The organism is Pseudomonas sp. GL-B-19 (assembly GCF_019956415.1).
GTDB lineage: Bacteria > Pseudomonadota > Gammaproteobacteria > Pseudomonadales > Pseudomonadaceae > Aquipseudomonas.
The window spans coordinates 1-57,424 of record NZ_JAHBDK010000015.1; the positions used below are offsets into that span (position 1 = coordinate 1).

The window sequence follows — 57,424 nt, forward strand, 5'->3', positions numbered from 1 at the left end:
CGCGGCCCAGCTGGATATCTTGAAAGAACCCGGTTTTGAACAACGCACGAGTGGATTCCACCAGGCGACGATCATCCGCCTGTTCACCGACGTTCAACGGCAAAGCACCAAAGACGCTACCCGCGGAGACCCGCTGGAGGCCATTGACGCGAATATCAGAGATAGTGAAGGACTCGGCGTGAACTTCGGCGATCATCAATACGGTGAGAACCGCAGTTAGCAGCAGACGTTTCATGAAGTCCTTTCTTATTCCAACTGGCAATAAACAAACTGCCGCAAAATGCGGCAGATTCGCAATTCAGCGAAGTTGTTACAGACGGCCCAAATCATTGACCAGAGCGAGCAACATCACCCCGACCACCAAACTGATACCGATCTGTATCCCCCAACCCTGCACCCGATCTGACAAGGGACGACCACGCGCCCACTCAATCAGATAAAACAACAGATGCCCCCCATCCAGTACAGGAATGGGCAACAAATTCAGAACCCCCAGGCTAATACTCAGATATGCAAGGAAATTCAGGAAGTCAGCAACGCCCGACTGGGCAGAAGCGCCCGCCACTTTAGCAATGGTTATCGGTCCACTCAAGTTTTTTACCGAGAGCTCGCCGAACAACATTTTCTTGAGTGAATCGAGGGTCAGTACGCTCATGGTCCAGGTGCGGCGTGCACCCTCTCCAATTGCCGCCACCGGGCCGTAACTGACTTCGCGAATCATCTCTGGCGGCCAATCGACCGCTTTCACTCCGGCCCCCATATAACCGGTAGGCGCCTTGCTCTCGCCGCGAGCGGCCAACGTAACAGGGACGTCGATTTGAGCACCATCACGCTCAACGCGCAGCATGATTTTGGTATCCGGATGCATACGAACGGTGTCGACCACTTGCTGCCAGTCATCCAGCGCCTTGCCATCAAGAGCAAGCAACCGGTCACCGGTCTTCAGACCCGCGGCGTGCGCTGGCCCTTTCGGATCAATCTCGGCCAACACGGGAGGCAGCGCCGGACGCCAGGGACGAATACCCAACGAACGAATCGGATCCGGCTCATCAGCACTCTTGAGCCATTTATCCAGCGCCAGCTCGCGAGGAGAGTCCGTCGTGGAGCCCTGCTCACGCACCAATAATTGAAGTGAACCACTCTCACCAAGACGACGAATCAGCTGCAGATTCACCGCCGCCCAGCCGGAAGTTGGCTCGCCATCAATGGCAATGATTTCCTGACCAGCGCTCAAACCGGCCCTGGCGGCAATACTGCCGGACTCGACTGCGCCGATGACTGGCCGCACCTGCTCGCTGCCGAGCATCGCCAACACCCAGAAAAACACCATTGCCAAGAGGAAATTGGCGATCGGACCTGCAGCCACGATGGCGATACGCTGACGGACAGATTTGCGATTGAAGGAATGCTCGAGCTGATCGGCCGGCACTTCGCCTTCCCGCTCATCGAGCATCTTCACGTAGCCGCCCAATGGAATGGCAGCCACGACGAACTCAGTACCTTTCTTGTCGTGCCAGCGTAGCAGCGGCATGCCGAAGCCTACGGAGAAACGCAGCACTTTGACCCCACAGCGACGTGCGACCCAGAAATGGCCGAATTCGTGGAAGGTAACCAGCACACCCAAAGCCACCAGGGTGCCGACAATCATATAGAGCGCGCTCATCTACTTTCTCCGCAATCCTATTCAGTGCCGCATGGGCCAACGTATTGCAGCACTTATCGCCCGTGACGACTCAACCATTGCCCGGCCAGAACTCGCGCCTTCGCGTCGGCCGTGAACACCGCCTCGAGATCTTCCACCACAACGACAGGCTCGAGGTTCAGCACTTCCTCGATAATACTCGCGATTTCCGGGTAGCGAACCCGCCCGTCGAGAAACGCCGCGACAGCCACTTCATTCGCAGCATTAAGCATCGCCGGTGCGCTGTTGCCAGCCTCCGCAGCCTGACGCGCAAGGCGCAGACAAGGGAAACGCTCTTCATCGGGGGCCTGGAAATCCAGACGCGCAATGGCAAACAGGTCCAGCGGCGCCACGCCCGAGTCGATACGCTCCGGCCAGGCCAGGGCGTTTGCGATCGGCGTGCGCATATCCGGATTGCCCAACTGGGCCAGCACCGAACCATCGATGTAGTCGACCAGAGAATGAATCACGCTCTGAGGGTGAATCACGACTTCGACTTGGGACGGCCTGGCGTCGAACAGCCAGCAGGCCTCGATCAACTCGAGCCCCTTGTTCATCATGCTGGCGGAATCGACCGAAATTTTGCGCCCCATTGACCAGTTCGGGTGGGCACACGCCTGGTCAGGCGTAACATGCGCCAGTTCGGCCATTGGTGTCTGTCGGAACGGACCACCAGAGGCGGTAAGAAGAATCCGACGCACGCCGACCGCGCCAAGCCCACGGGCGAAATCCTGTGGCATGCACTGGAAAATCGCGTTGTGCTCACTGTCGATCGGTAGCAGTACCGAACCGCTTTTGCGCACAGCCTGCATGAACAGCGCCCCGGACATCACCAGCGCTTCCTTGTTAGCCAGCAGTATTTTCTTGCCGGCCTCGACTGCCGCCAGGGTCGGACGCAAACCCGCCGCGCCAACGATCGCCGCCATGACTGCATCGACCTCAGGATCAGAAGCAACCTGACACAGTCCATCCTCCCCTACGAGCACACGAGTCGACAGGCCAGCCGCGCGCAAATCGTCCTGTAGGGTTCGGGCGGCGCTCGCTTGCGGCACAACAGCAAACCGTGGCGTATGACGCACGCACAAGGCCAACAACTCGCTCAGGCGAGTGAACCCGCTCAAGGCGAAAACCTGGTAACGCGTCGGATGACGAGCAATCACGTCGAGGGTGCTCAGACCAATCGAACCGGTCGCCCCCAAGACAGTAATCTGTTGTGGGCGGCTCACGATGCGGCCATCCACAACAGCACAGCGAATACTGGAATCGCAGCCGTCAGGCTGTCGATTCGATCCAGGACACCACCATGCCCCGGCAGCAGGTTGCTGCTGTCCTTGATGCCCGATTGACGCTTGAACATGCTCTCGGTGAGGTCGCCCACCACCGAGATGAAGACGATTACTGCCGCACCGATCAACCCCATCAGCATCTGGGCGAAACTCCAGTCGCGCACTAAACCGACAATCGCCGTGATCAGCAGACTCAGCAGCAAACCGCCGTACACGCCTTCCCAGCTCTTGCCTGGGCTGACCTGCGGCGCCAGCTTGCGCTTGCCGAAGGCCCGGCCGGAAAAGTACGCACCGATATCGGCACCCCAGACCAACACCATCACCGCCATGATCAACCAGTTCCCCAAGGGCGCCTGCTTGATCTGGACCAAGCCTTGCCAGGCCGGCAACAGGATCAGTAAACCGATCACCAGTTTGCTGGCGGCGCTGGCCCAGTGCTCGCTGGAGCGCGGGTACGTCAGCACCAGATAAGTTGCCACACCCCACCAGAGCACTGAAGCGCCCAGCACCCAAGGCGCCAACCCCGGCAGGATGTACATGACAAACAGCATCAACGCGACGACAACGGCATAGGCAACGCGAATCGGCTGAGCAGTGAAGCCGGCCAGCCGCGCCCATTCCCAAGCGCCGAGCGTCACTACAAACCCGATGAACAGCGCAAAGCTGGAACCTTCAAGCAGGAAAAACCCGCACAAAGCGATCGGCAGCAGGATCAGTGCGGTGATGATTCGTTGTTTAAGCATTAAACCCGGGCTCCATTCTCGACCTGCTCGCTCGTTTTACCGAAGCGGCGCTGGCGAGAAGCGAAATCGGCCAGCGCGTTTCGCATGGCGTCGTGTTTGAAGTCCGGCCAGAACAGGTCGGAGAAATACAACTCGGCGTAAGCCAGCTGCCACAGCAGGAAGTTGCTGATGCGGTGCTCACCACCTGTACGGATGCACAAGTCCGGCAACGGCAGATCGCCGGTGGCCAGACAGGTTTGCAACAATTCAGGGGTGATGTCTTCCGGACGCAGATGCCCGGCCTGAACTTCCCGTGCCAGACGCTGAGCGGCCTGCGCGATGTCCCACTGACCACCGTAATTGGCGGCGATCTGCAATACAAAGCGGTTGGCACCGGCGGTCATCGCCTCAGCTTCACGCATGGCAGCCTGAAGCTCGGGATGAAAGCGCGAGCGATCACCGATGATCCGCAGACTGATGTTGTTGTCATTGAGGCGCTTGGCCTCGCGACGCAATGCCTTGAAGAACAAATCCATCAAGGCACTGACTTCATCTGCGGGACGCTGCCAGTTCTCACTGGAGAAGGCAAACAGGGTCAACACTTCGACCTTGGCCTCAGCGCACACCTCGATCACCGCACGAACTGCATCCACGCCCGCTTTATGCCCGGCGACACCCGGCATAAAGCGCTTCTTCGCCCAGCGATTATTACCATCCATGATGATCGCGACATGGCGCGGCACCGCGGACGGCACAGTCTGCTTGGTCTTTTCCATGAAAACGCGACCCTTATACGGCCATCAGGTCTTTTTCTTTCTGAGCCAGATTCGCGTCAATTTCTGCCACGAACTTTTTGGTCAAATCATCGATCTCGCCAGTGGCGCGACGTTCTTCGTCTTCACTGATTTCCTTTTCCTTGACCAGATCCTTGAGCTGGCTATTCGCATCACGACGGATGTTGCGCACCGCAACACGGGCGTCTTCAGCGACATCGCGAGCCTGCTTGGTGAAGCCCTTGCGGGTTTCCTCGGTCAGGGCCGGCATGGAGATCAGCAACAACTCACCCAGGTTGGTCGGGTTGAGGTTCAGACCAGCACTGCCGATGGCTTTGTCGACGGCACCCAGCATGTTGCGCTCAAAGGCGACGACTTGCAGGGTACGGGCGTCTTTGACGGTGATGTTCGCCACCTGCTTGATCGGAGTGTCGGAACCGTAATACGGCACCATCACGCCTTCAAGAATGCTTGGGTGCGCCTGTCCGGTACGAATACGGCCGAAGTTGTGCATCAGCGATTCGACGGATTTCTGCATACGCTCTTTAGCGTCTTTCTTGATTTCATTGATCATTGTTGGCCTTCCTCGATCAGGGTCCCTTCAGCGCCGCCATGCACGATATTCAGCAGGGCGCCGGGCTTGTTCATGTTAAAGACGCGCAGCGGCATCTTGTGGTCGCGGCACAGGCAAATGGCCGTCAGATCCATCACGCCCAGCTTGCGATCCAGCACTTCATCGTAAGTCAGATGATCGAACTTCTCGGCATGCGGGTCTTTGAACGGGTCAGCGGTGTAGACGCCATCGACCTTGGTCGCCTTGAGCACGACATCGGCATCGATTTCGATTGCACGCAAGCAGGCCGCCGAATCCGTGGTGAAGAACGGATTACCTGTACCGGCTGCGAAAATCACGACTTCCTTGGCGTTCAGGTGGCGCATGGCTTTGCGACGATCATAGTGATCGGTCACGCCCACCATGGAAATCGCCGACATCACGATGGCCGAGATATTGGCACGTTCCAGCGCATCACGCATGGCCAGCGCGTTCATCACAGTGGCCAGCATGCCCATGTGGTCGCCAGTCACCCGATCCATGCCGGCCGCGCTCAGCGCCGCACCGCGGAACAGGTTGCCACCACCGATCACCAGACCGACCTGAACACCGATACCGACCAGTTGGCCGACTTCCAGCGCCATGCGATCCAGAACTTTCGGATCGATCCCGAACTCTTCCGAGCCCATCAGGGCCTCGCCGCTAAGCTTGAGTAGAATGCGTTTATAGCGAGCCTGATAACCACTGCCCTGCTGAGCCATTGCGAATCTCTCCTGCGGCGTATTTTAAAAATTCTTTGCGAGCTGTTTACAGCTGCGCTCACTCTAGCTTGGCGCTGCTTCAACGCCATCGGAACATGGCTTTGTAAGCCAGTTCCAAAGGGAAACCAATTAAAAAATTGGCAGCCCATCTGAAAAGAGGCTGCGCGCGTAAGCGGGCAGCCTCTTCAGGGCGACAGTTTAAAAAACCGTCTTACGACTTGGCAGCAGCCAGCTGGGCAGCAACTTCTTCAGCGAAGTTGTCTACTGGCTTCTCGATGCCTTCGCCTACTTTGAAGTAGGTGAAAGAAACGATTTCAGCACCGGCTTTCTTGGCCAGTTCGCCAACCTTGATTTCAGGGTTCTTGACGAACGCCTGCTCAACCAGGCTCGCTTCGGCCAGGAACTTGCTGATACGGCCTTTGACCATATTTTCAACAATGTTTTCTGGCTTGCCTTTGATTTTTTCTTCGTTCAGCTGCAGGAACACAGCTTTTTCACGCTCGATCGCTTCGGCAGAAACTTCCGAAGGCAGCAGGAACTCTGGGTTGCTGGCCGCTACGTGCATAGCGATGTCTTTGGCCAGTTCAACGTTGCCGCCTTTCAGGACAACTGCAACACCGATCTTGTTGCCGTGCAGGTAACCACCAACAACATCACCCTCAACGCGTACCAGGCGACGGATGTTGACGTTCTCGCCAACCTTGCCAACCAGTACCAGGCGATCAGCCTCTTGAGCGGCGATCAGCGGAGCGACGTCAGTCAGTTTGTCGGCGAACGCTTTTTCAACGCTAGCAGCAACAAATGCCTTGAAGTCGTCCTGCAGGGCCAGGAAGTCAGTCTGCGAGTTTACTTCCAGCAGAACAGCAGATTTGCCGTCTTCTTTCAGAGCGATAGCGCCTTCAGCAGCCACGTTGCCTGCTTTCTTGGCAGCCTTGATTGCGCCGGAAGCACGCATATCATCAATGGCTTTTTCGATGTCGCCGTCAGCCTTTTCCAGGGCTTTCTTGCAATCCATCATGCCTTCGCCGGTACGCTCACGCAGTTCTTTAACCAACGCTGCAGTAATTGCTGCCATTTTCAAAATCCTCTTGGATAGGTTTTCAACCATTCCACCCGATCGAACGGGCGATCAATTCTTCCCGAACCACCGTTGTAAGCCGCTGCACGTTACAGCTCTGCAAGTGCGGGGCCGACAAACGGTTTTCGAGGTGGCAAAAAGGGGGCCAAGCCCCCTTTTTGCTTACTGAGTCAACGCCAAGGCGTCAGTTACTCAGCTGCTGCTACCGGAGCTTCTTCAACGAACTGCTCGGTGCCGCCAGCAACGTGGTTGCGACCGCGGATTACAGCGTCAGCCATCGAACCCATGTACAGTTGGATAGCGCGGATTGCGTCATCGTTGCCTGGGATGATGTAGTCAACGCCTTCCGGGCTGCTGTTGGTATCGACTACGCCGATAACCGGGATGCCCAGCTTGTTGGCTTCGGTGATCGCGATGCGCTCGTGATCAACGTCGATAACGAACAGAGCGTCTGGCAGACCGCCCATGTCCTTGATACCACCCAGGGAACGGTCCAGCTTTTCCAGGTCGCGAGTGCGCATCAGCGCCTCTTTCTTGGTCAGCTTGGCGAACGTACCGTCTTCGGCTTGCACTTCAAGGTCACGCAGACGCTTGATGGAAGCACGGATGGTTTTGAAGTTGGTCAGCATGCCGCCCAACCAGCGGTGGTCGACGTACGGCGAACCGCAACGTGCTGCTTCTTCAGCAACGATCTTGCCAGCGGAACGCTTGGTGCCGACGAACAGAATCTTGTTTTTGCCCTGGGCCAGACGCTCTACGAAAGTCAGAGCTTCGTTGAACATTGGCAGGGTTTTTTCAAGGTTGATGATGTGGATCTTGTTACGCGCGCCGAAAATGTATTTACCCATTTTCGGGTTCCAGTAACGGGTTTGGTGACCGAAGTGCACACCGGCCTTCAGCATATCGCGCATGTTGACTTGGGACATGATAGTTCCTTAATAAGTCGGGTTTGGCCTCCACGTATCCCAATGACCAACCAGCAGCATCAGCTGAAGGCACCCAGGTCATCGTGTCGACACGTGTGTGGATTTAAGCCTTTCGGGGTATCCCCGGAAAGCGGCGCATTTTATACCACAAGGCTGCAAAAAACGGAACCGGGATTCTCAAAACCTGACACACGTCTTTAATCGCCCCTTGGAATCGCTCAAGAATGCGCCAATCTATAGAGAGATGCGACGCACAGAGGCTCAGATTTGCGCTGATCGTCTGATAGAATCAGGTTTTTCAGGGCCGCGAAGATCAATCGCACACCGCCCATTTCGTTTTCACAAGCGCCGTCGAGCGCAAAGAGAGCCTGTATGACCGTCACCCTCAAAACCCCAGAGGACATCGCAAAAATGCGCATCGCCGGCAAACTGGCCGCCGATGTGCTGGAAATGATTGCCGAACATGTCAAACCGGGCGTCACCACCGATGAACTGAATCAGATCTGCCACGACTACATCGTCAACGAGCAGAAAGCCATTCCTGCCCCGCTCAACTACAAGGGTTACCCGAAGTCGATCTGCACCTCGATCAACCACGTGGTCTGCCACGGTATTCCGAACGAGAAGCCGTTGAAGGATGGCGACACGCTGAACATCGACGTCACCGTCATCAAGGACGGCTACCACGGTGACACCAGCCGCATGTTCCACGTCGGCACCGTGCCGGTCTGGGCCGAGCGCCTGTCGCAAGTGACCCAGGAATGCATGTACAAAGCGATTGAAATCGTCAAACCCGGCTGCCGCCTCGGCGACATCGGCGAAATCATCCAGAAGCACGCGGAAAAGAACGGCTTCTCGGTGGTTCGCGAGTTCTGCGGTCACGGCATCGGCAAGGTGTTCCACGAAGAGCCGCAGATCCTGCATTACGGCCGCGCCGGCACTGGCATGGAACTGAAAGCGGGCATGACCTTCACCATCGAGCCGATGATCAACCAGGGCAAGGCCGACACCAAGGTGCTGGGCGATGGCTGGACCGCGATCACCAAGGACCGCAAGCTGTCGGCCCAGTGGGAGCACACCCTGCTGGTCACCGAAACCGGTTACGAGATCTTCACCTTGCGTAGCGATGACACCATCGCCCGCGTTTCGGCTTGATCCGACCCGTGCAGCTCTCAGCCTTATAGATAGACAGGAAAGCCAATCGATGCCGCAGGTGGATCCCGAACTCTTCGATCGCGGCCAGTTCCAGGCTGAACTGGCCCTGAAGGCAAGCCCGATCGCGGCCTTCAAGAAGGCGATCCGCCAAGCCCGCGAGGTGCTCGACGGGCGCTTTCGCAGCGGCCGCGAAATTCGCCGGTTGATCGAGGATCGCGCCTGGTTCGTCGATAACATCCTGCAAAAGGCCTGGGAGCAGTTCAATTGGAGTGCAGACGCCGGCATCGCGCTGGTCGCGGTCGGCGGCTACGGTCGCGGTGAGTTGCACCCGTATTCCGACATCGATTTGCTGATTCTCCTGGACAGCGCCGACCACGAAGTTTTCCGCGATTCCATCGAGCGTTTTCTGACGTTGCTGTGGGACATCGGCCTGGAGGTGGGTCAGAGCGTTCGCTCGGTGGACGAATGCGCCGTTGAGGCCCGCGCCGACCTGACGGTTGTTACCAACCTGATGGAAAGCCGCACCATCTGCGGCCCTGAACGCCTGCGCCAGCGCATGCTGGACGTTACCAGCACCGCGCACATGTGGCCGAGCAAGGACTTCTTCCTGGCCAAGCGCGCCGAGCAGAAGGCCCGTCACCACAAATACAACGACACGGAATACAACCTGGAACCCAACGTCAAAGGCTCGCCCGGTGGCCTGCGGGATATCCAGACGATTCTGTGGGTGGCCCGTCGCGAATACGGCACCCTGAACCTGCGCGCATTGGCTGGCGAAGGTTTTCTGGTCGAGAGCGAAAACGCGCTGCTGGCCTCATCCCAGGAGTTTCTGTGGAAGGTCCGTTACGCGCTGCACATGCTCGCCGGTCGTTCCGAGGATCGCTTGCTGTTCGATCACCAGCGTTCGATTGCCGGGCTGCTGGGTTTCGTTGGCGATGACGCCAAGCAAGCCATCGAAAACTTCATGCAGCAGTACTACCGGGTGGTCATGAGCATTGCGCAGCTCAGCGACCTGATCATCCAGCACTTCGAAGAAGTCATCCTCGCCCCGGATGATGAAGCGCCGCCACAGCCCATCAACTCGCGGTTCCAGTTGCACGACGGCTACATCGAGGCACGCAACGACAACGTATTCCGTCGCACGCCGTTCGCCATGCTCGAAATCTTCGTGCTGATGGCCCAGCAGCCGGAAATCAAAGGCGTGCGCGCCGATACCATCCGTCTGCTGCGCGAAAACCGTCACCTGATCGACGACGAATTCCGTAACGACATTCGTAATACCAGCCTGTTTATCGAGCTGTTCAAGTGCAAGATCGGCATCCACCGCAACCTGCGCCGGATGAACCGTTACGGCATTCTCGGGCGCTACTTGCCGGAGTTCGGTTTCATTGTCGGCCAAATGCAACACGACCTGTTCCACATCTATACGGTCGACGCGCACACCCTGAACCTGATCAAACACCTGCGTAAGTTGCAGTACACCCAAGTGTCGGAAAAATTCCCGCTGGCCAGCAAGCTCATGGGCAAACTGCCCAAGCCCGAGCTGATTTACCTGGCCGGCCTGTACCACGACATCGGCAAGGGCCGGCATGGTGACCACTCGGAAATCGGCGCGGTGGATGCCGAAGCTTTCTGCCAGCGTCATCAATTGCCGGTATGGGACAGCCGCCTGATCGTCTGGCTGGTGCAAAACCATCTGGTGATGTCGACCACCGCTCAGCGCAAGGACTTATCCGACCCGCAGGTGATCCACGATTTTGCACAGGCTGTCGGTGACGAAACCCGCCTCGATTATCTGTACGTACTGACTGTGGCCGACATCAACGCGACCAACCCGACTCTATGGAACTCGTGGCGCGCCAGCCTGTTGCGCCAGCTCTACACCGAGACCAAGCGCGCCCTGCGCCGTGGCCTGGAAAATCCGGTCGATCGTGAAATGCAAATTCGCCAGACCCAGAGCGCCGCCCTGGACATCCTGGTGCGCGGCGGTAACGATCCGGACGACGTCGAACAGCTGTGGTCGCAACTGGGCGATGACTATTTCCTGCGTCACACCGCCGGCGACGTGGCCTGGCACACCGACGCGATCCTGCAACAACCTGCCGACGGCGGGCCACTGGTGCTGATCAAGGAAACCACGCAGCGCGAATTCGAAGGCGGCACGCAGATCTTTATTTATGCGCCGGACCAGCACGATTTCTTCGCCGTGACCGTGGCCGCGATGGACCAGCTCAACCTGAACATTCACGACGCCCGGGTGATCACCTCCAGCAGCCAGTTCACCCTCGACACCTACATCGTGCTCGACACTGACGGCGACTCGATTGGCGACAACCCGGCGCGGGTCAAACAGATTCGCGACGGACTGACCGAAGCCCTGCGCAACCCGGCTGACTACCCGACCATCATCCAGCGCCGTGTGCCACGCCAGCTCAAGCATTTCGCCTTTGCGCCACAGGTGACGATCCACAACGACGCCCAGCGTCCGGTGACCGTGCTGGAACTCACGGCTCCCGACCGTCCGGGCCTGTTGGCGCGCATTGGCACGATTTTCCTGGAGTTCGACCTGTCGCTGCAAAACGCCAAGATCGCCACGCTGGGCGAGCGGGTGGAGGACGTGTTCTTCATTACCGACGCCAACAACCAGCAGCTGTCCGACCCGCTGCTGTGCAGCCGCTTGCAGGATGCAATCGTTGAGCAGCTGAGCGTCAGCCACGAGCCCGATATCAAACTGTCACGACTCAGTATCTGAATTAACCAACTTTCCCTGTGGGAAAGCGCTTATGCAGGAGCCGGGCTTGCCCGCGATAGCATCACCTCGGTGCACCTGACAAACCGAGGCGCCTGCATCGCGGGCAAGCCCGGCCCCTACAAAAGCCAGCTCCCACATTGAACGAGGCCCCCATGAACAACGCTCTGAACCAGCTCCAGCCTTACCCGTTCGAGAAGCTCCGCGCCCTGCTCGGCAGCGTCACGCCAAACCCGGACAAACGCCCTATCGCGCTGTCCATCGGCGAGCCAAAGCACCGCTCGCCGACCTTCGTCGCCGAAGCCCTGGCCAGCAATCTGGATCAGATGGCCGTGTACCCGACCACCCTCGGCATCCCGGCGCTGCGTGAAGCCATCGCCGCCTGGTGCGAACGCCGCTTCAGCGTCCCGAGCGGCTGGCTCGACCCGGCGCGCAACGTGCTGCCGGTCAACGGCACTCGCGAAGCGTTGTTCGCCTTTACCCAGACCGTGGTCAACCGTGGCGAAGACGCCTTGGTGGTCAGCCCGAACCCGTTTTATCAGATCTACGAAGGCGCGGCCTTTCTCGCCGGAGCCAAGCCGCACTACCTGCCATGCCTGGATGAAAACGGCTTCAACCCGGACTTCGACGCGGTTTCGCCGGACATCTGGAAGCGTTGCCAGATCCTGTTCCTGTGCTCGCCAGGCAATCCGACCGGCGCACTGATCCCGGTCGAGACCCTGAAGAAGTTGATCGCCCTGGCCGACGAATACAACTTTGTGATCGCCGCTGACGAGTGCTACAGCGAACTGTATTTCGACGAGCAAACCCCGCCGGCCGGCCTGCTCAGCGCCTGCGTGGAACTGGGCCGCAAGGATTTCAAGCGTTGCGTGGTGTTCCACAGCCTGTCCAAGCGCTCCAACCTGCCGGGCCTGCGCTCGGGTTTCGTGGCTGGCGACGCCGATATCCTCAAAGGCTTCCTGCTGTACCGCACCTACCACGGTTGCGCGATGCCGGTTCAGACCCAACTGGCCAGCGTTGCCGCGTGGAATGACGAAGTGCATGTACGCGCCAACCGCGTGCTGTATCGCGAGAAGTACGATGCCGTGCTGGAAATTCTCGGCCCGGTGATGGACGTACAGCGTCCGGATGGCGGTTTTTACTTGTGGCCCGATGTTGACGGCGATGATGAAGCGTTCTGCCGTGATCTGTTCGTTGAAGAACATGTGACGGTGGTGCCGGGTTCTTATCTGTCCCGTGAAGTTGACGGTTTTAATCCTGGCGCAGGTCGTGTGCGGATGGCGTTGGTAGCGCCGTTGGCCGAATGTGTCGAAGCGGCCGAGCGTATTCGCGCCTTTATAAAACGCCAAAAGTAATATCACAAACTTGCCCCCTTGCAATGAGGGGGCAAGCTCAACTAGCGAACACTCTGAAACAACCCACGCAAAATACCGCTTTGATAAACTAACTCGCCAGACTTAGTATCATCACACGTTAAAAACATCACACTAAAACAACCCAGAACAAGGAAGTTCGACATGTGCAAACTATCATCCTGCATAGCATTCAATCCTGTCAGCGAACAAGCATCATACGAAGCAGCCATTAAAGCAAACCCGGACAACGCACCTAAACATGCACCCGGAGAAATCGCTATTAGTACAATCGCCAACCACACAAAACTTTGGCCGAAACATCGCTGGTTAACAATAGCTTTCATCGATAACCCACCCGAGGCACTACAAGACGCCATCGAACAACTGATTTGGCAATGGGACCCACACGTCAGCCTGATTTTCGGATTATCCAAGGAAGCCAATGCGGACATCCGGATTTCGACAAACACGACACTGAACGGCTCCAGTATTGGCACCGACGCCCTGACCGTCGAGGCAGGCCAACCCACAATGTACATAGGTCTAAAACCTTCAGATCCTGACTTCAAGGTGACTGTTTTGCATGAGTTCGGTCATGCGCTGGGCCTGGAGCACGAACACCAGCACCCTCAAGCGAACATCCCGTGGAACAAACCAAAAGTCTATAAAGCTTATGCTACGCAATTCGGCTGGGATAAAGAACTGGTAGACGATCAGTTATTTACAACAAAAGGAACAGACAGTTCGCGAGTCGCTCCTTACGACAAAACTTCGATTATGCACTACCCCGTAGACAAGGAGTTTACAGATGGCATCTGGGAAGTAGGCACCTATTCGGAACTGAGTGAACAAGATATAAAATCCATCGGCGAATTCTATCCAAAAAAAATATTAACTGACTTCAGCCCACCTGATTCACCTTCAAACAAACCAAACACGGAGGTTTAATTATGAATGATTTACCCTATTGCTTCTCCGAACACTCGGTAGACCCGACTACCTCCTACGAGGTGGCAATTACTGAAAACCCAGCGAACCGCCAAAGCACTTCTTCCAGTCGCAAAAAAAGAGCAGTAGCCCGACACACCAAATTCTGGGCGCCAGGCCGTACATTGCGCATTGCTTTTTTGAACGGTGGTCAAGCGTTCAAGGATGGGGTCAAGGCTGCCGCAAGTAACTGGTTACCTCACATCAACCTCAAGTTCGACTTCGTCGAAGGTGAAGAAGGTGATATCCGTATCCGCACCGAGCCTTCAACCTATTGGTCCAATATCGGGACAGACGCGCTATTGACGGAAGATGGACCCACCATGGTGATCGGAGACTGGATGCTCCATATCCCACTTTTCAACCACTATGTCATGCACGAGTTCGGCCATGCACTGGGTGCCGAACATGAACACCTGCACCCCGAGATGACTATTCCGTGGAACAAGAAAGCTGTCTATGCAGCACATGGCGTACCCGAAGACGCTAGCGAAGACAATTTCCAACGGCGTGAAGTTGACCAACGCTACTTCAATCTCCTCGACGCGAGCGAGGTCAACTACTCACCCTACGATCCGCTTTCGATCATGCACTATCCCATCCTTCAGCAATGGACCGAAGGTGACTTCCAGATTTGGCACAATTTTAGCCTCAGCGAAAAGGATAAAGCCTTTATGTCCAAGGCTTATCCGTATCCCGAAAGCGAGTGAATCCAGCGTCCCCCCTAACACCTCTCGCGACACGTCATCGCCAATCGGGTGACGACGGCTGAGGCTATACAACTCAAGGCGTCGTGCCCGCGGCGCCTTGAGCCACAAACGTCGCACCAGAAGATCCATCTGAAATGCCAGCGCTTGGGCTTGCGCCGGCGACAGTACTGCCGCAACGGCGAAGGTAATCGGCAGCTTCGAAGTGCCATATTTGTCGCTTAGACTGCGCGAAGGCCCTTACGTCAATGTCGCACGCCGCTGCGGACCGCTCTGAAGCACCGCAACACCTGTGAGAGCCGAGCTTGCTCGCGATAGCGGACTGTCAGCCAGCAAAAATGTTGAATGCTAAAACGCTATCGCGAGCAAGCTCGGCTCCCACAGCTTTTGCGCTTCCATGGCATAATCCGTCACCATTTTTTTCCAGCACCTGCAAAGGGGGCAATTCCTTGACCGTTTCAAGCAAAACGTTGCACCTTTTCGGCATCAAAGCCTGCGACACCATGAAAAAGGCGCGCACCTGGCTCGATGAACACGCTGTCCGCTATGACTTTCATGATTACAAAGCGGTCGGAATTGACCGTGAACACCTGACCCAATGGTGCGACGAGCACGGCTGGCAAGTGGTGTTGAACCGTGCAGGCACGACCTTTCGCAAGCTCGACGACGAACGCAAAGCCGATCTCGACCAGCCGAAAGCCATCGAACTGATGCTCGCACAACCCTCGATGATCAAGCGCCCGGTGCTTGATCTCGGTGACCGAACCCTGATTGGCTTCAAGCCAGATATCTACGCGGCAGCGCTCAATTAAGCCAGCCCGTTCAATTTTGTTAGAGGTTATTTACATGTCCACTACCCTGTTTAGCCTGGCCTTTGGTGTTGGTACTCAAAACCGTCAAGGCGCATGGCTGGAAGTGTTTTACGCACAGCCACTGCTCAACCCGTCGGCCGAACTGGTCGCGGCCATTGCGCCGGTTCTGGGCTACACCGAAGGCAATCAGGCCATCGCGTTCAGCACCGCCCAGGCGTCGCAACTGGCTGAAGCACTGAAAGGCGTCGACGCTGCCCAGGCCGCGCTGCTGACCCGTCTGGCCGAGAGCCACAAGCCGCTGGTCGCGACCATTCTGGCCGAAGACGCTCAGCTGACTTCCACGCCTGAGGCTTACCTCAAGCTGCACCTGCTGTCCCACCGCCTGGTCAAGCCGCACGGCCTGAACCTGGCCGGCGTGTTCCCGTTGCTGCCGAACGTGGCCTGGACCAGCCAGGGCGCCATCGACCTGTCCGAACTGGCTGAGCATCAACTGGAAGCCCGTCTGCGTGGCGAGTTGCTGGAAGTGTTCTCGGTGGACAAGTTCCCGAAAATGACCGACTACGTGGTTCCGGCTGGCGTGCGTATCGCTGACGCGGCACGTATCCGTCTGGGCGCTTATGTGGGCGAAGGCACCACCGTGATGCACGAAGGTTTCGTCAACTTCAACGCTGGCACCGAAGGCCCGGGCATGATCGAAGGTCGTGTATCGGCAGGTGTTTTCGTCGGCAAGGGTTCGGACCTGGGCGGCGGTTGCTCGACCATGGGCACGCTGTCGGGTGGTGGCAACATCGTGATCAAGGTCGGCGAAGGCTGCCTGATCGGCGCGAACGCCGGTATCGGTATCCCGTTGGGCGACCGCAACACCGTTGAGTCGGGCCTGTACGTGACCGCTGGCACCAAAGTGGCGCTGCTGGACGAGCACAACAAGCTGGTCAAAGTCGTCAAGGCGCGTGAACTGGCCGGTCAACCTGACCTGTTGTTCCGCCGCAATTCGGAGACCGGAGCCGTGGAGTGTAAAACCCACAAATCGGCCATCGAACTGAACGAAGCGCTGCACGCTCACAACTAAGCAGAGCGTCGAACGATTACCTGTGTAGGAGCAGAGCTTGCTCGCGATGGGGCCCCTGAGGCCGCCAAAAGCTTCGCGAGCAAGCTTTGCTCCTACGGGTCAGGCGTACATCCGCCCATGTTCACCAGGGCCCGACAGCATGATGATTTCCTCTCCCTGGCGCGCCGATTTTCCGGCCATCGCCGCTCTGCAACGGCAAGGCCAGACCTATCTGGACAACGCCGCCACCACGCAAAAGCCACAAGCCCTGCTGGATGCCCTGACGCATTACTACGCCAATGGCGCAGCCAATGTGCATCGAGCGCAACACTTGCCCGGCGCCCATGCCACCCAGGCGTTCGAGGCCAGCCGCAGCAAGGTCGCCCAATGGCTGAATGCCGGCGATGGCGGGCAGATCATTTTTACTCACGGCGCGACTTCTGCGCTGAACCTCCTGGCGTATGGCCTGGAACCGCTTTTCAATCCGGGCGATGAGATTGTCATCAGCGCCCTGGAGCATCACGCCAACTTGCTGCCATGGCAGCAACTGGCCCAGCGACGCGAGCTGAAACTGGTGATCCTGCCGCTGGATGCCGACGGTTTGATCGATCTGAGTGCCGCCGCGCAGTTGATCGGTCCGCAAACCCGCCTGTTGGCGGTTAGTCAGCTGTCCAACGTGCTTGGCGCCTGGCAGCCGCTGCCCGCTTTATTGGCGATGGCCAAGGCGAACGACGCATTGACTGTGGTCGATGGCGCTCAAGGCGTGGTGCATGGTCGACATGACGTGCAGGCGCTGGGTTGCGACTTTTATGTATTTTCCAGTCATAAGCTCTACGGTCCCGATGGACTCGGTGTGTTGTACGGGCGCAATGAAGCGCTGAAACAACTGCGCCACTGGCAATTTGGCGGCGAAATGGTACTGGATGCGGACTACCAAAGTGCTCGCTTTCGCCCTGCCCCTCTGGGTTTCGAGGCAGGAACGCCGCCGATTGCCAGTGTGATTGGTTTGGGGGCGACGCTGGATTATCTGGCGGCCCTCGATCAGGAAGCAGTGTCTGCGCATGAAGCGGCGTTGCATGATTATTTGTTGAAAGGTCTTGAAGCGCGCAATGGCATTCGGCTGCTGGGCAAACCGCAACTGGCGCTGGCCAGTTTTGTCGTCGAGGGTGTGCATAACTCTGATCTGGCGCATCTGCTGACCGAACAGGGGATTGCGGTTCGGGCGGGACATCACTGCGCCATGCCGTTGCTCAAGAGCTTCGAGCTGGCCGGGGCGATTCGGGTGTCGCTGGCGCTGTACAACGATTCCGAAGACCTGGAGCGGTTTTTTGAAGCGCTGGATCAGGCGTTGGAGCTATTGCGATGAGTTTGCCTGCCGATGCGGTGACGGCGCTGGATACGTTTCAAAACGCGGCTGGCTGGGAACAGCGGGCGCGGCTGTTGATGCAGTGGGGTGACCGCCTGCCTGTTTTGAGCGATGTGGATAAAGTCGACGCCAACCGGGTGCATGGCTGTGAAAGTCAGGTCTGGTTGGTGGGCACACTGCAGGATGGCCATTGGCAGTTTGCGGCGAGCAGCGATGCGCGGTTGATTCGCGGGTTGGTGGCGTTGTTGCTGGCTCGGGTCAACGGGTTGTCGGCGGCTGAGCTGCGGCAGGTGGATTTGCCGGAGTGGTTCAATCAGCTTGGGCTTTCGCGGCAGCTATCGCCTTCGCGCAGTAATGGCCTCAACGCCGTATTGCAACGCATGCGCGAATTAGCTCTGTAGGAGCCGGCTTGCTGGCGATCCAGACACCGCGGTGTGTCAGGGATGCCGCCATCGCTGGCAAGCCAGCTCCTACAGTGGATTGTGTTCAAGCCTCAGGCTTAACCCGATCCGAGGGGCGCCGAACCCCAGCAACAATCTTATCCACAGCCTTGGTCGCCGCGACCATGCCGAACGTCGCCGTCACCATCATCACCGCGCCAAACCCGCCGGCACAGTCCAGCTTCACGCCATCCCCGACAAAACTCTTCTGCAAGCAAATGCTGCCATCGGGTTTCGGGTAGCGCAGTTGTTCGGTGGAAAAAACGCACGGCACGCTGTAATGGCGGGTCACGGTGCGGGAGAAGCCGTAATCGCGACGCAAGGTCGAGCGCACTTTCGACGCCAACGGATCGTTGAACGTACGGTTCAAATCGCACACCTGAATCAGCGTCGGATCAATCTGCCCACCCGCCCCGCCGGTGGTGATGATCTGGATCTTGCGACGCTTGCACCAGGCAATCAGCGCAGCCTTCGCGTTAACGCTGTCGATGCAATCGATCACGCAGTCAATGTTCGGCGTGATGTATTCGGCCATGGTCTCGCGGGTGACGAAATCCGCCACCGCGTGCACCGTGCAGTCCGGGTTGATCCCGCGCAGGCGCTCGGCCATCACTTCGACCTTCGGTTTGCCGACGGTGCTGTCCAGTGCATGTAACTGGCGGTTGGCGTTGCTGACACAGACATCGTCGAGGTCAAACAGCGAAATCTCGCCCACGCCACAACGGGCAACGGCTTCCGCCGCCCACGAACCGACGCCACCAACGCCAACGATCGCCACATGCGCCGCGCGCAGGCGCTCCAGCCCCTCGATGCCATACAAACGGGCGATGCCTGCAAACCGCGGATCTTCTGTGCTCATGACCAATACCCCAAAAACCGGCGCGCATTATAGGGCCACAGCGCGAGAACTTTTAACCTTCTGGCTACAAGTGTAAGAACTTATGTGAAACGGAATTGCCCAACGTCAGACTTTTCCCTGCCTGATGTACGGTAAGTGAAAGCACGGTGTAGGATGCGCGCCCTCCAAGTCCTTTGGCAGCCGTCCTGCCGACCGTTCCTTCGTTCCACTGCCTCCGGAACCCGAAATAGCTATGTCATCGCGTAAATTTGGACTCAACCTGGTCGTGGTGCTCGCCATCGCAGCCTTGTTTACCGGCTTCTGGGCGCTGATCAATCGCCCGGTCACCGCCCCCAACTGGCCTGAACAGATCGCCGGCTTCTCGTACTCGCCGTACCAACAAGGCCAGTACCCACAAAAAGAGCAATACCCCACCGACGATCAAATGCGTCGCGACCTGGAGATCATGAGCAAGCTGACGGACAACATCCGTACTTACTCGGTCGACGGTACGCTGGGAGATATTCCCAAGCTGGCAGAAGAATTCGGCCTGCGCGTGACACTGGGAATCTGGATCAGCCCGGACCAGGAGCGCAATGAGCGCGAAATCACTCGTGCCATCGAAATCGCCAACACGTCCCGCAGTGTGGTTCGCGTGGTTGTAGGCAACGAGGCGATCTTCCGTAAGGAAATTACCGCCGCTGAACTGAGCGTACTGCTGGATCGCGTCCGCGCGGCCGTGAAAGTGCCGGTTACCACCTCCGAGCAGTGGCACGTCTGGGAAGAACACCCGGAACTGGCCAAACACGTCGACCTGATCGCCGCGCACGTATTGCCTTACTGGGAATTTATCCCGGTGGACAAGGCCGGTCAGTTCGTCCTCGACCGCGCCCGTGACCTGAAAAAGATGTTCCCGAAAAAACCGCTGCTGCTTTCGGAGGTTGGCTGGCCGAGCAATGGCCGTATGCGTGGCGGCACCGATGCCAGCCCGGCGGATCAGGCGATCTACCTGCGCACGTTGGTCAACAAGCTCAACCGCCAGGGTTTCAACTACTTCGTGATCGAAGCGTTTGACCAGCCGTGGAAGGCCAGCGACGAAGGCTCTGTGGGCGCGTATTGGGGCGTGTTCAACGCCGCGCGCCAGCAGAAATTCAACTTCGAAGGCCCGGTGGTCGCGATCCCGCAATGGCGGGTGCTGGCGATCGGCTCGGCCGTGTTGGCGTTGCTGTCCCTGACCCTGCTGATGATTGATGGCTCGGCCCTGCGCCAGCGTGGCCGTACCTTCCTGACCTTCATCGCATTCCTCTGCGGTTCGGTGTTGGTGTGGATCGGTTACGACTACAGCCAGCAATACAGCACCTGGTTCAGCCTGACCGTCGGATTCCTCCTGGCCCTCGGTGCACTCGGGGTCTTTATTGTTTTGTTGACCGAGGCCCATGAACTGGCCGAAGCAGTCTGGACCCACAAGCGCCGGCGTGAATTCCTGCCGGTGGTGGGCGATTCGGATTACAGACCGAAAGTCTCGATCCATGTGCCGTGCTACAACGAGCCGCCGGAGATGGTCAAACAGACCCTCAACGCCCTGGCCAACCTCGACTATCCGGACTTCGAAGTCCTGATCATCGACAACAACACCAAGGACCCGGCGGTCTGGGAACCGGTGCGCGATTATTGTGAAACCCTCGGCCCGCGCTTCAAGTTCTTCCACGTTGCCCCGCTGGCCGGTTTCAAGGGTGGCGCGCTGAATTACCTGATCCCGCATACAGCCAAGGATGCCGAAGTCATCGCGGTGATCGACTCGGACTACTGCGTCGACCCGAACTGGCTCAAGCACATGGTGCCGCACTTCGCCGATCCGAAAATCGCCGTGGTGCAGTCGCCGCAGGATTACCGCGATCAGAACGAAAGCACCTTCAAAAAGCTCTGCTACGCGGAATACAAAGGCTTCTTCCATATCGGCATGGTCACCCGTAACGACCGTGACGCGATCATCCAGCACGGCACCATGACCATGACCCGGCGCTCGGTGCTTGAGGAACTGGGCTGGGCCGACTGGTGCATCTGTGAAGACGCCGAGTTGGGTCTGCGCGTGTTCGAAAAAGGCCTGTCGGCGGCGTATTACCACACCAGCTACGGCAAAGGCTTGATGCCCGATACCTTTATCGACTTCAAGAAACAGCGTTTCCGCTGGGCCTACGGCGCGATTCAGATCATCAAGCGTCACACCGCCAGCTTGCTGCGCGGCAAGGACACCGAGTTGACCCGTGGTCAGCGTTACCACTTCCTTGCAGGCTGGTTGCCGTGGGTCGCGGATGGCATGAACATCTTCTTCACCGTCGGCGCATTGTTGTGGTCGGCGGCGATGATCATCGTGCCGCAGCGGGTCGATCCGCCATTGCTGATTTTCGCGATCCCGCCGTTGGCGCTGTTCGTGTTCAAGGTTGGCAAGATCATCTTCCTTTATCGCCGTGCCGTCGGCGTGAACCTGAAAGATGCCTTCTGCGCGGCACTGGCCGGCTTGGCGTTGTCGCACACCATCGCCAAAGCGGTGCTGTACGGCTTCTTCACCAGCAGCATTCCGTTCTTCCGCACGCCGAAAAACGCCGACAACCACGGCTTCTGGGTGGCCATTTCGGAGGCGCGGGAAGAGATGTTCATCATGCTGCTGTTGTGGGGCGCGGCGCTGGGGATCTTCCTGGTCAACGGCTTGCCGAGCAACGATATGCGCTTCTGGGTGACCATGTTGCTGGTGCAGTCGCTGCCGTACCTGGCGGCCCTGATCATGGCGTTCCTGTCTTCGCTGCCGAAACCGGCAGCCGAGCCGGAGCCGGCACCGGCGGTCTAAATCTGTACGGATGCACTAAACGGCGGCCAATGGTCGCCGTTTTGCTTTAAGATAACCGCCATTTTGCGCGCCCAGCACCAATTCCTGTAGGAGTAAAGCTTGCTCGCGATTGATGCGACTCGGTGTAACAGAAAGACCTCATCATCGTTCATCGCGAACAAGCTTTGCTCCTACACAATTAGCTTCCGGAGTTTTCCATGACGGCCCACGCCGACCTTTCGCCGACCCTTCAACTCGCCATCGACCTGATCCGCCGTCCGTCCGTGACGCCGGTCGACGCCGATTGCCAGAAGCAGATGATGCAGCGCCTGGGCGACGCCGGTTTCCTGCTGGAACCGATGCGCATCGAAGATGTGGATAACTTCTGGGCGACCCACGGTAAACACGACGGTCCGGTGCTGTGCTTCGCAGGCCACACCGACGTGGTACCGACTGGCCCGGTGACTGCCTGGCAGATCGACCCGTTCAACGCGCTGATCGACGAACACGGCATGCTCTGCGGCCGTGGCGCGGCGGACATGAAAGGCAGCCTGGCGTCGATGACCGTGGCCGCCGAGCGCTTTGTCGCCGACTACCCGGATCACAAGGGCAAGGTCGCTTTCCTGATCACCAGTGACGAAGAAGGCCCGGCGCATCACGGCACCAAGGCTGTGATCGAACGCCTCGCCGCCCGTAAGGAGCGTCTGGACTGGTGCATCGTCGGCGAGCCGTCGAGCACCACGCTGGTGGGCGATGTGGTCAAGAATGGCCGTCGCGGTTCCCTCGGCGCCAAACTGACCGTTCGCGGCGTGCAGGGCCACGTGGCCTATCCGCACCTCGCCAAGAACCCGATCCACCTCGCCGCCCCGGCCCTGGCCGAACTGGCCGCCGAGCATTGGGACCACGGCAACGATTTCTTCCCGCCAACCAGTTTCCAGATTTCCAACGTCAACTCCGGCACCGGCGCGACCAACGTGATTCCGGGCGACCTGGTGGCGGTGTTCAACTTCCGTTTCTCCACCGAGTCCACCGTTGAAGGCCTGCAAAAGCGCGTCGCCGACATTCTCGACAAGCACGGCCTGGACTGGCACATCGACTGGGCGCTGTCCGGTCTGCCGTTCCTCACAGAGCCGGGTGCGTTGCTGGATGCCGTGGCGTCGAGCATCAAGGACATCACCGGTCGCGAAACCAAGGCTTCCACCAGCGGTGGCACCTCCGACGGTCGTTTCATCGCGACCATGGGCACGCAAGTGGTTGAACTGGGCCCGGTCAATGCAACGATCCACCAGGTCAACGAGCGCGTACTGGCCGCTGACCTCGACGTGCTGACCGAAATCTACTACCAGACCCTGATCAAGTTGCTCGCCTGATGCTCGCCTGCCCGATCTGCAGTGAACCGCTGAACGCGGTGGACAACGGCGTGGCTTGCCCCGCCGGGCATCGGTTTGACCGCGCGCGCCAGGGTTATCTGAACCTGTTGCCCGTGCAGCACAAAAACAGCCGCGACCCTGGGGATAACCTGGCCATGGTCGAAGCCCGTCGCGACTTCCTGAACGCCGGCCACTACGCGCCGGTGGCCAAGCGTCTGGCCGAACTGGCAGCGCAATTCGCGCCGCAACGCTGGCTCGACATCGGCTGTGGCGAGGGTTACTACACCGCGCAAATCGCCGAGGCCTTGCCAAACGCCGACGGTTACGCGCTGGACATCTCCCGGGAAGCGGTGAAACGCGCCTGTAAACGCAATCCGCAGTTGACCTGGTTGATCGCCAGCATGGCGCGGGTGCCGTTGGCCTCGGGCAGTTGCCAGTTTCTCGCCAGCGTCTTCAGCCCATTGGATTGGGAAGAAGCCAAACGCCTGCTCAGCCCCGGTGGCGGTTTGATGAAAGTCGGGCCGACCAGCGGTCACCTGATGGAGTTGCGCGAACGGCTGTACGACGAAGTCCGTGAGTACACCGACGACAAGCATCTGGCGCTGGTGCCGGAAGGTATGGCGCTGGCGCACAGTGAAACCCTTGAATTCAAACTGACACTTTCAAAGGGACAGGACCGCGCGAACTTGTTGGCCATGACACCCCACGGCTGGCGCGCCAGTGCCGAACGCCGCGCGGCGGTCATCGAACAGGCTGAGCCGTTCGAAGTCACTGTGTCGATGCGCTACGATTATTTCGTACTGCAGTAGTAGTTAGAGAGAAATCTTAATTTTTTGGTCTTGAGCAACGGCTTGAGGCCGGCTAAATCCGCGAATGGATTTTTCAGACCCGCAGTGAGGACATCCATGCGCCAACCCGATATCGAGATTTACCTGAAAGACGCCGACGTCGACTACAAGGCCATTGCGGCCTGGCTCGGCACTGCTTTGGGCCCGTGCACCGACTGGGTTCAGAAGGGCCAGACGTACAAGTGCAAGGCCGGCAATGTGCCCGTCACCTGGCTACCCAAAGCCGTGGGCAAATGGAACAGCCTGTTCCTGGACAGCGACCAGACCCCATGGGAAGACGACATCGCCTGCGCACGCGCAGCCTTTGCCGCGCTGAACGTCGAAGTGCGTTGCGCGCCGGGTACGTGGGTCGAGGAAGAAGGGGAAGAAACTGCAGATCGCTGGATGCGTATCAGCGCGGATGGTGAAGAAGAGATCACCTGGAAAACCGCGTAGTCAGCGACACCACAAACCTGTAGGAGCAAGGCTTGCCTGCGATTGAGGCGACGCGGTGTATCAGGTAATCCGCGTTGCCATTCATCGCGGGCAAGCCTTGCTCCTACAGGTTGCGTCGCGGTTACAGACCTACAACGTCTTCAGCCTGCAAGCCCTTCTCGCCCGTCACCACGGCATATTCAACCTGCTGCCCTTCAGCCAGCGAACGGTGCCCTTCGCCGCGAATCGCGCGGTAGTGCACGAACACATCCACCCCGTCCCCGCGTTGAATAAAGCCGTAGCCCTTGGCGTCGTTAAACCACTTCACGTTGCCGGTTTCGCGCGTAGCCATGAATCAGTACCCCCTTATTTTTATTTTGAACGGCCGAGTATATGACAGCCGTCAAAACTCTCAACTCACTTTACTTAGCCGCTTTTTTGCCGATTTTCGACGAATCCGGCACACTGTCGCCCTCCCGAGCAAGTGCTCGGTTTTATCCACTCACGCAGAAGCCGTATGACCCGCTCCCCGTTCCGCCGTCTTGTGTTTGGCACCTTGCGCCGACTGTTGTATCTCTGGGTTCGCTCGGAGACGATCAACCAGTCGTCGTTCACCCTTGACCTCGACCGCAGTCGCCCGGTGTTCTACGTCCTGCAAAACCCTTCGCTGACCGACCTCGCCGTGGTCGACACCGAATGCAGCAAAGCTGGCCTGCCCCGCCCGGTGCTGCCGGTTTCAGTGGGTAATCTTGTGGAACCCGCCGCGTTCTTTTACCTGACGCCAGAGCCTGACTGGCTCGGCCGTCAGGACAAACGCGGTGCGCCGCCGACTCTCACCCGGTTGGTCAGTGCCCTGAGCCAGAACGCCGCCGAAGACGCGCAAATCATTCCGGTCAGCGTGTTCTGGGGTCAGTCGCCGGACAGCGAATCGAGCCCGTGGAAATTGCTGTTCGCCGACAGCTGGGCCGTCACCGGCCGTCTTCGCCGCTTGTTGAGCATCATCGTGCTGGGGCGCAAGACGCGTGTGCAGTTCTCTGCGCCGATTCACCTGCGCGAGCTGATCGATCACAACAAGGGCCACGAGCGCACCGTGCGCATGGCCCAGCGGATCCTGCGGGTGCACTTCCGCAATCTCAAAGCCGCCGTCATCGGTCCGGACATTTCCCACCGGCGCAATCTGGTCAAAGGCTTGCTCAACCAGCCGCTGGTCAAACAAGCGATCCTCGACGAAGCCGAGCGCGAGAACATCTCCCCGGAAAAAGCCAAGGCCCAGGCCCTGCGTTACGGCAACGAGATCGCCTCGGACTACACCTACACCGCCATCCGTTTTCTGGAAGTGGTGCTGAGCTGGTTCTGGAACAAGATCTACGACGGGATCAAGGTCAACCACATCGAAGGCGTGCAGAAGGTCGCTCAGGGTCACGAAGTGATCTACGTGCCGTGCCATCGCAGCCACATCGATTATTTGCTGCTCTCGTATCTGCTGTTCCGCAATGGCCTGACCCCGCCGCACGTTGCCGCCGGGATCAACCTCAACATGCCGGTGATCGGCAGCCTGCTACGCAGGGGCGGTGCGTTTTTCATGCGCCGCACGTTCAAGGGCAACCCGCTGTACACCTCGGTGTTCAACGAATACCTGCACACGCTGTTCACCAAAGGTTTCCCGGTCGAGTACTTCGTCGAGGGCGGCCGTTCGCGCACCGGGCGCATGCTGCAACCGAAAACCGGGATGCTCGCGATTACCCTGCGCAGCTTCCTGCGTTCATCGCGCATGCCCATCGTGTTTGTGCCGGTGTACATCGGTTACGAGCGCGTACTGGAAGGCCGGACCTACCTCGGCGAACTGCGAGGTGCGACCAAGAAGAAAGAGTCGATCTTCGATATTTTCAAAGTCATCGGCGCGCTCAAGCAACGCTTTGGCCAAGTGGCGGTGAACTTCGGCGAGCCGATCAAACTGGCGGAATTCCTCGACAGCGAACAACCGGACTGGCGCCAACAGGAACTCGGTCCGCAGTTCAAACCGGCCTGGCTCAACGAAACGACTAACCGCCTGGGCGAGAAAGTCGCGCAGCATCTGAACGAAGCGGCAGCGATCAACCCGGTGAACCTGGTGGCCCTGGCGTTGCTCTCCACCAGCCGTCTGGCGCTGGACGATCGCGCCATGGCACGAGTGCTCGATTTGTATCTGGCGCTGTTGCGCAAGGTTCCGTATTCAGCGCACACCACGCTGCCAGAAGGTGACGGTCGCGCACTGATCGAACATGTGAAGGACATGGATCTGCTGTCCGAGCAGAGCGATGCCCTGGGCAAAATTTTGTATCTGGACGAGCAAAACGCCGTCCTGATGACCTACTACCGCAACAACGTGCTGCACATCTTTGCGTTACCGGCGCTGCTGGCGAGTTTCTTCCAGAGCGCCTCTCGCATGAGCCGCGAACAGATCCTGCGCTACACCCGTGCGCTGTATCCGTACCTGCAATCGGAACTGTTCATTCGCTGGTCCATGGATGAGCTGGACGCCGTGATCGATCAATGGCTGGAAGCGTTCGTCGAACAGGGTCTGCTGCGCTTCGAAAACAATGTCTACCTGCGCCCGGTACCAAGTTCGCGGCATTTCGTGTTGCTGACCTTGCTGTCGAAGAGCATCGCCCAGACGTTGCAGCGCTTCTACATGACCGTTTCTTTACTGCTCAACAGCGGCCAGAACAGCATCAGCGCCGAAGAGTTGGAAGACCTGTGCACGGTCATGGCCCAGCGCCTGTCGATCCTGCATGGCCTGAACGCCCCGGAGTTCTTCGACAAGAGTCTGTTCCGGCACTTCATCCAGACCATGCTTGATCTCGACGTGCTCAAGCGCGACGAAGCCGGTAAGTTGAGCTATCACGAATTGCTCGGCGAACTGGCCGAAGGTGCGGCCAAACGGGTGCTGCCAGCAGAGATTCGTTTGTCGATCCGTCAGGTGGCATTGCATCGCAGTGAAGATGCGGCGGATCAGGCTTAGTTTCGCCGCCTGTAACTTCCTGACAATGACTATAAGAACAAGGATGTTCTTATCTTCGCTCGGTTATGGATTAATAGATCCCCCACAACCAATCCCGATATGGATATCGCGATGAACTCATCAGAAAACAACAACGCTTACATCACCCTCACTTTTAGTTTGCCTGAAGACTTTCTACCGCCCATCGGTGGCGAAGGTGAAACGTATATAAGTGTTCAAACTGCAAACTCTTCTACGCCTGTAAAAGTCGCACACTCCCGAGAACCGGTGTTGCGTAGCGGGCGCTGGAATTTTTCATTTGTACACAACTATACCGATGTAAGCGTCAAATACCGCGTGACGGTCAGCATGACCCACAACGGCGTTCCACTGCTGATTGACCTGGACCACTTCGTCATTGTCCACCGCGCACCACACCGACAAACCCTGCACCTGAGCCCTATCGGTCGTCTTTACATTCAGGCGCAAGAACCTCAACCGGTAGAACCGGAGCACGCGGTGACCGTTGTCGCGCATGAGCACGACAATGCGGCGGTCCAACTGACTCAAGTGCATATCAGTGAACAAATGGCAGAGGCGTTTTATCTGGAATACGACCCAGACACTGTCGTGCCGGGCAAACGCTATACCCTGACGGCCACTGAAAATGAATACCGCAATTCAATCGAGGTGTATCCGGGCTCCGTTGTATTGAAACCCTTCAGCAAAGTCTGAAAATAGCGTTCATCAACAATACACGGGCGAAACTGCTGTAAAAATCCGTTAGATTGTCGCCAGCGTTTCACTAAACTCCTCTTTCGAACAAGGAAGCTGCCATGCTTCGCCCTACCCTTCGCTTCGCGGGCCTTTGCGCAGGCCTGATGATTTCCGCCAGCGCGCTGGCGCTGTCGCTCAGCGACCTGTCGCAAACAGACGCCACCGGTGGCCTCAAGGATGCCCTGACCCAAGGTGCGCAGTTAGCGGTCAAACAACTCGGCACACCGGGTGGCTTCAGCAACAACCCGGACGTGAAAATCGGTTTGCCGGGCAAACTCGGCAAGGTCGCCAGCAAAATGAAGCAGTTCGGCATGGGCGATCAGGTCGACGAGCTGGAAACCAGCATGAACAAAGCGGCTGAAATCGCCGTGACCCAAGCCCAGCCGATCCTCGTGGACGCAGTAAAGAAGATGAGCGTGGAAGATGCCAAAGGCATTCTCAGCGGCGGCAACGACTCGGCCACTCAATACCTGAACAAAACCAGCCGCGAACAGATCCGCACGAAGTTCCTGCCCATCGTCAAGCAAGCCACCGACCAGGTTGGCCTGGCCAAGCAGTACAACACCTTCGCGGGTCAGGCGGCGACCATGGGAGTGCTGGATGCCAAGAACGCCAACGTCGAAAACTACGTCACCGAGCAGGCCCTGAACGGTTTGTTCGAGATGATCGGCAAACAGGAAGAAACCATCCGCCAGAACCCTGCGGCGGCGGCGACCAGTTTGGCGAAGAAGGTGTTTGGGACGTTGTAGTTTTTAGCGACCATCACGCGACAGAAAGCCCGCTGACCTTTACAGGTTCAGCGGGCTTTTTCATTTAAATGGCTTCCATTATGGTTGAGTCCACGGGTGCGGCCCGTAAAAAGAATACCCACTCCCGACCCATCTTCCGCTTCTCAAACACCTTCAGATCAACCAACCCGTTCAAGGTCGCCGAAGCGGTGTTGTAAGAGCAGTCGAGGTTTTCCTTCACATTGACGGCCGTGAACTCCTTGGCCATCCCGCTCTTGGCCACTTGATAGACGGCGCGCTGCTTCTCGGTGAGCTGATCGAAAAAACCCGATGCCATCAACCAGCGATCAAAGCGTTCGGCGTAGTCCAGACTCTTGCGATAGACCTCGGTAAAACCACTGACAGCTCTCAGGATCACCGAACACTGGAAATCAATGAAATAAGTCAGGTCCAGTTCATCGGCCTCGGTATTCAAATACGACCGTCCGTATTTCACCGGCGCGTTGCGCAGCAAAACGCTGATCGCAATGTACCGAAAGGCCGAGAAGTCATTCTTGAACATGAACCAGTAAAACAGCGCCCGAGCGACACGACCATTGCCATCGCGAAAAGGATGCTCGTAACCCAAAGCAAAATGCAGCGCGATACCTTTGACCAGTGGATGAAGGTAGTCCCCACGGTTGAGATCGTTGTGGGACTGATTGATCCACTTCGACAGCAGCTCCAATCGTGACACCAGCCCTGCGGCGGGCGGCGGTGTATGCACGGTGTTGCCCTCTCCGTCCTGCACCACCACATCATCGTTGCCACGCAATTCCCCCGGCGAATACTGCGCATCATCGATGCCCTCGACACCTACACGATGCATCGCGGTGATGAGTTCCACACTCAGTGGTTGATAACGCTGTTCCCAGGCAAAGTTCATCATTCGGTAGTTACCAATGACCATTCGCTCATCTGGCGTACGCGGCAGGCGATGACGCTTGAGCATGTCCTTGGCCACTCGTGTGGTGGTTGCGGCGCCTTCGAGCTGGCTGCTGCTGATGGCCTCGTCTTCGATCAGGTCATTGAGCAGATAGCTGAAATGTGCGCGCTCACCGATCTGGCTGGTCATGTACTCCAGCGCGGCGGTAGTGGCTTGGCGATCGACCGCCGAAATGGCTTTCTGCGCCAGCGGCGTCAGAACGAAGTTGCCCCACTGGACCGGCTCGCCCAAGGGGAGAAGGCAGGAGTACTGGGCTGTCCGGGCCTTTTTGACCAAGGCCCAGCACAATCTGGAATCCAGTCCCGGCGCCCAGCGGTAACGCAATTCATCAAATGGAAGGTAACGCCCCTGATCATCCAGAGGTTTCAGCAGGGCCAGGTAGTCCGGGAGGCGTTCCTTGTAGGGCGATTTCATCAACAGGTCGAAGACCGGATCGGTCCTTCCCGTTAAAGCAGGCGGCTTTTTCATCACTACTGTCTCAAAAACTCGTGAAACTGAGCCTTGAGTACAGCATTCAGCTCCCCCTGACTCAATATCAGAGGGATCTGAAATACATGTAGGAAGTCAGACCGCCTCTTTCTTGACCCTGAACCACGCCGCATACAGCGCCGGCAAGAACAGCAACGTCAGCGCCGTCGCCACAATCAACCCGCCCATGATCGCCACCGCCATCGGCCCGAAGAACACGCTGCGTGACAAGGGGATCATCGCCAGCACCGCCGCGAGCGCGGTCAACACAATCGGACGGAAGCGGCGCACGGTCGCCTCGATAATCGCTTGCCAGGGCTTGAGGCCTGCCGCGATGTCCTGCTCGATCTGGTCCACCAGGATCACCGAGTTACGCATGATCATCCCGGACAACGCGATGGTCCCGAGCATGGCGACAAAACCGAACGGCTGACGGAACACGAGCAGGAACAACGTCACGCCGATCAGCCCCAGCGGCGCGGTCAGAAACACCATCACCGTGCGGGAGAAACTGCGCAGTTGCAGCATCAATAGCGTCAGCACCACCACGATGAACAGCGGCACACCGGCCTTCACTGAGTTCTGTCCGCGAGCGGAGTCTTCGACCGTGCCGCCGACGTCCAGCAAGTAACCGTCCGGCAATTCGGCGCGAATCGGATCGAGCGTCGGCATGATCTGTTGCACCAGCGTTGCCGGTTGTTCCTTGCCATAGATGTCGGCGCGGATGGTCACGTTGGGCAGGCGATTACGGTGCCAGATGATGCCTTCTTCGAAGCCGTATTCCAGCGTGGCAATCTGCGACAGTGCAACGCTACGGCCGTTATCGGTCGGCACGGCCAGGCTCGGCAGCAACGACAGTTCGGTGCGCTCGTGCAAGGTGCCGCGCAACAGGATCTCGATCAACTCGTTGTCTTCGCGGTACTGGCTGACGCTGGAACCGGTCAGCGAGCTTTGCAGGAACTTCGACAGGTTCGCCGTGCTCACGCCAAGCGCCCGGGCGCGGTCCTGATCGACGTTCAGGTACACAACTTTGCTCGGCTCTTCCCAGTCCAGGTGCACATTGACCACATGCGGGTTCTCGCGAACCTTGGCCGCCACTTTACGGGCCAGTGCGCGGACTTCGTCGATGTGTTCACCGGTCACGCGGAACTGCACCGGGTAGCCTACTGGCGGGCCGTTTTCAAGACGCGTGACCCGCGCACGCAGGGCCGGGAATTGTTCGTTGAGGGCTTCGATCAGCCAGGTGCGCAGGGCTTCGCGATCCTCGATGGTCTTGGCCAGGACCACAACCTGCGCGAAGCTCGCCGCCGGCAGTTGCTGATCGAGCGGCAGGTAAAAACGCGGTGAACCGGTGCCAACGTAGGCCACGTAATTATCGATACCGGCGCGATCCTTCAACAGGCTTTCAAGGTGTTTAACTTCATTGGCGGTGTTGCTCAGGGACGCGCCTTCGGCCAGTTTCAAATCGATCATCAACTCCAGCCGGCCCGACGCCGGGAAGAATTGCTGCGGCACGAAGCGAAACAGCGCCACCGAGGCAATAAACATCATGATCGTCAGCACGATCACGGTTTTGCGCCGCCGCACGCACCACTCCACCAGACGTCTGACACGTTGATAGAACGGTGTACCGTAAGGATCGGGCTGACCCGTACCATGTTTGGCGGCATGAATCTTCGCCAGATCCGGCAGGAGCTTTTCCCCCAGATACGGCACAAAAACCACCGCAGCCACCCACGAGGCCAACAAGGCGATGGTCACCACCTGGAAGATCGAGCGGGTGTATTCGCCGGTGCTCGATTGCGCCGTGGCAATCGGCAAGAAGCCGGCGGCAGTGATCAGCGTACCGGTGAGCATCGGGAATGCCGTACTCGTCCAGGCGTAACTGGCCGCCTTGACGCGGTCGAAGCCCTGCTCCATTTTGATCGCCATCATTTCCACGGCGATGATCGCGTCGTCCACCAGCAGCCCTAGCGCCAGCACCAGCGCACCGAGAGAAATCTTGTGCAGGCCTATCCCCAGGTAATACATGCTGGCAAAGGTCATCGCCAACACCAGCGGAATCGCCAGCGCCACCACCATGCCGGTGCGCACGCCGAGTGAGAAGAAGCTCACCAGCAACACAATTGCCAAGGCTTCGACCAGCACCTGAACGAACTCGCCGACCCCGGTTTTCACCGCGGCAGGCTGATCCGATACCTTGCGCAGCTGCATGCCGGCCGGGAGGTTTTTTTGAATGCGGTCGAACTCGATTTCCAGCGCCTTGCCCAACACCAGAATATCGCCGCCGCCCTTCATCGCGACGGCCAGACCTATAGCGTTTTCGGCCATGAAGCGCATGCGCGGCGCGGGCGGATCGTTGAAGCCACGGCGAACGTCAGCCACATCGGAAATGCGGAACGTGCGATCACCGACGCGGATCGGGAAGTTCTTGATCTCATCGACGGTCTGAAAATTCCCCGAGACCCGCAGCTGCAATCGCTCGCTGGTGGTTTCGAAGAACCCGGCTGTCGACACTGCGTTCTGTTCTTCAAGCGCTTGTTGCACGGCAGCCAACGGCAAGCCAAGGGTGGCGAGTTTGACGTTGGACAGCTCGATCCAGATTTTCTCGTCCTGCAACCCGAGCAAATCGACCTTGCCCACATCCTTGACCCGTTGCAGCTGGATCTGGATGCGGTCGGCGTAATCCTTCAACACCGCGTAATCAAAACCGTCCCCGGTCAGTGCATAGATGTTGCCGAAAGTGGTGCCGAATTCATCGTTGAAAAACGGCCCCTGAATGCCCGGTGGCAAGGTGTGACGGATGTCGCTGACCTTCTTGCGGACCTGATACCAGAGCTCGGGAATGTCCACCGAGTGCATGGCATCGCGCGCGATAAACGTTACCTGGGACTCCCCCGGACGGGAGAACGAGACGATGCGCTCGTACTCGCCGGTTTCCATCAGCTTCTTTTCGATGCGCTCGGTGACCTGGCGCGACACTTCCTGAGCCGTGGCACCCGGCCAGTTGGTTCGAATTACCATCGCCTTGAAGGTAAATGGCGGGTCTTCGCTTTGGCCGAGTTTGGTGTAGGAAAGTGCGCCGACAACGGCCAGCAGGAGCATCAGGAACAGTACGATCTGGCGATTACGCAACGCCCATTCGGAAAGATTGAAACCCATCGGGAATTACTCCTTGTCCGCCAGATTGACCGCGCGGTTGGAGCGATCCACCGGACGCACTTGCTGCCCGTCATGCAGCACATGAACACCGGCTGCCACGACCCAGTCGCTGGCGTTCAGGCCTTCGAGCACCGGCACGGTTTTCTCGCCGAAGGCGCCGATGCGGACCGGGGCTTTCTTCAAGGTGTTGTTGGCGCCGAGCACCCAAACGTACGTCGCACCGTTTTCTGCCGTGATGGCCGATAAAGGCACCGACAACGCGATAGTTTCTGCGGTCTGGATGAACACCCGGGCGCTTTGGCCGAGTTCCGCCGGGACTTTGCCGGCGGTGAACGCGATGCGAGCGGCGAAGGTGCGCGATTTTGGATCGGCGGCAGGCGACAGTTCGCGGATGCGTCCGGCAAAGCGCTGATCAGGTTGGCTCCAGAGTTCTACCAGCACTGGCAGACCGACCTTGAAGCGGCCGAAGCTCTGTTCCGGCAGGCTGATCAATACTTCACGTTCGCCATCGGTCGCAATGGTGAACACGGTTTGCCCGGCAGCCACCACTTGCCCGACTTCCACGGCCCGCTTGGCCACCACGCCATCCTGAGGCGCGCGCAGCACCGCGTAACTCGCCTGATTGGTCGAGACATTGAATTCGGCTTTGATTTGCTTGAGGCGTGCTTCACCGGAGCGGTAAAGGTTTTCGGCATTGTCGTACTGCGAATGGCTGACCATCTGACGATCCATCAGGGTCTTGTAGCGATCCCGCTCGGCGCGCACCAGGCTCAGGTTGGCCTCGGCGGCGGCGACCTGGGCGCGGGTGGCTTCCAGTTGCAGGCGCACGTCCTGTGGATCGAGCTCTGCCAGAGGCTGGTCAGCCTTGACCCGCTGCCCTTCTTCGACCAGTCGTCGGCTGACTTTGCCGCCAATGCGAAACGCCAGGTCCGGCTCATAACGAGCCCGCACTTCCCCGGGATAGCTTTCCATCGCCTGCGCCGAAGGCTCTGGCTGCACCACCATGGCCGGGCGAATGGTGACTTGAGGCGCCTCTTCGTGACCACACGCAGTCAATAAAAACGCCAGGCTGACTGGCAACGCGAGGTGCAAGGCATAGCGGAACATGGTGAACGACCTTTCGCTAATGGTGCTTGGAGTAATTATACTGACCAGTATGGTATTAATAGCAAACTCACCAGTCCAGTATTAAAGCGAAGAATGTCGAACAAACTTTCAGCACCCAATGGTCCGGGCCGTCCCAAGGATCTGGCCAAGCGCCAGGCCATCCTTGATGCGGCGAAAATTCTGTTTTTGAGCAATGGTTACGCCAACACCAGCATGGATGCCGTGGCGGCTGAGGCTGGCGTGTCGAAACTGACTGTCTACAGCCACTTCAACGACAAGGAGACGCTGTTCTCCGCCGCCGTTGTCGCCAAGTGTGAAGAGCAACTGCCACCGCTGTTTTTCGAATTGCCGGACGGCATTGCGGTGGAAACGGTGTTGCTGAACATCGCGCATGGCTTTCATCAGCTGATCAACAGCGACGAATCGGTGAACCTGCACCGTCTGATGATCACCCTCGGCAGCCAGGACCCGAAACTCTCGCTGATCTTCTTCGAGGCCGGGCCGCAACGCATGCTGCATGGCATGGAGCGGTTGCTGGCCAAGGTTGATCAAAGCGGTGTGTTGAGCATCGATAAACCGCGCAATGCAGCCGAGCATTTCTTTTGCCTGCTCAAGGGCGCGGGGAATTTTCGGTTGCTGTATGGCTGCGGCGAGCCGGTGACCGGGGATGCGGCCGAGGAACATGTGCGGGAAGTGGTGGAGTTGTTTATGCGGGCTTATCGGCCAGAGACAGCTTGATAGATTTGGCTTGTCTGGTCTGGCCCCATCGCGAGCAGGCTCGCTCCCACAGGGTCAGCGACTGACCTGTGGGAGTGAGCCTGCTCGCGATGAAGGCAACTCGGTTTCAAGGCTTCAGCGCTTTTTTCGGATAAATGTCATACCGGCTGGATTTGCCATCCAGCGCATGGCTCGGCTTGGGCCCGGCAATGCACGGTGCCTTGCGCGGGCGCTTGACCACTACCCGGTGACTGGCCAACGCCAACGCGGCTTCCAGCAGTGCTGGCGCATCCGGGTCATCACCCACCAATGGCCGGAACAGGCGCATTTCCTTTTTCACCAACGCGGTTTTCTCACGATGGGGAAACATCGGGTCGAGGTAGATCACCTGCGGCGGCTCCCCTTCCCAATTGCGCATCACCTCGATTGAGTTGCCCTTGAGTAATTTCATCCGCGCCACGATCGGCGCCACATCGAAATCTTCCGCACCGCGCGCCAGGCCATCCTCCAGCAAGGCGCCGATCAGCGGCTGACGCTCGATCAGGCTCATCTCGCAGCCCAGGCTCGCCAGCACGAACGCATCCTTGCCCAGCCCCGCCGTGGCATCCAGAACACGCGGACGCACGCCCTGCGCGATGCCAACAGCCTTGGCGATCATCTGCCCCGTTCCGCCACCGAACAACCGGCGATGCGCCGCCCCGCCTTCGACGAAATCCACCCGCACCGGCCCCGGCGCATCAGCCCCGAGCTGTTGCAACTGCAAACCCTGCTCGCCGACCTGCAAGGCAAATTCGCCGTCATCCACCTGCAACGGCAAGCCCAGGCGCTCGGCCCATTGCTCGGCTTGTGGCTGAAAGGTCGTGCCCAGGGCCTCGACATGGATGCGGCAAACTGCCGGTTGATCAGTCATCGGAAAACACGCTCAAAAAATTAATGATCGGCAAAAACGGCCGATAACAAAACTAACGGGCATTTTGCCAGAGCTGAGCGTCGACCGAGAGAAATGTCAGACTTTCACCCCACAATCACAGGTTTTATCTCGCCCTATGGCGATTACAACCTGCGAAATACCCAAGCGCTGGGCGGTGTCAGTCACCTGTGGCAAGATTTTTTTGCCCGGGCGCTGGCCGATCAGCCGGGTGATGGGGTACCAGAGTCGCTCAAATTTCCACCGGTCGATCTCAACAGCCCGGTCGAACCGATGGTTGGCAGCGAGCTGCTGGCGCACATCGTCTCCCAGCGCGAATGCAACGTGACAGAAACCGTGGTTCGCCCGCCCGAGCCGCTGTTTTTGCCAATTGCCGAGTTCGAAATGGACCTGGCCGACAAACCGGCCCCACCGTTCCCGGCGGAAGAAATCGTCGCTCAGCAAAAACAACAAAACTTCGAAAGCGGCTGGGTCCGCCCAATCGTGCTCACCGCCGGCCAACCTGTGCCGCAAGCCGGCCCGGCGCCGCAACCGCGTCCGCTGCACCTGCCGATCGCCGAATTCGAATTGGACCTGCTGGACAAACCCTTCCCGCCGTTCTCCCCCCAAGAGCTGGTGGAACAACAGAAACAACTCGACTTCGATAACGGCTGGGCGCGCCCGATCGTTCTGCAAAACCTGCGCATCGCTGCGTAACCCTTAGCGAAACCGCATCGTCAGCCTTTGAACAGTTGATTGGCCTTCGCGTACGGCATGGACCGCGAGGTAAACCCGAAGGTGCCCGAGGTCTTGATCTCTTCGGCCGCGCGGAAAAACTCGCCATACGCCGCCAGGGCCAGCGCCGAACCGACGCTGATGCGTTTGACGCCCATTTCGCTCAACTGCTCGACCGTGAGCTTGAGCCCGCCTGACATCAACACATTGACCGGTTTGGGCGCCACAGCACGGACCACCGCCAACACCTCTTCAGCACTGCGCAGCCCCGGCGCATAGAGCACGTCGGCACCTGCCTCGGCAAACGCCTGCAAGCGGCGGATGGTGTCGGCGAGATCGGGATTGCCGTGCAGATAATTCTCGGCTCGCGCAGTCAGCATGAAGGGGAACGGCAAGCTGCGCGCCGCCACCACTGCCGCTTCAATGCGCGCCACGGCATGTTCGAAGCAGTAGATCGGCGCCGCTTCACGGCCCGTGGCATCTTCGATAGAACCGCCGACAGCGCCGGCTTCCGCCGCGCGCAAAATGCTCTGGGCGCACTCGGCAGGGTCGTCGGCAAAACCGTTTTCCAGATCCACCGCCACCGGCAGATTCGTCGCTGCGACAATCGCCCGAACATTCGCCAGCGTATCGTCCAGGGTCATCGCGCCGTCGGGGCGTGCATTGGAAAAGGCGTAACCGGCGCTGGTGGTCGCCAGCGCCTCGAACCCCAGGCTGGCGACCATCTTCGCCGAGCCGGCGTCCCACGGGTTGGGAATGACAAAAGCGCCGTCGCGTTCGTGCAGTGCTTTGAACGCCTGGGCTCGAAGGGTTTGCGCATCCATTGGCAGGCTCCTGAAAAGGGGAACGAATCCGCCTCAGAGCAAGCCAAGTTGCTCCGCTGCGGGTTCTCTGTATAGCTCAGGTAGCGGCGGCAGGCCAGGCAAACGCAGCATCAGTTGTGCGTGAAAGCGTTGCGCCAGTTTGGCAGCCAGCAGGTTGTCGGCGGTGTGCAGGAAGATGTAGGGCGTGCGGCCCTCTTCGATCCACGCGGCGATTTTCTCGACCCACGGCAGCAGAAACGGATCGTTGGCTTCCAGCAGGGGATGGCCGATGAAACGCACTTGCGGGAACTGAGTGAACGCCGCCGGACGCGGCGGTACTTTGGGCTTTTTCGATTGGGCGTGGAGTACTGACGAATCGGTAGACGTGCAGCTAAACAGCGCGCGCGGATCGAGGCAGATGCGCTCGACACCGCGATCCAGCAGCAGGCGATTGAACATTCGCTCGGCATCACCCTTGGCAAAGAACGCGTCGTGGCGCACCTCGACGGCCAACGGCCGCTCCAGCGCATCAATGAAAGCGGCCAGTTCGGGCAATCGTTGCGGCGTGAAGCTTTTCGACAATTGCAGCCACAACGGCGAAACCCGCTCACCCAAGGGGCTGAGCAATTGCACGAAGGTTTCGGCGGCGGTCAGTTGCTCGCGCAGGTCACCGCCGTGGCTGATGTCACCAGGGAACTTGGCCGTAAAACGAAAGTGTTCGGGCATGGCTTCAGCCCAACGCTGCACCGTGGTGGCAGCCGGGCTCGCGTAGAAGGTCGTATTGCCTTCTACGGCGTTGAATATTTGGGTATAGAGATTTAGAAATTCGGCGGGTTTCGCGTCGGGCGGATAGAGATAATCACGCCAGGCGTTTTCACTCCAGGACGGACAGCCGAGGTAGTAAGGCAGCCGCATCAGATGTACAGGTCGAGGCCCAGCACATCCGTATCCCAATCGACAAAACTGGCCGTGCTCAGGTAGCTGGCCAGAGCCGTGGCGACGCTTTTGCTCATGGCGCGCTGGTAGATCATGTCTTGCTGACGAGCCGGGAGATTGCTCAGGCGTTGCGCAGAGGCTTTGGCAGCACGGGCAGCCATTTGCTCTTCGGAGGGAGTTTCCAGCTCACCGTCGATATCGATGTAATCGTCTTCCGCCACAGGGCCTTTGCGAGGCTTGCGCTTGATGGGATAGGACTGAGAGGAAACGCCGTCTATACGCATGAGTACATGTCCGGTATCAATGATGGCAGTCTAGTGGCGCACTACCCACTTCGCAAACCGCTCGGTGATAACTAGAACACAGAAATAGGAAAAGGTTTAAAAGCCGGAGCAATAAACTGAAGATTGGCGCTGGCTGATATACCGCCATCGCGAGCAGGCTCGCTCCCACACTGGATCTGCCGCGTTCACAAATCCCCTGTGGGAGCGAGCCTGCTCGCGATGGGACCAACTCGGTAGCGAGAAATCAACGGGCCTTAGGCGTCGCCACTTTATCGCGCAGGTAAACCGGCTGAGCCTCATCCGCGACAATCGCCTCACCGCGCTCCCAAGCAAAACGTGCCAGCGCCAGCAGGTCTTCGGCATGCGGCAACATGCCCGCGTCGTGCCCGGTCAGGTTCACGGCAATGCGCTCGGCATACCCCCAACCCGTGCCCGCACCGAACCACTCGCCGCTGGCATCCGCCGGCAATGCCGCCACTTCCGGGGGCAACACGGCTTCTTTGCCAACCAGGCGCATCTCCCCCGCCGTTTCGCGGTAGCAACCCCAATACACTTCATCCATCCGTGCATCGATGGCGGCCGCCACCTGGCTCACACCGTGTTCGCGATACGCGCGTTGCGCCAGTACCGCCAGGTTCGACACCGGCAACACCGGACGATCCAGGGCAAACGCCAAGCCTTGCACCACACCAATGGCGATCCGCACACCGGTAAACGCGCCCGGCCCGCGGCCAAACGCGATGGCATCAACCGCTTGCAGGGTAGTCCCGGCATCGGCGAGCAATTGCTGAATCATCGGCAACAGCTTCTGCGCATGCAGGCGCGGGATCACCTCGTAATGGCTCGTGACGTTGCCGTCATGCAGCAAGGCAACGGAGCAAGCTTCAGTCGCGGTGTCCAGGGCCAGCAAGGTGCTCATCGATGTTTCCGTAAGAGAGGTCAGAAAAAGTGCGCCAGTATAAACAACTACGGCCCGCAAGCGGGCCGTAGAAGATGAAGCGTTTTTTTAGCTCAGTGCTTCAAGCACTTTGCCGGTGATCGCTTCAACCGAGCCAACACCTTCGACGTGGCTGTACTTCGGTTTGCCTTGAGCGGCGGACAGCTCCTGGTAAAACTTCACCAGAGGCTCGGTCTGGGCGTGGTAGACCGACAGGCGATGACGCACGGTTTCTTCGGTGTCGTCTTTGCGCTGTACCAGCTCTTCACCGGTGATGTCGTCTTTACCGGCAATTTTCGGCGGGTTGTAGACGATGTGATACACGCGGCCGCTGGCCTCGTGAACACGACGACCAGCGATACGCTGGACGATGTCTTCGTCTTTTACGTCGATTTCCAATACGTGATCCAACTCGACGCCAGCCTTCACCAGGGCTTCAGCCTGAGGAATGGTGCGCGGGAAACCGTCGAACAGGAAACCGTTGGCGCAATCGGCCTGGCTGATGCGTTCCTTGACCAGGTTGATGATCAGGTCATCGGATACCAGGCCACCGCTGTCCATGACGCTCTTGGCGATCAGGCCCAGCTCGGTGCCGGCCTTGACGGCTGCACGCAACATGTCGCCAGTGGAAATTTGCGGAATGCCGAATTTCTCGGTGATGAACTGAGCCTGAGTACCTTTACCAGCCCCGGGAGCTCCCAGCAGAATGACGCGCATCGATGTGCTCCTCAATTTTTATATGGATAACGTCAGATTCGCCTCGTGGGGCCAATCTCAAAATAGGGTCGTGGCCGCCCAAACGGCCAGAGGCTGATCAAGATACACAGCAGATCCTGCCCACACAAGCCGCCGAAAGTCGGAGAAACTGCCGCCTGACTCGCCCTTTCGATGGAGTGCCCCAAGTCGCAACCCCATCATTAACTGTCGCCTGCCCGACCTTTTCAGCCCCTCGCCCACAGGCACCCGACGCCCGCGCCGAGTGACTCGCCCCACGGCAAAAACCTTAGCCGGTATTTCGCAAACCGGCGGCAATCCCCGCCACAGACACCAGTAACGCCTGTTCTACAGGGCTGCCTTGCGCCACGTCCTGTTGTCGCGAACGGGCCAGCAACTCCGCCTGCAATAGATGAAGCGGGTCGAGATAGGTGTTGCGCAAGCGGATGAATTCAAGGGTGTCTGGGCTATGTGCCATTAGCTGCGACTGGCCGGTCAACCCCAGGACCACGGCACAGGCCTGCGACAATAGGTCGCGTAAATGCGCACCTAAAGGAAGCAAATCCGGCTCGACCAAGCGCTCATCGTAGGATCGGGCGATGTCGGCGTCCGCTTTGGCCAGAACCATTTCCAGCATGTCGATGCGGGTGCGGAAGAACGGCCATTGTTCGCGCATCTGCCCCAACAGCTCGCCTTCACCGCGTTCCAGCGCCTTGCTCAACGCGGCTTCCCAGCCCAACCAGGCCGGCAACATCAGGCGTGTCTGGGTCCAGCCGAAGATCCACGGAATCGCGCGCAGGCTTTCGATCCCGCCGGCGCGGCGTTTGGCCGGGCGACTGCCCAGCGGCAAACGCCCCAGTTCCTGTTCCGGCGTCGACTGGCGGAAATACTCGACAAATTGCGGGTTCTTACGCACCACGGCGCGGTACGCCTTGACGCCATCGGCGGCCAGTTCGTCCATCAAATGGCGCCAGGCCGGTTCCGGTGGAGGCGGTGGCAGCAGGGTCGCTTCCAGTACTGCGGCCAGGTACAGATTGAGGTTTTGCTCGGCGATGTCCGGCAGGCCGAATTTGAAACGAATCATTTCCCCTTGCTCGGTGGTGCGGAAACGCCCAGCGACCGAACCCGGTGGCTGCGACAGAATCGCTGCGTGCGCCGGACCGCCGCCACGCCCCACGGTGCCACCGCGACCGTGGAACAACAGCAGTTCCACTTGCTGCTCGCGGCAGATGTCAACCAAGCGTTCCTGCGCCCGATACTGCGCCCAGGCCGCCGCCGTAGTGCCGGCATCCTTGGCCGAATCGGAGTAGCCGATCATCACTTCCTGCGGGCCTTGCAAGCGCGAACGATAGCCCGGCAGCAACAACAGTTTTTCGATCACCGGGCCAGCGTTATCGAGGTCCGCCAGGGTTTCGAACAGCGGCACCACGCGCATCGGCCGCAGCACACCAGCCTCTTTGAGCAACAATTGCACGGCGAGCACGTCGGAGGCGGCACCGGCCATGGAGATCACATACGAACCGAGCGATGCGCCGGGCGCCGCGGCGATTTCCCGACAGGTTGCGAGCACTTCGGCGGTATCCGCCGACGGTTTGAAATACGCCGGCAGCAACGGCCGACGGTTGTTCTGTTCGCGCATCAGGAACGCGATGCGCTCGTCCTCGCTCCAGTCTTCGTAGCGACCAAGGCCCAGGTAATCGGTGATTTCGGTCATGGCCGCAGTGTGCCGCGACGAATCCTGACGCACATCCAGGCGCACCAGAAACAAGCCGAAGGTCACCGCCCGACGCAGGCAATCGAGCAACGGGCCGTCGGCGATCACGCCCATGCCGCATTCATGCAGCGAGTGGTAGCACAGCTCCAGCGGATCCAGCAGGTCGCGGTTGTTTTGCAGCACATCGGCCGGTGCCGCAGTGGTCGTCGTCAAGGACGCGTGCGCCCAGTTACGCGTTGCCCGCAGGCGTTCGCGCAGCTGTTTAAGCACGGCACGATACGGTTCAGCGCTGTCCAAGGCCTTGGCTTTTAATGCCTCGCTGGCTTGTTGCATCGACAACTCTGCGGCCAGTTGATCGACATCTCGCACATACAAATCGGCGGCCATCCAGCGCGCCAGCAGCAACACTTCGCGGGTGACGCTAGCCGTAACGTTGGGATTGCCGTCGCGGTCGCCGCCCATCCACGAGGCGAAACGAATCGGCGCGGCCTCCAGCGGCAAGCGCAGGCCAGTGGCGTCATGCAGGGCTTTATCGGCCTTGCGCAGGTAATTGGGGATGGCCTGCCACAGCGAATGTTCGATCACCGCGAATCCCCACTTGGCTTCGTCCACCGGCGTCGGACGGGTGCGGCGGATTTCTTCGGTGTGCCAGGCTTCGGCGATCAGGCGCTGCAATTTCGCCTGGATCTGCTCGCGTTCAGCCGGGGTCAGGTCGCGGTGGTCTTGTGCGGCCAATTGCGCGGCAATCGCGTCGTACTTCTGGATCAGCGTGCGGCGCGCGACTTCGGTCGGGTGCGCGGTCAGCACCAACTCGATCTCCAGTCGCCCCAGTTGCCGGGCCAGAGCGTCGGCGCCGTGGCCTTCAGCGCGCAAGCGAGCGAGTAGTTCCGGCAACACGCGCGCCTCGAACGGTGCGGGTTGCGAGGCTTCGCGGCGGTGAATCAGCTGATATTGCTCGGCGATGTTGGCCAGGTTGAGAAACTGGTTGAACGCCCGCGCCACCGGCAGCAACTCGTCTTCGCTCAATTGGTTGAGGCTGGCGCTCAGTTCGGCGTCCATCGAGCCGCGACGATCGGCCTTGGCGCCCTTGCGGATCTGCTCGATCTTGTCGAGAAAGCCGTCCCCGTACTGTTCACGAATGGTATTGCCCAACAGCTCACCCAACAGGTGAACGTCTTCGCGCAAGCGTGCATCAATATCGGTCATCAGCAGTTCTCCAGCAAAAATCCGGGCGGCCATGAACATCATGCTTTGACCCCAAGAGTGCCGCCGTAAAGCCGTTCTTACAAGCAAACGACGAAGCGACTTTAAACTCCGTGCGTAGAGGCTAGTCTGAAGAGAAAGCTGCACAACGGCTTTCGCCGGCCACTGCCGGTCACTGACATGGCCTGCCACGAGCAGGAACGCACTGAGGTCATTATGAAAATTCGCGAACTTGCCCAACATTGGGAAGAAAACGCCAAGGGTCGCCTGACCGAGACGGGCTACACGATTCATCTGGACGTGGAAGCCGCCGCACGGCTGGCGGCCATTACTGAAATGTACCCCAAACGCCAACCCGAAGAGCTTCTGGGCGAATTGATCGGCGCCGCCCTGGAAGAGCTCGAAAAAAGCTTTCCCTACGTGAAAGGCTCGACCGTTGTGGCCACTGACGAAGAAGGTGATCCGCTGTACGAAGACGTCGGTCCCACGCCGCGTTTTCTCGCCTTGTCCCGTCGTCATTTGCACGATTTATCGGCGGGTAGCGACAAGCAAAAACACTGATCCAACCGATATAAAACTGTGGGAGCGAGCCTGCTCGCGATGGCGGAGTGTCAGTCAACACCAATGGGACTGAACAATCACATTCGCGAGCAGGCTCGCTCCCACAATGGATTATTGGCGACTTCTGGAAAGGCCTACTGCTCCAGCTTCTGCGGCGTTTCCTGCCCCATGCAGCGCACGGCTTTTTTCTTGTTGTTGACCAACACGCCGGTCAGGCCTTTTTGCTCGGTGTCGAACAGCACCAGCACGCCATCGATGCACTGGGCCACTTGCGCGGCCGGTTCCAGGGAGACTTTGTAGTCTTCGCCCGGCACGGTCTTGAGCATGGTGAAGTCGCTGAGCAGCAACGCATCCTCAGGCTTGGCGAAATGCAGGTAGCCGTAGTACCACAAGGCGCCAACGGTGCCGAGGATGCTGCAGATACCGGTGATGATCATTGGGATGGCGTTACGTTCTTCACTCATTGCGGGCTCTCTGGTGGTTCATCTTCTGAATTCGGGGGTGCCGGGTAATTGGGGATTTCACCCAGGCGGCGCAGACCGTTGAAATGCTGCGGGTCGTCGAGATAACGCAGCATGACTTTCTGCCAGACCGGGTCGACGAACGTCTGCACATGACCGCCTCGGGTCAGTTGCAGCACGCGTGGCGGCGGCGCAGCTTGATACAGTCGGATGCCGTTGGAAAGGGGCACGATCGGATCGTCGATGCTGTGGTAGATCAGTTTCGGCACATCTTTGATCTGCTCCATCGAGTTGATTGCGCTGTCACCGTCCGGCACCAGCCAGGATAACGGCACCTGGAACGGCCAGGTCAGCCATGAAGTGCCCAAGACATATTGGCCGACACTGCGATAGCTGGCGGGCGCGCTGTCAAGGACCAACGCCTTGAGTTGTTTCTGGCGCTCGGGGTGTTGAGCCAGATAGTGCACGGCCATCGAGCCACCGAGGCTTTGGCCGAGCAGGATCAGCGGCTTGCCTTTGACCTCTGGTGCCTGATCGAGCCATTTGAACGCCGCGTCAATGTCCTGATAGATCGCTGGCAGGCTCGGCTTCCCTTCGGACAAACCGTAGCCACGATAGTCGATCAGCAGCACTTGATAGCCGTGCTTGGGCAACCAATAGCTCCCACCCAGGTGCATCGGCAAGTTGCCCCCGTTGCCGTGCAAGTGCAGTACCGTACCTTTGACTTCGACACCTTTCTTGGCTGGCAACCACCAGGCATTGAGTTTGAGGCCGTCAGCGGTGACAAGGGTGACGTCACGGTATTCGAGATGAGCTTTTTCCGGGGTGAACAGCTGACCGGGCTCGGGGTAGAACAGCAGGGAGCTGCAACCGCTCAAGGTCAGAAGCAGGCAAACAATGCCGAGGAATCTCATCCGTTGAAACCTCGCGAAAACAGGGGTTGGAACACCGTACCTGTAGGAGCCGAGCTTGCTCGCGATAGCGGTATGTCAGGCGATACAAATGTTGAATGTAATTGCGCCATCGCGAGCGAGCTCGGCTCCTACAGGGCCCTTGTTGTTCACAGGATGTTGGAGTAATCCGCTTCGATCCGGTCCAGGCTCAGGTGATTGAGGAAGTTGGAGAAGCACATCCACGCCGACAGCGCGTTCAGGTCGCGGAACTGATCCGGCAGATACTTTGGCGGCACCACCAACCCCTCATCAACCAACTGACGCAGCGTGCGCATGTCTTCCAGCGTGGTCTTGCCGCAAAACAGCAGCGGAATCTGCTCAAGCTTGCCTTTACGCACGGCCAACTGAATGTAGTTGTAAACCATGATAAATCCCTTGAGGTAGGACAAGTCTTTGGTAAATGGCAGGCCATTTGGCACTGAACCGCGGAACACCCGACTGGCGTTGCCGTAGCTTTCCGCCATCTCGAAGCCTTGCTCGCGGAAGAATTCGAAGATCTGCAGGAAGTCCGCGCCCTCCTCCACCATGTGAATGGCGCGGGTGCGGTTGGTCAGTTTGCGCAAACGACTCGGGTAGGAAGCGAACGTGATGATTTCCATCAGGATCGCCAGGCCTTCCTGCGTCACCGTCGACGACGGCGGCCCCTTGGACAGGAAGGTGCAGATCGGCTGGTTCAAACCGTTGAGCGTGGTGCCGACATGCACCAGCCCTTCGTGCACTTCCAGGGCACGCACGTCGCGATCGTTGAACATCGCATCGGCGCGGATCTTGATGTAGTCGGCGCCGGCTGCCGCATCGGCGACGATCCCGTCGGACTCGAACACCCGAATGGTCTCTTCGGCCTCGCCAAACACCTTGTTCAATCGGGTTTGCAACAGATGCACGGCTTCCTTGGCCGTGAGGATTTTTGGCTCATCCTTGAGATCGCCGCGGCCGTCGATGTTGTTCAAGTAATCGGAAAGCATCAACCCCAGATCAGCCAGGGTCGGATCGCCGGCGTGAAACGCGTCGGAGGCGGCGCCGTACAGTTCCTGGGAAATCAGGCCGAAATCCTCAGTGCCGCGCGCTTCAAGCATGCGCACCACCATCCGGTATTCCTTGCACATGCGGCGCATGATCTGGCCAACCGGGTTGAACTGGCCGAGCTGACGGGTGATGTCGCGTTCGATGTTCTGGAATTCCAGTTTCACTTTGCTGGAGTCGAACGACAGTGGCCGATTGAGGTAGTAATCGCGGTCTATGGCCGGCATTTCCTTGCCCTTGGCCTTGAGGAACCCTTGGCGGATGCTGTCGTCCCATTTGACCGCATCAAGGACGCGAATCGGCGTCTGCGCCAGCACAATGCGATCGGACAAAATGCGTATCGTCTGCTGGTATTCGTCCACCCGTAACTCCTGTAGAAAAACCGTTATGTGCTGGGTTTATTTGCTTTTGGCCAAGCGCTGATAACGCACGGCTTCGACGAAGACATCGGAATTGGCCGGATCGTCGAGGTAGCTGAAGACCTGATCCATCGCATTGTTGACCAATACGCCGTCGCCGTCGTCGGTCTGGAAGCCTTCGCCGCTCAAGACGTTTTGTCCGCGGGCCTGGTTGATCTGCTCGATATCGAGGTTGTAGACCACAAGTTCATGCTTATCCGTGATCTCGAAACCGGCAATGGTGAAATGGCCGCCGAATCTGGCGGGTACCTTCGCCGACAGATACCAGCGGCTGCCATGACGCGAGACGGTGAAAGGATATGCTTCACGTTCGCCGGGTTTGGCCTTGAAGTAGCTGACGGCCTGATAGCGATTGTCGCCGATGCGCCTCAGCTCCAGGTTCATCGGCTCGCCCCACGCGTTGGTGCTGGTCCATTTGCCGAGCAAACCTTTGGGCGCGGGCTCGCTTGCGGGCAGAGGCTCCTTGAAGGTCACCAGGCAGCCACTGAGCAGCACAAACGACAAGGCGATCACCACGACGCGCCAGGCTTTCATTCAACACTCCCTATGAACACACGCAGTCCTGTAGCAGCTGCCGAAGGCTGCGTTCGGCTGCGTTCGGCTGCGTTCGGCTGCGAAGCAGTCGTAAAATCTGAATCCCGAATAAACCCTTAAGGAACAGGTTGCAGGTTTTACGACGACTTCGTCGCCGGACGCAGCCTTCGGCAGCTGCTAAAGGGACTACGCTCAACTCACACCGACGCGAGTACCAAGTGCATGTAACGATTGAGGATACCGAGCATTTCCACTTCACCCACAGGCTCGGCGTCGTTGAGCAGGCCCTGATATTCCATCCGTCCGATAATCGCCGTCAACACTTTGGCATCCTCTTGTGGCTCACGCGAACCCAATACCTCGAAAAGCTGGCGCGTACCCTGGAGAAGAATTTGCTGATGCGCGCGCACCAACTCCGCCAGACGCGGGTTCAACAAAGCCTCTTGGCGGAACGCCTGTTCCGCCATCAAGTGCTCGCGACGGCTGATCAGTTGGCGGTGAACATAGTCCGTCATCAACCGTGCAATATCGTCCGCCAGTTTCGAACGCGCCTGTGGGCTGCCGTCGCCACTGACCACCATCTCGCGCAGCAGGCCTTCGTTGTTCACCCACAGCTTGGCCATGAACGCCGCACTGCGCTCCACGTACTGAGCGAAGGTATCGGTGAGCAAGTCATCGATGTCCTTGAAATAGTAGGTGGTCGCTGACAGCGGCACACCGGCCTCGGCCGCCACCGCGCGGTGACGCACGGCCCGCACGCCATCGCGCACGACAATGCGCATCGCCGCATCGAGAATGACCTGTCGACGCTGCTCGCTGCCCTGTCGGCTGGCCTTGCGGCCCTGGTACTGAACACTTTCAGCGACCGCAGTGGCGATACCCGCTGCACCTTCTTGAGCCATTGCATGATTCACGACAGGTCTTTCCTTTCAGATGAAAGCAACAAATTGATACGTTTGTACCAGACAGGCAATAAAAAGCCGCCTGAAAAGGCGGCTTTTTAATTGAAACACTTACGCTTGCGGCCGCATGTGCGGGAACAGGATCACGTCGCGGATCGACGGAGAGTTGGTCAGCAGCATCACCAGACGGTCGATGCCGATGCCTTCACCCGCCGTTGGCGGCATGCCGTACTCCAGCGCGCGAACGAAGTCGGCGTCGTAATGCATGGCTTCGTCGTCGCCCGCGTCCTTGTCGGCGACCTGAGCCATGAAGCGCTCGGCCTGGTCTTCCGCGTCGTTCAACTCGGAGTAGGCGTTGGCGATTTCACGGCCGCCGATGAACAGTTCAAAACGGTCGGTGACGTTCGGGTTGTCATCGTTGCGACGGGCCAGCGGCGACACTTCGAACGGGTACTGGGTGATGAAGTGCGGCTGTTCCAGCTTGTGCTCGACCAGTTCTTCGAAAATCATCACTTGCAGCTTGCCCAGACCTTCGAAGCCCAGCACCTTGGCACCGGCCTTCTTGGCGATGGCGCGAGCGTTGTCGATGTCGTTCAGGTCGTCAGCGGTCAACTCAGGGTTGTACTTGAGGATCGAGTCGAACACCGACAGACGCACGAAGGGCTCACCGAAGTGGAACACTTTGTCGCCGTAAGGCACGTCAGTGCTGCCCAGAACCAGCTGCGCCAGTTCACGGAACAGTTCTTCGGTCAGGTCCATGTTGTCTTCGTAGTCGGCGTACGCCTGGTAGAACTCCAACATGGTGAATTCTGGGTTGTGACGAGTCGAAACGCCCTCGTTACGGAAGTTGCGGTTGATTTCGAAGACTTTTTCAAACCCACCAACAACAAGCCGCTTGAGGTACAACTCAGGCGCGATTCGCAGGAACATGCCCATGTCGAGCGCGTTGTGGTGAGTCTCGAACGGCTTGGCCGCTGCGCCACCCGGGATGGTTTGCAGCATCGGCGTTTCGACTTCAAGGAAGTCACGCTGCATCAGGAAGCTGCGGATGTGCGCAATCACTTGCGAACGCACGCGGAAAGTCTGGCGCACGTCTTCGTTGACGATCAGGTCAACGTAACGCTGACGGTAGCGCTGCTCGGTGTCGGTCAGGCCGTGGTGCTTGTCCGGCAGTGGGCGCAGCGACTTGGTCAGCAGGCGCACGCTGGTCATTTCGACGTACAGATCGCCCTTGCCGGAACGGGCCAGGGTGCCTTCGGCGGCAATGATGTCGCCCATGTCCCAGGTTTTCACCGCGGCCAGGGTGTCTTCGGACAGGGTTTTACGGTTGACGTAAACCTGGATGCGACCGGTCATGTCCTGGATCACCATGAACGAGCCACGGTTGAGCATGATGCGACCGGCAACCTTGACCGGGATTGCAGCCTCTGCCAGCTCTTCCTTGGTCTTGTCCGCGTACTGTTTCTGCAAGTCATCGCAGTAGTTGTCGCGGCGGAAGTCATTCGGGAAGGCATTGCCCTTGGCGCGCTCGGCAGCAAGCTTTTCCTTGCGCAGGGCGATCAGGGAGTTTTCTTCCTGTTGCAGGGCTTGCGGGTCGAGTTCTAGGTCGCTCATGTCTTTAAATATTCCATCAGGTTCATTGCCCCCGGCCTGCGGCCGGGGATCGCCGGCAAGCCGGCTCCTACAGGGATCGTGGGGTGTCAGGCGATCCGGTATTGCATGGCTTACAGGCCTTGTTTCAGGCTGGCCACCAGGTATTCGTCGATGTCGCCGTCGAGCACCTTGTCGCAGTCGCTGCGTTCGATGTTAGTGCGCAAATCCTTGATTCGCGACGCATCGAGTACATACGAGCGGATCTGGTGCCCCCAGCCGATGTCGGACTTGGTGTCTTCCAGGGCCTGGGAAGCGGCGTTGCGTTTCTGCACTTCCTGCTCGTACAAGCGCGCCCGCAACATTTTCATCGCGGTGTCTTTGTTGGCGTGCTGGGAGCGTTCGTTCTGGCAGCTGACCACGGTGTTGGACGGTACGTGGGTGATACGTACGGCCGAGTCGGTGGTGTTTACGTGCTGACCACCGGCGCCCGAGGAGCGGTAGGTGTCGATGCGCAGGTCCGACGGGTTGATGTCGATTTCGATGTTGTCATCGATTTCCGGCGACACGAACACGGCCGAGAACGAGGTGTGACGACGGTTGCCGGAGTCGAACGGGCTCTTGCGTACCAGACGGTGAACGCCGATTTCGGTACGCAACCAGCCAAAGGCGTATTCGCCCTTGATGTGCACGGTAGCGCCCTTGATCCCGGCGACTTCACCGGCCGACAGCTCCATGATGGTCGCGTCGAAACCGCGTTTGTCAGCCCAGCGCAGGTACATGCGCAGCAGGATGTTGGCCCAGTCCTGAGCCTCGGTGCCACCGGAGCCGGCCTGGATGTCCAGGTAGGCGTTGTTGGCATCCATTTCACCGCTGAACATACGACGGAATTCGAGTTTTTCCAGCGACTCGCGCAGGCGCTCGACTTCGGCAGCGACGTCATCGACGGCAGCCTGGTCTTCTTCTTCGGCGGACATCAGCAGCAGGTCTTTGGCGTCGGCGAGGCCGGCGTGCATTTCGTCGAGGGTTTCGACGATCTGCGCCAGCAAGGAGCGCTCGCGGCCCAGTTCCTGAGCGTACGACGGGTTGTTCCAGACAGACGGATCTTCAAGCTCGCGATTGACTTCGGTCAGACGCTCATGCTTTTGATCGTAGTCAAAGATACCCCCGAATAGTTTCGGAGCGCTCGGACAGGTCCTTGATACTGTTAAGGATCGGGTTGATTTCCATGGCGGGCAGCACTCGTTGGCGAACTTTTGAAAGCCGGCGAGTATAACGTAATCAGGCCTTCACGGCAGCCCGCCTGGCGGCTTTAGGCACGAATGGTTTTCAGCTGAACGCTTGTAGCAGCTGCCGAGCCTGCGAGGCTGCGTCCGGCGGCGCAGCCGTCGTAAAATCAGACAACTCGCTCATTCAGGCAAACCGCATGCGCAGGTTTGGCGAGGACTTCGTCCTCGAACGCAGCCTCGCGGGCTCGGCAGCTGCTACAGAACGCGTATTACCTCACTCGATCCCCACCTGATTACGCCCATTGTTCTTCGCCAGGTACAGCCCCTTGTCCGCCGCCGAGATCAATTGCCGGCAATTGCTGCCCGGTTGCGGGATCACGGTGGACAGGCCAATGCTGATGGTCAGGCTTGAGCCTTCGGTCGGTGCAATATGCGCAATCTTCAGCGCGGCCACGGTTTGGCGCAGTTTCTCCGCCACCAGACGTGCGCCGCCCAGCGTGGTATTGGGCAGCACCAACGCAAACTCTTCGCCACCGTAACGGGCCGGCAGGTCGGACGGGCGAGAGCCGGCGTCGCGGATCGCTTCAGCCACCTTGCGCAAGGCTTCATCGCCCTCCAGATGGCCGAAGCTGTCATTGAAGGACTTGAAGTAATCGACATCGATCATCAGCAACGACAGTTGGCTCTGGTCACGTTGCGAACGTCGCCATTCCAGTTCCAGGTACTCATCGAAATGCCGGCGGTTCGACAGCCCGGTCAGTCCATCGGAGTTCATCAGCCGTTGCAGCACCAGATTGGTGTCGAGCAATTGCTGCTGGCTGACCCGCAATGCACGGTACGCCGCGTCGCGCTGCAACAGCATCGTGTAGGAGCGCGAGTGATAGCGGATCCGCGCCACCAGCTCGATGTTGTCCGGCAGCTTCACCAGATAGTCATTGGCACCGGCTGCAAACGCCGCGCTCTTGATCAGCGGGTCTTCCTTGGTCGACAGGACAATGATCGGAATGTCCTTGGTCGCCGGATGATTGCGGTACTCGCGCACCAGGCTCAGGCCGTCCAGGCCGGGCATCACCAGATCCTGCAGGATCACCGTCGGCTTGATACGGATCGCCTGGGCGATGGCCTGATGCGGGTCGGAGCAGAAGTGGAAGTCGATATTGTCTTCGTTCGACAACCCGCGACGCACCGCTTCGCCGATCATCGCCTGATCGTCCACCAACAACACCATGGCGGCGTTTTCGTTGGTTTTGAAATCGTCGAGCTGTAAATCATTCATGTGCGATCACCTGAAGTACTACTTGGGCCAGGGTTGCTGCTAATGGTGGTCACTTCGCAAATATCTCCAGCAATCGTGGCGCTATCTTGTCCAGCGGACGAATTTCCATGGCTGCGTCGATGGCCGCGGCCGCTTTGGGCATTCCGTATACCGCACTGCTTTTCTGGTCCTGAGCGATAGTCAGGTAGCCTTGTTCGCGCATGAGTTTAAGCCCCTGCGCGCCATCGCGCCCCATTCCCGTCAACAAGACCCCTACCGCATCACCGTTCCAGTAATTGGCCACACTCTCGAAAAACACATCGATCGAAGGCCGGTAGATTTCGTTGACCGGTTCGGCGGTGTAGGCCAGCGTGCCATTTTTCAACAATCGAATATGGTGGTTGGTGCCGGCCAGCAACACCGTACCGGCCTGAGGCGGTTCGCCTTCCTGGGCCAGACGCACGTTCAAGCCACTGGCGCTGCCGAGCCATTCGGCCATGCCGGCGGCGAACACCTGATCCACATGCTGCACCAGCACGATGGCGGCCGAAAAATCTCGCGGCAAGCCCTTGAGCAGAATTTCCAGCGCTGCCGGCCCGCCAGCGGATGAACCAATGGCGATCAGGCGTTGGCGCGAGGCAGAGTGACGCAGCGGGCTCGGCACCGATCGTTCCTGATTACCCCGCTCGCCGATCAGCCAGCCAATGTTCAGGATCTTGCGCAACAACGGCGCTGCCGCTTCCTGGGCATTGCCGGCACCGAGCGCCGGGGTATCGACCACATCCAGGGCGCCATGGCCCATGGCCTCGAACACCCGGTGCACGTTCTGTTGGCGATCGACGGTGACAATGACAATGGCACACGGCGTTTCGGCCATGATCCGCCGGGTGGCCTCGACCCCGTCCATCACCGGCATGATCAAATCCATCAGGATCAGGTCCGGCGTCTGTTCGGCACACTTTTGCACCGCTTCCTTGCCATCGCCGGCGACCCAGATGACCTGGTGCGCTGGCTCAAACGCCAGGGCCCGGCGCAAAGCCTCTACCGCCATGGGCATATCGTTGACGATTGCGATTTTCATGCACTTGCTCCTCCGATGAGCTCAACCACTGCATCAAGCAGGGCATCGTCATGAAAACTGGCTTTGGCCAGATAATAGTCGGCCCCGGCGTCCAGTCCACGACGACGATCCTCTTCACGATCCTTGTACGACACCACCATCACCGGCAGTGATTGCAGGCGAATGTCACGGCGCAACAACGACACCAGTTCGATGCCATCCATACGCGGCATATCAATGTCGGTGATCAGCAGATCGAAATCCTCGGAACGCAAGGCGTTCCAGCCATCCATACCGTCGACTGCCACCGCCACATCGTAGCCGCGATTAAGCAGTAGCTTGCGTTGCAACTCGCGAACCGTCAGTGAGTCGTCAACCACCAGAATTCGTTTACGTGCCGCTTCAACCACCTTATTGCTGTGGCGGGCAATGCGCTCCAGGCGTCCAGTGTTGAGCAGTTTATCCACAGAACGCAGCATGTCCTCGACGTCGACGATCAGCACCACCGAGCCGTCGTCGAGCAAGGCCCCGGCGGAGATGTCCTGCACCTTGCCCAGTCGTTCGTCCAGCGGCAATACGACTAACGTGCGCTCGCCGATAAAACGCTCGACCGCCACGCCGTAGATCGCATCGCGCTCACGGATAACCACAACTTTAAGGGTTTGCTGACTGCTCTGGCTGACCGGGCGCTGTAACAGCTGACTGGCCGCCACCAGCCCGACATGCCGACCGTCGTGCCAGAAATGCTGACGCCCTTCGACTTGCACAATGTCTGCCGGCTCCAGGTCGCACATACGTTCGATGTGGGCCAGCGGAAATGCATAAGCCTCGTCACCGACTTCCACCACCAGGCTGCGGACCACCGACAACGTCAGCGGCACTTCGAGGTGGAAACGACTGCCCTCGCCCGCCGTCTGCTCCAGCACCACCGCACCGCGCAATTCGCGGACCATGTGCTGAACCGCATCCAGGCCCACGCCGCGCCCGGACACTTCGGTGACCTTGTCGCGCAGGCTGAAACCCGGCAAAAACAAAAACGTCAGCAGCTCTTCTTCGCTCAGTTGAGCGGCGGTGTGCGCTGGGGAAAGCTGGCGCTCGACGATGCTGCGGCGGACCTTTTCCAGATCGACGCCCTGGCCGTCGTCGCTCAACTCCAACACCAGCAGACCAGCCTGGTGGGAGGCACGCAGACGAATCAGCCCTTGCGCCGGTTTGCCGGCCAGCAGCCGTTGTTCAGGGGATTCGATGCCGTGATCCACGGCGTTGCGCAGTAAATGAGTCAGCGGCGCTTCGAGTTTTTCCAGGACGTCGCGGTCGACCTGGGTTTTCTCGCCCTCGATTTCCAGCCGAACCTGTTTGCCCAGGTCCCGGCCCAGATCGCGGACCATGCGCACCTGCCCGGTCAATACATCGGCAAACGGCCGCATGCGACAGGCCAGCGCGGTGTCGTACAACACCTGCGCCCGTTGACTGGCCTGCCAGGCGAACTCATCCAGCTCGGTGTTTTTCTCGATCAGCAGTTGCTGGGATTCCGCCAGCAACCGCCGCGCATCTTCGAGCGCTTCCTGGGCTTCCAGACTCAGGGCGTGATCCTTGAGATGCACGTTGAGGTTTTCCAGCGCCCGCAGACCGTTGTTTTGCATGCGCTTGAGGCGTTGCATGGTCGCCAGGTGCGGTTTGAGACGCTGGGTTTCCACCAGGGATTTGCTCGACAGGTCGAGCAGGCTGTTCAAACGCTCGGCCGTCACGCGCAGCACGCGCTCACCGTTTTCGGTGGTGCGTTTAGCCTGGCGTGGAGGCTCGACCGGCGCAGCGATAGGCAGCTCAACGACCGGGACTGGCAGCTCGACGCGAGGCTGTTCTAGCTGACGCTCGGGCATGACGGGCATGCTGATCGGCGCGGCGGGCGCCAGCGGATCGAGCAACTGCGCCATCAACGCCACATAGCTGTCGATATCCGCCGGCGTCAGGCTGTTGTTGGGCGTGGCGATGCGCATCAACAGGTCGGTGCCTTGCAACAACGCATCGATGTGCTCGGGTCGCAGGTACAAACGCCCTTCCTGTGCACTGACCAGGCAGTCTTCCATCACGTGCGAAACGCTGACCCCGGCGTCGACACCGACGATCCGCGCCGCGCCCTTGAGCGAGTGCGCCGCGCGCATGCAGGATTCGAGTTGATCGGCCTGGGTCGGGTCGCGCTCCAGTGCCAACAGACCTGCGCTTAACACTTGGGTCTGGGCCTCGGCTTCGAGGCTGAACAGCTCCAGTAACGAGGCGTCGCGCATTTGCTCGGGGGTCATGTGAGGCTCCGGGTCACGGCGGACAACAGCTGTTCTTCATCCAGCCAACGCAAGCTGCGACCTTTGAAGGGCAACACACCTCGGGTGTATTTGCCGCTGGCCTGAGTGCCGGATTGTGAGGCGGCATCGAGAATCCGCTCGTCGATGGCATGAATCCCGTCGACCTCGTCCACCGGCACCACCACCGGCCCACCGTGGGCGGCGATGATCAGCATGCGCGGCATGACCCGCGCGCTGGATGCCACGTTATTGGTCGCGTCGAGCCCAAGCAGCTCCACCAGCGACAGGCATGCGACCAGCGCACCGCGCACATTCGCCACGCCGAGCAAGGCTCGGGAGCGCTGATGCGGCAAGGAGTGAATGGCTTGCAGCGGCGCCACTTCCACGAGGCTGCGAGTGGCCAGCCCCAGCCACTCTTCACCGAGCCGAAACATCAGCAGCGAACGGGTTTTTACCTCCGTTTCGACCGTTGCCGAGTGTTGTACGCGGTCCTCCTGCTGCAAGGCATAACGGTCGAGCAAGCGCGTGGCGGCAGCCGAGTACACCGCGCAGTTGCGGCAGTGAATGTGCTCGGCCAGTAGCGGGCAGGACTTGTCGCCGTGGACACCGATGCGGTTCCAGCAATCGTCGATGGCCTGGGCATCTTCGTGGGTGACGCTAAAGCTGTCGGAGGCGTTCATCGTTTACGCTCACTGTCAGCGCGCTCGCTGCGGGCGGCGCGGTCCTGCAATCGTCTGGCACCCGCCGTATCACCCTGGGATTGCAGCAAGGCTGCCAAGTGCATCAACGCGTCGGGATGTTGCGGTTCAAGGTACAACGCCTTGCGATAAAAACCTTGGGCTTCAAAGGCGTTTGCGCTGACATCGCTGAGCAATCCCAGCCAGTAAAACACCTGCGCGACCGGTTCGTGGCTGCGCAAATACTGTTCGCAGGCGGCGCGGGCTTCAACACTTTTGCCTTCGTTGGCCAGCACGGCGATGTTCGCCAGCAACGCGGTGGCGTCCGAGGCTTTCGCCGTGTCGGGTGGCCGCGTAACAGTGGCGAATGGGCGAATGCGCACGGGTGGCGGTGGCGCACTGCGCGCCGGTTGGCGCACCGGCAGCGGTGCCGGCACGAACACTGGAAACGGTTCCGGCTCCGGCACACTCTGACGGCTGAACGCAAACGACTGCGCAATGCCAATCGAGCGCATGCCAAAACGCCCCAGCAAACTGCCCTCGGCCGGGCCGATAAACAGCACACCGTCGACATGGGTCAGGCGCTTGAGCACCTCGAACACCTGCTGCT

The 57,424-nt window shown here is 59.1% G+C and carries 52 protein-coding genes (1 of these 52 cut by a window edge); 19 read left to right on the forward strand and 33 right to left on the reverse strand.

What is annotated here, in order from left to right; all coding sequences use genetic code 11:
• From KGB06_RS03625 to rpsB, 9 genes are all read right to left on the reverse strand, one after another.
• The coding region (locus KGB06_RS03625) for a hypothetical protein (RefSeq protein ID WP_223511914.1) at nucleotides 1-235 on the reverse strand (235 nt) is incomplete at its 3' end.
• Nucleotides 236-310: 75 nt separating this feature from the next.
• On the reverse strand, nucleotides 311-1,663 hold the full coding sequence (rseP, locus tag KGB06_RS03630) for a sigma E protease regulator RseP (RefSeq protein WP_223511915.1): 1,353 nt from the start codon (nucleotides 1,661-1,663) through the stop codon (nucleotides 311-313).
• A gap of 53 nt (nucleotides 1,664-1,716) precedes the next feature.
• Entirely contained in the window at nucleotides 1,717-2,907 is a 1,191-nt protein-coding gene (gene ispC, locus KGB06_RS03635; protein WP_223511916.1) for a 1-deoxy-D-xylulose-5-phosphate reductoisomerase, read from the reverse strand.
• Entirely contained in the window at nucleotides 2,904-3,710 is an 807-nt protein-coding gene (locus KGB06_RS03640) for a phosphatidate cytidylyltransferase (protein ID WP_223511917.1), read from the reverse strand. The genes ispC and KGB06_RS03640 overlap by 4 nt, the downstream gene beginning before the upstream one ends.
• Entirely contained in the window at nucleotides 3,710-4,465 is a 756-nt protein-coding gene (uppS, locus tag KGB06_RS03645) for a polyprenyl diphosphate synthase (RefSeq protein WP_223511919.1), read from the reverse strand. Before uppS ends, KGB06_RS03640 begins: the two co-directional genes overlap by 1 nt.
• Before the next feature lie 13 nt (nucleotides 4,466-4,478).
• Nucleotides 4,479-5,036 carry a ribosome recycling factor gene (gene frr, locus KGB06_RS03650; protein WP_033056300.1) on the reverse strand — a complete coding sequence of 186 codons (558 nt, stop codon included), beginning with the start codon at nucleotides 5,034-5,036 and terminating at the stop codon, nucleotides 4,479-4,481.
• Nucleotides 5,033-5,776 (reverse strand): UMP kinase, encoded by a 744-nt coding sequence (gene pyrH / locus KGB06_RS03655; protein ID WP_003172271.1) that lies wholly within the window; start codon nucleotides 5,774-5,776, stop codon nucleotides 5,033-5,035. Before pyrH ends, frr begins: the two co-directional genes overlap by 4 nt.
• A gap of 211 nt (nucleotides 5,777-5,987) precedes the next feature.
• Nucleotides 5,988-6,851 carry a translation elongation factor Ts gene (tsf, locus tag KGB06_RS03660; RefSeq protein WP_007949329.1) on the reverse strand — a complete coding sequence of 288 codons (864 nt, stop codon included), beginning with the start codon at nucleotides 6,849-6,851 and terminating at the stop codon, nucleotides 5,988-5,990.
• A gap of 191 nt (nucleotides 6,852-7,042) precedes the next feature.
• Nucleotides 7,043-7,780 (reverse strand): 30S ribosomal protein S2, encoded by a 738-nt coding sequence (rpsB, locus tag KGB06_RS03665; protein WP_003219330.1) that lies wholly within the window; start codon nucleotides 7,778-7,780, stop codon nucleotides 7,043-7,045.
• 372 nt (nucleotides 7,781-8,152) lie between these two features.
• Between rpsB and map the strand changes: the two genes are divergently transcribed.
• From map to KGB06_RS03710, 9 genes are all read left to right on the forward strand, one after another.
• Complete coding sequence (gene map, locus KGB06_RS03670; RefSeq protein WP_223511921.1) at nucleotides 8,153-8,935, forward strand: type I methionyl aminopeptidase; 783 nt, start codon at nucleotides 8,153-8,155, stop codon at nucleotides 8,933-8,935.
• Nucleotides 8,936-8,984: 49 nt separating this feature from the next.
• The gene (locus tag KGB06_RS03675; RefSeq protein WP_223511923.1) at nucleotides 8,985-11,687 is read left to right on the forward strand and encodes a [protein-PII] uridylyltransferase; all 2,703 of its coding nucleotides are present in this window, start codon (nucleotides 8,985-8,987) and stop codon (nucleotides 11,685-11,687) included.
• Between the two features lie 152 nt (nucleotides 11,688-11,839).
• Entirely contained in the window at nucleotides 11,840-13,039 is a 1,200-nt protein-coding gene (gene dapC / locus KGB06_RS03680; protein WP_223511925.1) for a succinyldiaminopimelate transaminase, read from the forward strand.
• Nucleotides 13,040-13,201: 162 nt separating this feature from the next.
• Nucleotides 13,202-13,987, forward strand: a complete 786-nt coding sequence (locus KGB06_RS03685; protein ID WP_223511927.1) for a M12 family metallopeptidase — start codon at nucleotides 13,202-13,204, stop codon at nucleotides 13,985-13,987.
• A 2-nt stretch (nucleotides 13,988-13,989) separates the two neighbouring features.
• Nucleotides 13,990-14,736: a hypothetical protein gene (locus KGB06_RS03690; protein ID WP_223511928.1), complete on the forward strand. Its 747-nt coding sequence runs from the start codon at nucleotides 13,990-13,992 to the stop codon at nucleotides 14,734-14,736.
• Nucleotides 14,737-15,182: 446 nt separating this feature from the next.
• A complete protein-coding gene (locus KGB06_RS03695; protein ID WP_223511930.1) occupies nucleotides 15,183-15,545 on the forward strand; it encodes an ArsC family reductase in 363 nt (120 codons plus the stop codon).
• Between the two features lie 34 nt (nucleotides 15,546-15,579).
• A complete protein-coding gene (gene dapD, locus KGB06_RS03700; protein WP_223511932.1) occupies nucleotides 15,580-16,614 on the forward strand; it encodes a 2,3,4,5-tetrahydropyridine-2,6-dicarboxylate N-succinyltransferase in 1,035 nt (344 codons plus the stop codon).
• Between the two features lie 139 nt (nucleotides 16,615-16,753).
• Nucleotides 16,754-17,959, forward strand: coding sequence for an aminotransferase class V-fold PLP-dependent enzyme (locus tag KGB06_RS03705; protein WP_223511933.1), 1,206 nt, complete (start codon nucleotides 16,754-16,756; stop codon nucleotides 17,957-17,959).
• Entirely contained in the window at nucleotides 17,956-18,360 is a 405-nt protein-coding gene (locus KGB06_RS03710) for a SufE family protein (RefSeq protein WP_223511934.1), read from the forward strand. Before KGB06_RS03705 ends, KGB06_RS03710 begins: the two co-directional genes overlap by 4 nt.
• An 85-nt stretch (nucleotides 18,361-18,445) precedes the next feature.
• Here the strand turns inward: KGB06_RS03710 and tcdA are convergent, their stop codons facing one another.
• The gene (gene tcdA, locus KGB06_RS03715; protein ID WP_411741831.1) at nucleotides 18,446-19,258 is read right to left on the reverse strand and encodes a tRNA cyclic N6-threonylcarbamoyladenosine(37) synthase TcdA; all 813 of its coding nucleotides are present in this window, start codon (nucleotides 19,256-19,258) and stop codon (nucleotides 18,446-18,448) included.
• Nucleotides 19,259-19,490: 232 nt separating this feature from the next.
• Between tcdA and KGB06_RS03720 the strand changes: the two genes are divergently transcribed.
• The 4 genes from KGB06_RS03720 (at nucleotide 19,491) to KGB06_RS03735 (ending at nucleotide 24,714) form a co-directional block, all read left to right on the forward strand.
• Nucleotides 19,491-22,082 (forward strand): glycosyltransferase, encoded by a 2,592-nt coding sequence (locus KGB06_RS03720; RefSeq protein WP_223511936.1) that lies wholly within the window; start codon nucleotides 19,491-19,493, stop codon nucleotides 22,080-22,082.
• 197 nt (nucleotides 22,083-22,279) lie between these two features.
• Entirely contained in the window at nucleotides 22,280-23,431 is a 1,152-nt protein-coding gene (gene dapE / locus KGB06_RS03725) for a succinyl-diaminopimelate desuccinylase (protein ID WP_223511938.1), read from the forward strand.
• Nucleotides 23,431-24,240: a putative RNA methyltransferase gene (locus KGB06_RS03730; RefSeq protein WP_223511940.1), complete on the forward strand. Its 810-nt coding sequence runs from the start codon at nucleotides 23,431-23,433 to the stop codon at nucleotides 24,238-24,240. The genes dapE and KGB06_RS03730 overlap by 1 nt, the downstream gene beginning before the upstream one ends.
• 96 nt (nucleotides 24,241-24,336) lie before the next feature.
• Entirely contained in the window at nucleotides 24,337-24,714 is a 378-nt protein-coding gene (locus KGB06_RS03735; protein WP_007947690.1) for a hypothetical protein, read from the forward strand.
• Nucleotides 24,715-24,835: 121 nt separating this feature from the next.
• Here the strand turns inward: KGB06_RS03735 and KGB06_RS03740 are convergent, their stop codons facing one another.
• Nucleotides 24,836-25,045 (reverse strand): cold-shock protein, encoded by a 210-nt coding sequence (locus KGB06_RS03740; RefSeq protein WP_223511942.1) that lies wholly within the window; start codon nucleotides 25,043-25,045, stop codon nucleotides 24,836-24,838.
• 165 nt (nucleotides 25,046-25,210) lie between these two features.
• Here KGB06_RS03740 and plsB point away from each other — a divergent pair, with 165 nt between their 5' ends.
• The 3 genes from plsB (at nucleotide 25,211) to KGB06_RS03755 (ending at nucleotide 29,199) form a co-directional block, all read left to right on the forward strand.
• Nucleotides 25,211-27,694 (forward strand): glycerol-3-phosphate 1-O-acyltransferase PlsB, encoded by a 2,484-nt coding sequence (gene plsB / locus KGB06_RS03745; protein WP_223511943.1) that lies wholly within the window; start codon nucleotides 25,211-25,213, stop codon nucleotides 27,692-27,694.
• A 111-nt stretch (nucleotides 27,695-27,805) separates the two neighbouring features.
• Nucleotides 27,806-28,408 (forward strand): hypothetical protein, encoded by a 603-nt coding sequence (locus KGB06_RS03750; RefSeq protein WP_223511944.1) that lies wholly within the window; start codon nucleotides 27,806-27,808, stop codon nucleotides 28,406-28,408.
• 101 nt (nucleotides 28,409-28,509) lie between these two features.
• On the forward strand, nucleotides 28,510-29,199 hold the full coding sequence (locus KGB06_RS03755; protein WP_223511945.1) for a DUF4197 domain-containing protein: 690 nt from the start codon (nucleotides 28,510-28,512) through the stop codon (nucleotides 29,197-29,199).
• 64 nt (nucleotides 29,200-29,263) lie between these two features.
• On the opposite strand, the gene KGB06_RS03760 is transcribed toward KGB06_RS03755, so the two are convergent.
• The 3 genes from KGB06_RS03760 to KGB06_RS03770 all read right to left on the reverse strand — a co-directional run bounded on the left by KGB06_RS03760 (nucleotide 29,264) and on the right by KGB06_RS03770 (nucleotide 34,900).
• Entirely contained in the window at nucleotides 29,264-30,631 is a 1,368-nt protein-coding gene (locus KGB06_RS03760) for a Fic family protein (RefSeq protein ID WP_223511946.1), read from the reverse strand.
• A 96-nt stretch (nucleotides 30,632-30,727) separates the two neighbouring features.
• Nucleotides 30,728-33,793, reverse strand: coding sequence for an efflux RND transporter permease subunit (locus KGB06_RS03765; protein ID WP_223511947.1), 3,066 nt, complete (start codon nucleotides 33,791-33,793; stop codon nucleotides 30,728-30,730).
• Between the two features lie 6 nt (nucleotides 33,794-33,799).
• Complete coding sequence (locus tag KGB06_RS03770; RefSeq protein WP_223511949.1) at nucleotides 33,800-34,900, reverse strand: efflux RND transporter periplasmic adaptor subunit; 1,101 nt, start codon at nucleotides 34,898-34,900, stop codon at nucleotides 33,800-33,802.
• Nucleotides 34,901-34,993: 93 nt separating this feature from the next.
• On the opposite strand from KGB06_RS03770, the gene KGB06_RS03775 reads away from it, so the two are divergent.
• On the forward strand, nucleotides 34,994-35,638 hold the full coding sequence (locus KGB06_RS03775; RefSeq protein ID WP_223511951.1) for a TetR/AcrR family transcriptional regulator: 645 nt from the start codon (nucleotides 34,994-34,996) through the stop codon (nucleotides 35,636-35,638).
• Between the two features lie 106 nt (nucleotides 35,639-35,744).
• Here the strand turns inward: KGB06_RS03775 and KGB06_RS03780 are convergent, their stop codons facing one another.
• Complete coding sequence (locus tag KGB06_RS03780) at nucleotides 35,745-36,527, reverse strand: class I SAM-dependent methyltransferase (RefSeq protein ID WP_223511952.1); 783 nt, start codon at nucleotides 36,525-36,527, stop codon at nucleotides 35,745-35,747.
• A gap of 93 nt (nucleotides 36,528-36,620) precedes the next feature.
• Between KGB06_RS03780 and KGB06_RS03785 the strand changes: the two genes are divergently transcribed.
• Nucleotides 36,621-37,241: an energy transducer TonB gene (locus KGB06_RS03785; RefSeq protein WP_223511954.1), complete on the forward strand. Its 621-nt coding sequence runs from the start codon at nucleotides 36,621-36,623 to the stop codon at nucleotides 37,239-37,241.
• Nucleotides 37,242-37,261: 20 nt separating this feature from the next.
• Here KGB06_RS03785 and KGB06_RS03790 read toward each other — a convergent pair whose 3' ends face one another.
• The 6 genes from KGB06_RS03790 to ppc form a co-directional block, all read right to left on the reverse strand.
• A complete protein-coding gene (locus KGB06_RS03790) occupies nucleotides 37,262-38,083 on the reverse strand; it encodes an oxaloacetate decarboxylase (protein WP_223511956.1) in 822 nt (273 codons plus the stop codon).
• A gap of 33 nt (nucleotides 38,084-38,116) precedes the next feature.
• The gene (locus KGB06_RS03795; protein WP_223511958.1) at nucleotides 38,117-38,977 is read right to left on the reverse strand and encodes a DUF72 domain-containing protein; all 861 of its coding nucleotides are present in this window, start codon (nucleotides 38,975-38,977) and stop codon (nucleotides 38,117-38,119) included.
• Nucleotides 38,977-39,282 carry a hypothetical protein gene (locus KGB06_RS03800; RefSeq protein ID WP_223511960.1) on the reverse strand — a complete coding sequence of 102 codons (306 nt, stop codon included), beginning with the start codon at nucleotides 39,280-39,282 and terminating at the stop codon, nucleotides 38,977-38,979. Before KGB06_RS03800 ends, KGB06_RS03795 begins: the two co-directional genes overlap by 1 nt.
• 244 nt (nucleotides 39,283-39,526) lie before the next feature.
• The gene (tsaB, locus tag KGB06_RS03805; RefSeq protein ID WP_223511962.1) at nucleotides 39,527-40,201 is read right to left on the reverse strand and encodes a tRNA (adenosine(37)-N6)-threonylcarbamoyltransferase complex dimerization subunit type 1 TsaB; all 675 of its coding nucleotides are present in this window, start codon (nucleotides 40,199-40,201) and stop codon (nucleotides 39,527-39,529) included.
• 87 nt (nucleotides 40,202-40,288) lie between these two features.
• Nucleotides 40,289-40,936 carry an adenylate kinase gene (gene adk / locus KGB06_RS03810; protein ID WP_223511964.1) on the reverse strand — a complete coding sequence of 216 codons (648 nt, stop codon included), beginning with the start codon at nucleotides 40,934-40,936 and terminating at the stop codon, nucleotides 40,289-40,291.
• A gap of 286 nt (nucleotides 40,937-41,222) precedes the next feature.
• A complete protein-coding gene (gene ppc / locus KGB06_RS03815) occupies nucleotides 41,223-43,853 on the reverse strand; it encodes a phosphoenolpyruvate carboxylase (protein WP_223511966.1) in 2,631 nt (876 codons plus the stop codon).
• 213 nt (nucleotides 43,854-44,066) lie between these two features.
• Here ppc and KGB06_RS03820 point away from each other — a divergent pair, with 213 nt between their 5' ends.
• Nucleotides 44,067-44,411: a pilin assembly protein gene (locus KGB06_RS03820; protein WP_223511968.1), complete on the forward strand. Its 345-nt coding sequence runs from the start codon at nucleotides 44,067-44,069 to the stop codon at nucleotides 44,409-44,411.
• A gap of 134 nt (nucleotides 44,412-44,545) precedes the next feature.
• On the opposite strand, the gene KGB06_RS03825 is transcribed toward KGB06_RS03820, so the two are convergent.
• The 12 genes from KGB06_RS03825 to KGB06_RS03880 all read right to left on the reverse strand — a co-directional run.
• Nucleotides 44,546-44,875 (reverse strand): hypothetical protein, encoded by a 330-nt coding sequence (locus KGB06_RS03825; RefSeq protein ID WP_223511970.1) that lies wholly within the window; start codon nucleotides 44,873-44,875, stop codon nucleotides 44,546-44,548.
• Complete coding sequence (locus tag KGB06_RS03830) at nucleotides 44,872-45,786, reverse strand: alpha/beta hydrolase (RefSeq protein ID WP_223511972.1); 915 nt, start codon at nucleotides 45,784-45,786, stop codon at nucleotides 44,872-44,874. Before KGB06_RS03830 ends, KGB06_RS03825 begins: the two co-directional genes overlap by 4 nt.
• 146 nt (nucleotides 45,787-45,932) lie before the next feature.
• Nucleotides 45,933-47,210, reverse strand: a complete 1,278-nt coding sequence (locus KGB06_RS03835; protein ID WP_223511974.1) for a flavohemoglobin expression-modulating QEGLA motif protein — start codon at nucleotides 47,208-47,210, stop codon at nucleotides 45,933-45,935.
• 36 nt (nucleotides 47,211-47,246) lie between these two features.
• The gene (locus KGB06_RS03840; RefSeq protein WP_223511975.1) at nucleotides 47,247-47,801 is read right to left on the reverse strand and encodes a hypothetical protein; all 555 of its coding nucleotides are present in this window, start codon (nucleotides 47,799-47,801) and stop codon (nucleotides 47,247-47,249) included.
• A gap of 197 nt (nucleotides 47,802-47,998) precedes the next feature.
• Complete coding sequence (locus KGB06_RS03845) at nucleotides 47,999-48,715, reverse strand: TetR/AcrR family transcriptional regulator (protein WP_223511976.1); 717 nt, start codon at nucleotides 48,713-48,715, stop codon at nucleotides 47,999-48,001.
• A 99-nt stretch (nucleotides 48,716-48,814) separates the two neighbouring features.
• A complete protein-coding gene (gene lysS / locus KGB06_RS03850) occupies nucleotides 48,815-50,317 on the reverse strand; it encodes a lysine--tRNA ligase (RefSeq protein WP_223511977.1) in 1,503 nt (500 codons plus the stop codon).
• Between the two features lie 110 nt (nucleotides 50,318-50,427).
• Nucleotides 50,428-51,523 (reverse strand): peptide chain release factor 2 gene (gene prfB / locus KGB06_RS03855; RefSeq protein WP_192417889.1). Its coding sequence is split into 2 segments (ribosomal slippage): nucleotides 50,428-51,450 and nucleotides 51,452-51,523, totalling 1,095 coding nucleotides; the frame shifts between segments, so codons are not numbered across the junction.
• 273 nt (nucleotides 51,524-51,796) lie between these two features.
• Nucleotides 51,797-52,798 (reverse strand): diguanylate cyclase domain-containing protein, encoded by a 1,002-nt coding sequence (locus KGB06_RS03860; RefSeq protein WP_223511978.1) that lies wholly within the window; start codon nucleotides 52,796-52,798, stop codon nucleotides 51,797-51,799.
• A gap of 49 nt (nucleotides 52,799-52,847) precedes the next feature.
• Entirely contained in the window at nucleotides 52,848-53,858 is a 1,011-nt protein-coding gene (locus KGB06_RS03865; protein WP_223511979.1) for a chemotaxis response regulator protein-glutamate methylesterase, read from the reverse strand.
• Complete coding sequence (locus KGB06_RS03870) at nucleotides 53,855-56,137, reverse strand: hybrid sensor histidine kinase/response regulator (RefSeq protein WP_223511980.1); 2,283 nt, start codon at nucleotides 56,135-56,137, stop codon at nucleotides 53,855-53,857. The genes KGB06_RS03865 and KGB06_RS03870 overlap by 4 nt, the downstream gene beginning before the upstream one ends.
• A complete protein-coding gene (locus KGB06_RS03875; RefSeq protein WP_223511981.1) occupies nucleotides 56,134-56,817 on the reverse strand; it encodes a chemotaxis protein CheW in 684 nt (227 codons plus the stop codon). Before KGB06_RS03875 ends, KGB06_RS03870 begins: the two co-directional genes overlap by 4 nt.
• A protein-coding gene (locus KGB06_RS03880) for a CheR family methyltransferase (protein ID WP_223511983.1) crosses the window boundary here: on the reverse strand, nucleotides 56,814-57,424 show its final stretch. It continues 652 nt past the right edge of the window; the window shows 611 of its 1,263 coding nt (coding positions 653-1,263); its start codon lies off the right edge, out of view; it ends in the stop codon at nucleotides 56,814-56,816. Before KGB06_RS03880 ends, KGB06_RS03875 begins: the two co-directional genes overlap by 4 nt.

What these genes read in the sequence shown, in the direction of transcription:
- rpsB (WP_003219330.1), bottom strand. Translation starts at nt 7,780, where the DNA reads ATGTCCCAAGTCAACATGCGCGATATGCTGAAGGCCGGTGTGCACTTC.
- KGB06_RS03720 (WP_223511936.1), top strand. Translation starts at nt 19,491, where the DNA reads ATGTCATCGCGTAAATTTGGACTCAACCTGGTCGTGGTGCTCGCCATC.
- KGB06_RS03820 (WP_223511968.1), top strand. Translation starts at nt 44,067, where the DNA reads ATGAAAATTCGCGAACTTGCCCAACATTGGGAAGAAAACGCCAAGGGT.
- pyrH (WP_003172271.1), bottom strand. Translation starts at nt 5,776, where the DNA reads ATGGCTCAGCAGGGCAGTGGTTATCAGGCTCGCTATAAACGCATTCTA.
- KGB06_RS03875 (WP_223511981.1), bottom strand. Translation starts at nt 56,817, where the DNA reads ATGAACGCCTCCGACAGCTTTAGCGTCACCCACGAAGATGCCCAGGCC.
- KGB06_RS03675 (WP_223511923.1), top strand. Translation starts at nt 8,985, where the DNA reads ATGCCGCAGGTGGATCCCGAACTCTTCGATCGCGGCCAGTTCCAGGCT.
- dapE (WP_223511938.1), top strand. Translation starts at nt 22,280, where the DNA reads ATGACGGCCCACGCCGACCTTTCGCCGACCCTTCAACTCGCCATCGAC.
- plsB (WP_223511943.1), top strand. Translation starts at nt 25,211, where the DNA reads ATGACCCGCTCCCCGTTCCGCCGTCTTGTGTTTGGCACCTTGCGCCGA.
- KGB06_RS03730 (WP_223511940.1), top strand. Translation starts at nt 23,431, where the DNA reads ATGCTCGCCTGCCCGATCTGCAGTGAACCGCTGAACGCGGTGGACAAC.
- KGB06_RS03705 (WP_223511933.1), top strand. Translation starts at nt 16,754, where the DNA reads ATGATGATTTCCTCTCCCTGGCGCGCCGATTTTCCGGCCATCGCCGCT.
- KGB06_RS03800 (WP_223511960.1), bottom strand. Translation starts at nt 39,282, where the DNA reads ATGCGTATAGACGGCGTTTCCTCTCAGTCCTATCCCATCAAGCGCAAG.
- KGB06_RS03865 (WP_223511979.1), bottom strand. Translation starts at nt 53,858, where the DNA reads ATGAAAATCGCAATCGTCAACGATATGCCCATGGCGGTAGAGGCTTTG.
- uppS (WP_223511919.1), bottom strand. Translation starts at nt 4,465, where the DNA reads ATGGAAAAGACCAAGCAGACTGTGCCGTCCGCGGTGCCGCGCCATGTC.
- KGB06_RS03870 (WP_223511980.1), bottom strand. Translation starts at nt 56,137, where the DNA reads ATGACCCCCGAGCAAATGCGCGACGCCTCGTTACTGGAGCTGTTCAGC.
- KGB06_RS03785 (WP_223511954.1), top strand. Translation starts at nt 36,621, where the DNA reads ATGTCAGACTTTCACCCCACAATCACAGGTTTTATCTCGCCCTATGGC.
- lysS (WP_223511977.1), bottom strand. Translation starts at nt 50,317, where the DNA reads ATGAGCGACCTAGAACTCGACCCGCAAGCCCTGCAACAGGAAGAAAAC.
- KGB06_RS03740 (WP_223511942.1), bottom strand. Translation starts at nt 25,045, where the DNA reads ATGGCTACGCGCGAAACCGGCAACGTGAAGTGGTTTAACGACGCCAAG.
- KGB06_RS03780 (WP_223511952.1), bottom strand. Translation starts at nt 36,527, where the DNA reads ATGACTGATCAACCGGCAGTTTGCCGCATCCATGTCGAGGCCCTGGGC.
- ppc (WP_223511966.1), bottom strand. Translation starts at nt 43,853, where the DNA reads ATGACCGATATTGATGCACGCTTGCGCGAAGACGTTCACCTGTTGGGT.
- KGB06_RS03735 (WP_007947690.1), top strand. Translation starts at nt 24,337, where the DNA reads ATGCGCCAACCCGATATCGAGATTTACCTGAAAGACGCCGACGTCGAC.
- KGB06_RS03840 (WP_223511975.1), bottom strand. Translation starts at nt 47,801, where the DNA reads ATGAAAGCCTGGCGCGTCGTGGTGATCGCCTTGTCGTTTGTGCTGCTC.
- KGB06_RS03860 (WP_223511978.1), bottom strand. Translation starts at nt 52,798, where the DNA reads ATGAATGATTTACAGCTCGACGATTTCAAAACCAACGAAAACGCCGCC.
- KGB06_RS03770 (WP_223511949.1), bottom strand. Translation starts at nt 34,900, where the DNA reads ATGTTCCGCTATGCCTTGCACCTCGCGTTGCCAGTCAGCCTGGCGTTT.
- adk (WP_223511964.1), bottom strand. Translation starts at nt 40,936, where the DNA reads ATGCGCGTCATTCTGCTGGGAGCTCCCGGGGCTGGTAAAGGTACTCAG.
- frr (WP_033056300.1), bottom strand. Translation starts at nt 5,036, where the DNA reads ATGATCAATGAAATCAAGAAAGACGCTAAAGAGCGTATGCAGAAATCC.
- KGB06_RS03765 (WP_223511947.1), bottom strand. Translation starts at nt 33,793, where the DNA reads ATGGGTTTCAATCTTTCCGAATGGGCGTTGCGTAATCGCCAGATCGTA.
- KGB06_RS03795 (WP_223511958.1), bottom strand. Translation starts at nt 38,977, where the DNA reads ATGCGGCTGCCTTACTACCTCGGCTGTCCGTCCTGGAGTGAAAACGCC.
- rseP (WP_223511915.1), bottom strand. Translation starts at nt 1,663, where the DNA reads ATGAGCGCGCTCTATATGATTGTCGGCACCCTGGTGGCTTTGGGTGTG.
- KGB06_RS03640 (WP_223511917.1), bottom strand. Translation starts at nt 3,710, where the DNA reads ATGCTTAAACAACGAATCATCACCGCACTGATCCTGCTGCCGATCGCT.
- KGB06_RS03755 (WP_223511945.1), top strand. Translation starts at nt 28,510, where the DNA reads ATGCTTCGCCCTACCCTTCGCTTCGCGGGCCTTTGCGCAGGCCTGATG.
- KGB06_RS03790 (WP_223511956.1), bottom strand. Translation starts at nt 38,083, where the DNA reads ATGGATGCGCAAACCCTTCGAGCCCAGGCGTTCAAAGCACTGCACGAA.
- KGB06_RS03775 (WP_223511951.1), top strand. Translation starts at nt 34,994, where the DNA reads ATGTCGAACAAACTTTCAGCACCCAATGGTCCGGGCCGTCCCAAGGAT.
- KGB06_RS03825 (WP_223511970.1), bottom strand. Translation starts at nt 44,875, where the DNA reads ATGAGTGAAGAACGTAACGCCATCCCAATGATCATCACCGGTATCTGC.
- KGB06_RS03685 (WP_223511927.1), top strand. Translation starts at nt 13,202, where the DNA reads ATGTGCAAACTATCATCCTGCATAGCATTCAATCCTGTCAGCGAACAA.
- tsf (WP_007949329.1), bottom strand. Translation starts at nt 6,851, where the DNA reads ATGGCAGCAATTACTGCAGCGTTGGTTAAAGAACTGCGTGAGCGTACC.
- KGB06_RS03690 (WP_223511928.1), top strand. Translation starts at nt 13,990, where the DNA reads ATGAATGATTTACCCTATTGCTTCTCCGAACACTCGGTAGACCCGACT.
- KGB06_RS03710 (WP_223511934.1), top strand. Translation starts at nt 17,956, where the DNA reads ATGAGTTTGCCTGCCGATGCGGTGACGGCGCTGGATACGTTTCAAAAC.
- KGB06_RS03830 (WP_223511972.1), bottom strand. Translation starts at nt 45,786, where the DNA reads ATGAGATTCCTCGGCATTGTTTGCCTGCTTCTGACCTTGAGCGGTTGC.
- dapC (WP_223511925.1), top strand. Translation starts at nt 11,840, where the DNA reads ATGAACAACGCTCTGAACCAGCTCCAGCCTTACCCGTTCGAGAAGCTC.
- tcdA (WP_411741831.1), bottom strand. Translation starts at nt 19,258, where the DNA reads ATGAGCACAGAAGATCCGCGGTTTGCAGGCATCGCCCGTTTGTATGGC.
- KGB06_RS03760 (WP_223511946.1), bottom strand. Translation starts at nt 30,631, where the DNA reads ATGAAAAAGCCGCCTGCTTTAACGGGAAGGACCGATCCGGTCTTCGAC.
- dapD (WP_223511932.1), top strand. Translation starts at nt 15,580, where the DNA reads ATGTCCACTACCCTGTTTAGCCTGGCCTTTGGTGTTGGTACTCAAAAC.
- KGB06_RS03750 (WP_223511944.1), top strand. Translation starts at nt 27,806, where the DNA reads ATGAACTCATCAGAAAACAACAACGCTTACATCACCCTCACTTTTAGT.
- tsaB (WP_223511962.1), bottom strand. Translation starts at nt 40,201, where the DNA reads ATGAGCACCTTGCTGGCCCTGGACACCGCGACTGAAGCTTGCTCCGTT.
- map (WP_223511921.1), top strand. Translation starts at nt 8,153, where the DNA reads ATGACCGTCACCCTCAAAACCCCAGAGGACATCGCAAAAATGCGCATC.